This window comes from Brevibacillus sp. Leaf182 (assembly GCF_001423865.2).
Classification (GTDB): Bacteria; Bacillota; Bacilli; order Brevibacillales; family Brevibacillaceae; genus Brevibacillus; species Brevibacillus brevis_C.
Genome location: NZ_LMPN02000032.1, coordinates 1 through 57671 on the forward strand (window position 1 = coordinate 1; position 57671 = coordinate 57671).

General features: G+C 47.8%; 55 protein-coding genes and 1 other RNA gene (1 of these 56 running past the window's edge). 15 read left to right on the plus strand and 41 right to left on the minus strand.

Features of this window, described 5'->3' with window-relative positions:
• Nucleotides 1-156: 156 nt before the first annotated feature.
• A complete protein-coding gene (locus ASG16_RS23225) occupies nt 157-531 on the plus strand; it encodes a hypothetical protein (protein WP_056490109.1) in 375 nt (124 codons plus the stop codon).
• A gap of 71 nt (nt 532-602) precedes the next feature.
• Here ASG16_RS23225 and ASG16_RS23230 read toward each other — a convergent pair whose 3' ends face one another.
• From ASG16_RS23230 to ASG16_RS23255, 6 genes are read right to left on the minus strand one after another with little or no spacing between them, the layout of a single operon-like run.
• Nucleotides 603-1784, minus strand: coding sequence for a thiolase family protein (locus ASG16_RS23230; protein ID WP_056490108.1), 1182 nt, complete (start codon nt 1782-1784; stop codon nt 603-605).
• A gap of 28 nt (nt 1785-1812) precedes the next feature.
• The gene (locus ASG16_RS23235) at nt 1813-2553 is read right to left on the minus strand and encodes an amino acid ABC transporter ATP-binding protein (RefSeq protein ID WP_056490106.1); all 741 of its coding nucleotides are present in this window, start codon (nt 2551-2553) and stop codon (nt 1813-1815) included.
• Between the two features lie 17 nt (nt 2554-2570).
• Nucleotides 2571-3236, minus strand: coding sequence for an amino acid ABC transporter permease (locus ASG16_RS23240; RefSeq protein WP_048032419.1), 666 nt, complete (start codon nt 3234-3236; stop codon nt 2571-2573).
• 49 nt (nt 3237-3285) lie between these two features.
• Nucleotides 3286-4092: an ABC transporter substrate-binding protein gene (locus tag ASG16_RS23245; RefSeq protein WP_056490103.1), complete on the minus strand. Its 807-nt coding sequence runs from the start codon at nt 4090-4092 to the stop codon at nt 3286-3288.
• A 45-nt stretch (nt 4093-4137) separates the two neighbouring features.
• Nucleotides 4138-4800, minus strand: a complete 663-nt coding sequence (locus tag ASG16_RS23250; RefSeq protein WP_056490102.1) for a 3-oxoacid CoA-transferase subunit B — start codon at nt 4798-4800, stop codon at nt 4138-4140.
• Entirely contained in the window at nt 4800-5465 is a 666-nt protein-coding gene (locus ASG16_RS23255) for a CoA transferase subunit A (protein ID WP_082517225.1), read from the minus strand. The genes ASG16_RS23250 and ASG16_RS23255 overlap by 1 nt, the downstream gene beginning before the upstream one ends.
• Before the next feature lie 281 nt (nt 5466-5746).
• On the opposite strand from ASG16_RS23255, the gene ASG16_RS23260 reads away from it, so the two are divergent.
• Nucleotides 5747-7168 carry a sigma-54 interaction domain-containing protein gene (locus ASG16_RS23260; RefSeq protein WP_056490095.1) on the plus strand — a complete coding sequence of 474 codons (1422 nt, stop codon included), beginning with the start codon at nt 5747-5749 and terminating at the stop codon, nt 7166-7168.
• Between the two features lie 310 nt (nt 7169-7478).
• On the opposite strand, the gene ASG16_RS23265 is transcribed toward ASG16_RS23260, so the two are convergent.
• The gene (locus ASG16_RS23265; protein WP_048032406.1) at nt 7479-7880 is read right to left on the minus strand and encodes a hypothetical protein; all 402 of its coding nucleotides are present in this window, start codon (nt 7878-7880) and stop codon (nt 7479-7481) included.
• Nucleotides 7881-7931: 51 nt separating this feature from the next.
• Nucleotides 7932-8774 carry a deoxyribonuclease IV gene (locus tag ASG16_RS23270; RefSeq protein WP_056490093.1) on the minus strand — a complete coding sequence of 281 codons (843 nt, stop codon included), beginning with the start codon at nt 8772-8774 and terminating at the stop codon, nt 7932-7934.
• Between the two features lie 140 nt (nt 8775-8914).
• Here ASG16_RS23270 and ASG16_RS23275 point away from each other — a divergent pair, with 140 nt between their 5' ends.
• Nucleotides 8915-9508 carry a TetR/AcrR family transcriptional regulator gene (locus ASG16_RS23275; protein WP_048032404.1) on the plus strand — a complete coding sequence of 198 codons (594 nt, stop codon included), beginning with the start codon at nt 8915-8917 and terminating at the stop codon, nt 9506-9508.
• Between the two features lie 62 nt (nt 9509-9570).
• Nucleotides 9571-10818, plus strand: a complete 1248-nt coding sequence (locus ASG16_RS23280; protein WP_056490091.1) for an MFS transporter — start codon at nt 9571-9573, stop codon at nt 10816-10818.
• 58 nt (nt 10819-10876) lie between these two features.
• Here the strand turns inward: ASG16_RS23280 and ASG16_RS23285 are convergent, their stop codons facing one another.
• From ASG16_RS23285 to ASG16_RS23325, 9 genes are all read right to left on the minus strand, one after another.
• Nucleotides 10877-11743, minus strand: coding sequence for a universal stress protein (locus ASG16_RS23285; protein WP_056490088.1), 867 nt, complete (start codon nt 11741-11743; stop codon nt 10877-10879).
• Nucleotides 11744-11906: 163 nt separating this feature from the next.
• Nucleotides 11907-12968, minus strand: a complete 1062-nt coding sequence (locus ASG16_RS23290) for an HD-GYP domain-containing protein (protein WP_056490085.1) — start codon at nt 12966-12968, stop codon at nt 11907-11909.
• Nucleotides 12969-13087: 119 nt separating this feature from the next.
• Nucleotides 13088-13945, minus strand: coding sequence for a patatin-like phospholipase family protein (locus ASG16_RS23295; protein ID WP_056490082.1), 858 nt, complete (start codon nt 13943-13945; stop codon nt 13088-13090).
• Nucleotides 13946-14054: 109 nt separating this feature from the next.
• Entirely contained in the window at nt 14055-14366 is a 312-nt protein-coding gene (locus ASG16_RS23300) for a hypothetical protein (protein ID WP_056490077.1), read from the minus strand.
• 46 nt (nt 14367-14412) lie between these two features.
• Entirely contained in the window at nt 14413-15975 is a 1563-nt protein-coding gene (locus ASG16_RS23305; protein ID WP_370444414.1) for a solute symporter family protein, read from the minus strand.
• An 89-nt stretch (nt 15976-16064) separates the two neighbouring features.
• A complete protein-coding gene (locus tag ASG16_RS23310; RefSeq protein WP_056490073.1) occupies nt 16065-17591 on the minus strand; it encodes a solute symporter family protein in 1527 nt (508 codons plus the stop codon).
• Complete coding sequence (locus tag ASG16_RS23315) at nt 17591-17938, minus strand: DUF485 domain-containing protein (protein WP_056490072.1); 348 nt, start codon at nt 17936-17938, stop codon at nt 17591-17593. Before ASG16_RS23315 ends, ASG16_RS23310 begins: the two co-directional genes overlap by 1 nt.
• A 149-nt stretch (nt 17939-18087) precedes the next feature.
• Nucleotides 18088-18816 carry a LytR/AlgR family response regulator transcription factor gene (locus tag ASG16_RS23320; protein ID WP_056490071.1) on the minus strand — a complete coding sequence of 243 codons (729 nt, stop codon included), beginning with the start codon at nt 18814-18816 and terminating at the stop codon, nt 18088-18090.
• Entirely contained in the window at nt 18816-20567 is a 1752-nt protein-coding gene (locus ASG16_RS23325) for a LytS/YhcK type 5TM receptor domain-containing protein (protein ID WP_056490070.1), read from the minus strand. The genes ASG16_RS23320 and ASG16_RS23325 overlap by 1 nt, the downstream gene beginning before the upstream one ends.
• A gap of 131 nt (nt 20568-20698) precedes the next feature.
• Here ASG16_RS23325 and asnB point away from each other — a divergent pair, with 131 nt between their 5' ends.
• Nucleotides 20699-22546 carry an asparagine synthase (glutamine-hydrolyzing) gene (gene asnB / locus ASG16_RS23330; RefSeq protein WP_056490069.1) on the plus strand — a complete coding sequence of 616 codons (1848 nt, stop codon included), beginning with the start codon at nt 20699-20701 and terminating at the stop codon, nt 22544-22546.
• Between the two features lie 56 nt (nt 22547-22602).
• Here asnB and ASG16_RS23335 read toward each other — a convergent pair whose 3' ends face one another.
• Nucleotides 22603-23139 (minus strand): DL-endopeptidase inhibitor IseA family protein, encoded by a 537-nt coding sequence (locus tag ASG16_RS23335; RefSeq protein WP_082195906.1) that lies wholly within the window; start codon nt 23137-23139, stop codon nt 22603-22605.
• A 207-nt stretch (nt 23140-23346) separates the two neighbouring features.
• Here ASG16_RS23335 and ASG16_RS23340 point away from each other — a divergent pair, with 207 nt between their 5' ends.
• Nucleotides 23347-24528 (plus strand): NupC/NupG family nucleoside CNT transporter, encoded by a 1182-nt coding sequence (locus ASG16_RS23340; protein ID WP_056490068.1) that lies wholly within the window; start codon nt 23347-23349, stop codon nt 24526-24528.
• 72 nt (nt 24529-24600) lie between these two features.
• Here the strand turns inward: ASG16_RS23340 and ASG16_RS23345 are convergent, their stop codons facing one another.
• The 6 genes from ASG16_RS23345 to ASG16_RS23370 all read right to left on the minus strand — a co-directional run bounded on the left by ASG16_RS23345 (nt 24601) and on the right by ASG16_RS23370 (nt 33295).
• On the minus strand, nt 24601-26643 hold the full coding sequence (locus tag ASG16_RS23345; RefSeq protein ID WP_056490065.1) for a molybdopterin-containing oxidoreductase family protein: 2043 nt from the start codon (nt 26641-26643) through the stop codon (nt 24601-24603).
• A 93-nt stretch (nt 26644-26736) separates the two neighbouring features.
• A complete protein-coding gene (locus ASG16_RS23350; protein ID WP_056490060.1) occupies nt 26737-27912 on the minus strand; it encodes a DUF418 domain-containing protein in 1176 nt (391 codons plus the stop codon).
• A gap of 43 nt (nt 27913-27955) precedes the next feature.
• Nucleotides 27956-28549, minus strand: coding sequence for a TetR/AcrR family transcriptional regulator (locus ASG16_RS23355; RefSeq protein WP_056490057.1), 594 nt, complete (start codon nt 28547-28549; stop codon nt 27956-27958).
• 153 nt (nt 28550-28702) lie between these two features.
• Nucleotides 28703-29188 (minus strand): MarR family transcriptional regulator, encoded by a 486-nt coding sequence (locus ASG16_RS23360; RefSeq protein WP_056490053.1) that lies wholly within the window; start codon nt 29186-29188, stop codon nt 28703-28705.
• A gap of 92 nt (nt 29189-29280) precedes the next feature.
• Nucleotides 29281-30795 carry a monooxygenase gene (locus ASG16_RS23365; RefSeq protein WP_056490132.1) on the minus strand — a complete coding sequence of 505 codons (1515 nt, stop codon included), beginning with the start codon at nt 30793-30795 and terminating at the stop codon, nt 29281-29283.
• Nucleotides 30796-30958: 163 nt separating this feature from the next.
• Nucleotides 30959-33295 carry an S-layer homology domain-containing protein gene (locus ASG16_RS23370; RefSeq protein ID WP_056490050.1) on the minus strand — a complete coding sequence of 779 codons (2337 nt, stop codon included), beginning with the start codon at nt 33293-33295 and terminating at the stop codon, nt 30959-30961.
• A 428-nt stretch (nt 33296-33723) separates the two neighbouring features.
• Between ASG16_RS23370 and ASG16_RS23375 the strand changes: the two genes are divergently transcribed.
• Both ASG16_RS23375 and ASG16_RS23380 read left to right on the plus strand, forming a co-directional pair.
• Nucleotides 33724-34317, plus strand: coding sequence for a TetR/AcrR family transcriptional regulator (locus tag ASG16_RS23375; RefSeq protein ID WP_056490049.1), 594 nt, complete (start codon nt 33724-33726; stop codon nt 34315-34317).
• A gap of 474 nt (nt 34318-34791) precedes the next feature.
• The gene (locus ASG16_RS23380) at nt 34792-35832 is read left to right on the plus strand and encodes an NADH:flavin oxidoreductase (RefSeq protein WP_056490048.1); all 1041 of its coding nucleotides are present in this window, start codon (nt 34792-34794) and stop codon (nt 35830-35832) included.
• Nucleotides 35833-35976: 144 nt separating this feature from the next.
• Here the strand turns inward: ASG16_RS23380 and rnpB are convergent.
• Nucleotides 35977-36366, minus strand: an RNA gene (rnpB, locus tag ASG16_RS23385) — RNase P RNA component class B.
• Nucleotides 36367-36482: 116 nt separating this feature from the next.
• Between rnpB and ASG16_RS23390 the strand changes: the two genes are divergently transcribed.
• Nucleotides 36483-36791: an iron-sulfur cluster biosynthesis family protein gene (locus ASG16_RS23390; RefSeq protein ID WP_056490047.1), complete on the plus strand. Its 309-nt coding sequence runs from the start codon at nt 36483-36485 to the stop codon at nt 36789-36791.
• A 13-nt stretch (nt 36792-36804) separates the two neighbouring features.
• Nucleotides 36805-37338, plus strand: coding sequence for a gamma carbonic anhydrase (locus ASG16_RS23395; RefSeq protein ID WP_048032380.1), 534 nt, complete (start codon nt 36805-36807; stop codon nt 37336-37338).
• Between the two features lie 54 nt (nt 37339-37392).
• Here the strand turns inward: ASG16_RS23395 and ASG16_RS23400 are convergent, their stop codons facing one another.
• Together ASG16_RS23400 and ASG16_RS23405 are read right to left on the minus strand one after the other, a co-directional pair.
• Entirely contained in the window at nt 37393-38112 is a 720-nt protein-coding gene (locus ASG16_RS23400) for a class I SAM-dependent methyltransferase (RefSeq protein WP_056490045.1), read from the minus strand.
• Nucleotides 38113-38275: 163 nt separating this feature from the next.
• A complete protein-coding gene (locus ASG16_RS23405) occupies nt 38276-38959 on the minus strand; it encodes a DUF1385 domain-containing protein (RefSeq protein ID WP_056490042.1) in 684 nt (227 codons plus the stop codon).
• 76 nt (nt 38960-39035) lie between these two features.
• On the opposite strand from ASG16_RS23405, the gene yfkAB reads away from it, so the two are divergent.
• On the plus strand, nt 39036-40151 hold the full coding sequence (gene yfkAB / locus ASG16_RS23410) for a radical SAM/CxCxxxxC motif protein YfkAB (protein ID WP_056490039.1): 1116 nt from the start codon (nt 39036-39038) through the stop codon (nt 40149-40151).
• 32 nt (nt 40152-40183) lie between these two features.
• The gene (locus ASG16_RS23415) at nt 40184-40438 is read left to right on the plus strand and encodes an alpha/beta-type small acid-soluble spore protein (RefSeq protein WP_048032376.1); all 255 of its coding nucleotides are present in this window, start codon (nt 40184-40186) and stop codon (nt 40436-40438) included.
• Between the two features lie 2 nt (nt 40439-40440).
• On the opposite strand, the gene ASG16_RS23420 is transcribed toward ASG16_RS23415, so the two are convergent.
• From ASG16_RS23420 to ASG16_RS23440, 5 genes are all read right to left on the minus strand, one after another.
• Complete coding sequence (locus ASG16_RS23420) at nt 40441-41850, minus strand: MDR family MFS transporter (protein WP_056490038.1); 1410 nt, start codon at nt 41848-41850, stop codon at nt 40441-40443.
• A 182-nt stretch (nt 41851-42032) separates the two neighbouring features.
• Nucleotides 42033-42221, minus strand: coding sequence for a hypothetical protein (locus tag ASG16_RS23425; RefSeq protein ID WP_007724315.1), 189 nt, complete (start codon nt 42219-42221; stop codon nt 42033-42035).
• 99 nt (nt 42222-42320) lie between these two features.
• Nucleotides 42321-42662 carry a LysM peptidoglycan-binding domain-containing protein gene (locus ASG16_RS23430; RefSeq protein WP_048032375.1) on the minus strand — a complete coding sequence of 114 codons (342 nt, stop codon included), beginning with the start codon at nt 42660-42662 and terminating at the stop codon, nt 42321-42323.
• 150 nt (nt 42663-42812) lie between these two features.
• Nucleotides 42813-44033, minus strand: coding sequence for a metal-dependent hydrolase family protein (locus ASG16_RS23435; RefSeq protein ID WP_056490035.1), 1221 nt, complete (start codon nt 44031-44033; stop codon nt 42813-42815).
• A gap of 167 nt (nt 44034-44200) precedes the next feature.
• Entirely contained in the window at nt 44201-45736 is a 1536-nt protein-coding gene (locus ASG16_RS23440) for a fumarate hydratase (RefSeq protein ID WP_056490032.1), read from the minus strand.
• Between the two features lie 182 nt (nt 45737-45918).
• On the opposite strand from ASG16_RS23440, the gene ASG16_RS23445 reads away from it, so the two are divergent.
• The 3 genes from ASG16_RS23445 (at nt 45919) to ASG16_RS23455 (ending at nt 49409) form a co-directional block, all read left to right on the plus strand.
• The gene (locus ASG16_RS23445; protein ID WP_056490030.1) at nt 45919-47880 is read left to right on the plus strand and encodes a beta-propeller domain-containing protein; all 1962 of its coding nucleotides are present in this window, start codon (nt 45919-45921) and stop codon (nt 47878-47880) included.
• A gap of 80 nt (nt 47881-47960) precedes the next feature.
• Nucleotides 47961-48647, plus strand: coding sequence for a tetratricopeptide repeat protein (locus tag ASG16_RS23450; protein ID WP_048032371.1), 687 nt, complete (start codon nt 47961-47963; stop codon nt 48645-48647).
• Nucleotides 48648-48755: 108 nt separating this feature from the next.
• On the plus strand, nt 48756-49409 hold the full coding sequence (locus ASG16_RS23455; protein ID WP_056490027.1) for a SurA N-terminal domain-containing protein: 654 nt from the start codon (nt 48756-48758) through the stop codon (nt 49407-49409).
• Nucleotides 49410-49461: 52 nt separating this feature from the next.
• Here the strand turns inward: ASG16_RS23455 and ASG16_RS23460 are convergent, their stop codons facing one another.
• The 9 genes from ASG16_RS23460 to ASG16_RS23495 all read right to left on the minus strand — a co-directional run.
• Complete coding sequence (locus tag ASG16_RS23460) at nt 49462-50151, minus strand: MBL fold metallo-hydrolase (RefSeq protein ID WP_048032369.1); 690 nt, start codon at nt 50149-50151, stop codon at nt 49462-49464.
• A gap of 100 nt (nt 50152-50251) precedes the next feature.
• Nucleotides 50252-51040 (minus strand): ABC transporter ATP-binding protein, encoded by a 789-nt coding sequence (locus tag ASG16_RS23465; protein WP_056490024.1) that lies wholly within the window; start codon nt 51038-51040, stop codon nt 50252-50254.
• A 94-nt stretch (nt 51041-51134) separates the two neighbouring features.
• On the minus strand, nt 51135-51572 hold the full coding sequence (locus tag ASG16_RS23470; protein WP_048032367.1) for a hypothetical protein: 438 nt from the start codon (nt 51570-51572) through the stop codon (nt 51135-51137).
• Nucleotides 51569-52399 carry a DUF3100 domain-containing protein gene (locus ASG16_RS23475; RefSeq protein ID WP_048032366.1) on the minus strand — a complete coding sequence of 277 codons (831 nt, stop codon included), beginning with the start codon at nt 52397-52399 and terminating at the stop codon, nt 51569-51571. Before ASG16_RS23475 ends, ASG16_RS23470 begins: the two co-directional genes overlap by 4 nt.
• Before the next feature lie 27 nt (nt 52400-52426).
• A complete protein-coding gene (locus ASG16_RS23480) occupies nt 52427-53602 on the minus strand; it encodes an amidohydrolase (RefSeq protein WP_048032365.1) in 1176 nt (391 codons plus the stop codon).
• Nucleotides 53603-53877: 275 nt separating this feature from the next.
• Entirely contained in the window at nt 53878-54339 is a 462-nt protein-coding gene (locus ASG16_RS23485; protein WP_056490021.1) for a hypothetical protein, read from the minus strand.
• Nucleotides 54340-54497: 158 nt separating this feature from the next.
• A complete protein-coding gene (locus tag ASG16_RS23490; protein WP_056490018.1) occupies nt 54498-56030 on the minus strand; it encodes an amino acid permease in 1533 nt (510 codons plus the stop codon).
• Between the two features lie 4 nt (nt 56031-56034).
• Nucleotides 56035-56178: a hypothetical protein gene (locus tag ASG16_RS31040; RefSeq protein WP_007724273.1), complete on the minus strand. Its 144-nt coding sequence runs from the start codon at nt 56176-56178 to the stop codon at nt 56035-56037.
• Nucleotides 56179-56323: 145 nt separating this feature from the next.
• Nucleotides 56324-57671 carry the 3' portion of a bifunctional diguanylate cyclase/phosphodiesterase gene (locus tag ASG16_RS23495; protein ID WP_241970820.1) on the minus strand. The gene runs 914 nt beyond the window's last position, so the window shows 1348 of its 2262 coding nt (coding positions 915-2262); its start codon lies off the right edge, out of view; its stop codon occupies nt 56324-56326.

Below are 57671 nucleotides of genomic sequence, written 5' to 3' on the forward strand. Positions count from 1 at the left end.
TAAGGTGCTTACTTTTTTCTGTCCACTATGAGGGGATCATATCAAAGCCGGTTGCCTTCCTCTTTTGGGGAAGCACCGGCTTTTTTGATTGTCCCGTGTCATCATCTTTCATCTGTGCGATAATGGAACGATGGCAGATGAAAGAGGTGAGCAACGATGGGAAGAAGTGTACATTTTGGCAAAACGGATTTTACCTTGCGTCTCACTGGCTTGCATACGCTCTTAGCCTTGAAGAACACGATCACGCTACCTTATCAATCGATCAAGCATGTCGAGGTCGGTTCTTTTATTCCGCCAAAATGGATGTTGCGCTTGCCGGGGACGTCGATTGGACCTTTGAACATTTATGAAGGAAGCTTTCAGCATCAAAATGAATGGTACTTCCTTTCTTTTGCCCAGACGGATTCGTTATTGATCTTGGAAGTAGAGGGGCATAGCAAATATCAGCATGTCATTGTACAGTTGGAAAACCCAACAGAAGTAGCGGCCACATTGCGAAAACATTTACACGAACAAAAGTTCCCCTCGTGAGCGATCACGCCTTCATGCCAAAAGCCCCGACATATCCACGTTCGGGGCTTTTTCATATGCATATGAGAAGTTTACATCGTCAAATTTTCATAGATCACTGACATCCCCATGCCACCTGCCATGCACAACGTCACCATGCCATACTTCTCCCGTCTGCGGATCATTTCGTTCATCAACGTCACAGTCAATTTGGCGCCAGTAGCTCCCACGGGGTGACCCAGGGCAATCGCGCCTCCATTGACATTCACCTTGCTCGTGTCTAACTCCAAGCATTTGATGACAGACAAAGCCTGAGCGGCAAATGCCTCATTCAATTCGATGAGTCCAATGTCACCCAGCGTCAATCCCGCTTTCTCCAGTACCTTTTGCGTAGCAGGGACTGGTCCGATCCCCATCACGTCAGGTTCGACTCCTGCGCTGGCAAAAGCCTTTATTTTCACGAGCGGAGTCAAACCCGCTTCCTCCGCCTTTTCACGAGACATCATCAATACAGCGGCTGCACCGTCATTCATCGGACACGCATTTCCGGCAGTGATGGTTCCTTCTTTTTGAAAAACACTTTTCAGCTTGGCCAGCTCTTCTAGCTTGATATCATGGCGCACGGATTCATCCTGCGAAAAAACACGTGTACCTTTGCGATCCTTGATTTCAATCGGTATGATCTCATTCGCGAACGTGCCCGCTTCGATTGCTGCCGCTGCTTTTACGTGACTCTCATAGGCATAACGATCCTGCTCCTCACGGGAAATACCGTACTGTACAGCCAGCCTTTCTGCCGTCATCCCCATATGCTCACCGGTCAGCGAGCAGATCAAACCATCGGATAAGAGAGCATCCTCCATGGACAAATTGCCGAATTTGCTGCCCCAGCGGTTCTTCACGAGGTAGGGAACACCGCTCATGGACTCCACTCCCCCCGCGATCACCACGTCCTCTTGACCTGCTGCTACGGCTAGCGCACCGTTGCCAATCGCCTTCAATCCTGAACCACACGCTTTGATGACGATGTGACCATAGACATTGCGTGGAAATCCCGCCAACTGCGAGCTGATACGTGCAGCATTGAGTCCTCCCCCATGTACGTACCCATTGCCAAAAATCACTTCATTGACTTGTTCCTTCGGCAAATCAACTTTATTCATCAAACCTTCCAACACTTGCCGCCCCAGCTCTGTTGCAGGTACGTCACGCAGGCTTTTTCCGAATGCACCCACAGCACTGCGCACACCCGCGACAATGACCACGTCTCTCATGCCACAGCTCCCCTTCATTTTTACGCCATTACAGTACACGGTTCAAAAATTCTCTCGTGCGCTCTTCTTTCGGGTTGTTGAAAATTTCTTGAGGTCTAGCCATCTCGATGATTTTGCCTTGATTCATAAACGCCACCCAATCCGCCACTTCCTTGGCGAACCCCATTTCGTGCGTCACAATAATCATCGTCATTCCTTCTTGTGCGAGCTGCTTCATTGTCTCCAGCACTTCCCCTACCAGCTCAGGGTCAAGCGCTGAGGTTGGCTCGTCGAAGAGCATGATCGCAGGCTTCATCGCCAGCGAACGAGCAATGGCCACGCGTTGCTTTTGTCCACCGGAGAGGCTGGACGGGTAGGCGTCTGCTTTTTCCGAAAGACCTACCTTTTGCAGCAGCCGGAGCGCTTCCTGCTTCGTTTCTTCCTTGTCCGCTTTCTTCGCAATCAGCGGTGCCTCCATGATGTTTTCCAGAACGGTTTTATGCGGAAACAGGTTGAAATGCTGAAACACCATGCCTACCTTTTGCCGTACTTTGGTCAAGTCATCCTTCTTCGGATCGATGCTTTTTCCTTCGATATAAATCTCTCCGCCGTCCTTGATCTCCAGAAAATTAATGCATCGAATCAATGTGCTTTTCCCCGACCCACTGGCACCGATCAAGACGACGACCTCGCCCTTTCCAACTTGCAGGGTAACATCCTTGAGAACTTCCACTTTTCCGAAGCTTTTCTTCAAATTTTGCACGCGTATCATTTCTCTTTGCTTTTCCATCGTCTTTCCCCTCCGCTTTACGCCTCTCCTTTTGCCAAACGCTTCTCCATGATGTGGACCACATACGTAAACGCCATGACAATAACCAAGTAATAGAGCGCCACAATCAAAAAGTACGTCATTTCATCAAAGGTTTCCGCAGACAAGCGACGAGCCAGCGAGAACAACTCATCCATGGCAATAAAAGCGGCCAGAGATGATTCCTTCAAAGACAAAATAAACTGGTTGCCAAGCGGCGGGATCGATCGTTTCATCGCTTGCGGCAAAATGATCCGACGCATGGTCTGACGAGCGGACATGCCCAAAGACAGCCCTGCCTCCATTTGTCCTTTATCAATCGACTGAATAGAGCCCCGGAAAATCTCTGCGATATAGGCTCCGCTGTGAATAGCCAGAGCGAGCGCTGCCGACCAAAATTGACCGAGGTCAATGATTTTGTAAAAGCCGAAATACAAAACGAAAATTTGCACGACCAGCGGCGTACCACGAATGATCATGATGTACGCATTGGCTATGAAACGTGCTACTGGAAGCTTGGATACCTTTAACAAAGCCACAAACAATCCGATAATCGAGCCTACGATAACAGAAGCGATCGTCAACTGAAATGTCAGCAGCAACGGCTTCCAAAAAAACGGCAATGTGCGGAAAAACTCTTCTGTCAGATGGGCAAAACTGGGCACTTGATGCCACCCCTCATTCGTAATGGAATTTACCTGTCCTACCAACTCATTATTCAGCTTTGCTGATGTCGCGATTAAAGTACTTTTCACTCAATTTGACGTAGGTACCATCTTCCTTCATTTGCTTGAGCACTTCGTTGATCTTGTTCAGCAATTCCGTATTTCCTTTGCGCACTGCGATTCCATGCTTGACTTCCGAGAGTGGCGACCCGCTTTTCTTGAGCTTCAAGCCTTGCGTAATGGCAATCTCCCCTACGACGCTATCTGTAATCACGACATCGTGTTTTCCCTGCTCCAAGGCACGCAGAGCCGTTACATCGCTGTCATACGTTTTGATGTTATCCGTATACTCCCGTGCCATCTTTTCATGTGTAGTGCCGAGTGCGACAGCCACTTCTTTGCCTTTTAATCCTTCCAGCGTGCTAATCGTCCCATCCGGGCGAACGAACAGTTGACCACCGGACAAGTAGTACGGGTCTGCGAAGTCAACCTGCTGCTTCCGCTCTTCTGTAATCGCATGGCTGGCAATCGCTGCATCGTAGCGTCCTTCCTTTACCCCTGCGATAATGCCGGAAAAAGGAGACGTGACTGGCTTTGGCTCAAGGCCCAAGCGCTTGGCGATCTCATTGCCGATCTCGACATCAAATCCGGTCAATTGACCATCCTTGAAGTAGCTGAATGGTTGATATTCACCGGAAGCCGCGTAAACAAATACGCCTGCCTCTTTTGTCATGGACGATGCATTTCCAGCAGGAGCCCCACCCGCACTGTTAGTGGAAGCGCCTTGGCTACATCCGCTTACAAGTAGTGACAACGAGAATACAACTCCTGCGATTGTTTTCCATGTTTTTTTCATCTGTTCCATCCCCCAATTCTTTTTTGTTCTCGCTTACATTTTTCATTACTCTACCATTTGTAAATTTTCTGAAATCATTAGAGGTGCTCCGGTATTCGTGATGACATTCTCCAAAGTGTACGGGTACATTACCTCTGTCAAAAGCAAGCCTCTTTGCGTGACCTCGATAACGGCCCTCTCGGTGATAATGAGATCGACGCAGCCCTTCGCCGTCAGCGGCAATGTGCACTCCCTGCGTATTTTGGGCTCACCTGCTTGATTGACATGGCTCATGAGCACGATCACTTTCTTGGCGTAATAAGCCAGCTCCGCTCCTCCACCAATTCCATGAACGCGTGAGCCAGGAACAATCCAGTTTGCCAGATCTCCTCGGCGATTCACCTGCAAAGCTCCGATAAACGCTGCATCCAGCTTTCTTCTTCGGATCATGCCATACGCGATGGTGCTGTCGAAATACGATGCCCCCGGAACAACGGTAACAGGTGCTCCACCTGCGTTGGAGACATGCTGGTCCTCTTCTCCCTTTAATGGCGTAGGTCCGACACCCAAGATTCCATTCACTGAGTGAAACATGACTTGCCATTCATGCGGGATAAAATCAGCGACGAGCTCAGGTATCCCGATCCCCAAGTTCACTGCCATTCCTGGAGCGACCTCTTTGGCTGCACGCCACGCAACCATATTTCGCTGATCCATTTCCAACCCCATTAGCTGTTCCCTCCGCCACGAACCACGATATAATCCACAAAAATGCCGGGCGTCACGATTTTATCCGGGTCCAGCTCTCCTGCTGGAACGATCTCCTCCACCTCAGCGATCGTGATATCTGCTGCCATCGCTACTAGCGGATTCAAATTTCTTGCCGCCTTGTCATAAATGAGATTTCCGTAGGTGTCCGCCTGTTTCGCATAGACGATTCCTACCTCCGCTGTAAGGGCGGCCTCAATCTGACAAGTTCTTCCGGCAAAAGCAAACGGCTCTGCTCCTTCCATTCGCTCTCCTCTCACATGTGCATCTACAACGATTCCCGGAATGCCAACACCTCCTGCCCGAATCTTTTCTGCGAAAATTCCTTGTGGACAAAATGTCACTTCCAGCATTCCGTCCATCATTTGTTGACCTGCCTCGGGATTGGAGCCAATATGTGTAGTTATCAGCCGCCTCACCCGTCCATGACTGATCAGCTTTCCGATTCCGATTTCCGGATACCCCGCATCAATTCCGATGAGTGTCAAACTTTGCACGCCTTTGTGCAAGATCGCATCAATCAAGTGTGCTGGGGAGCCAATCGTGCCGAATCCGCCATACATCAGCCGCGTGCCATCCAGAACATGCTCCACTGCTTGTTCGTGCGTCACCAGTTTTGATAACATCGCATGCATTTCCTTATCTCTTATTCTTGGGTAGATCGCTTACGTCTCCCTATGTAATAGCAACTCTTGTGCCAAGCCTCAAAACGGCAAGAAAGCGCAATCAAGCTAAAAGCAATTCCTATTGCTGAGTCGAAATAGACTCACTTTTGAATCGAAAAGGCAGGAAAAGTCTAACTTTTCGCTCGAATCGATTTCGACTCAACTAATTTTAATTTCGACTCACTATACAACGATCAATTTCATCTTGTACAATCAGTTGAAAAACCGGGGAGCTACTCAACATGGAAAAAGCTGCGGAGATACTAGCACTGTCTTCTGTTGATCGTTTTATTGACATCCTGAACACACTGGCAGATGGCATATTCATTGCTGATGCGCAGGGAACTACTTTATGGCTAAACAATGCTAGTGAAAACCTGTGTGGTCTACCAAAAGCCGAACTCATCGGGCAAAACGTATCCGACCTTGAAGAAATGGGGATTTTCAGCCCTTCTGTCACCCGCTTGGTTTTGGAAACGGGAAAACCGACCACAACCATTCAGCTCGTTAATAATAAGGGGAAATTTCTGGTGACTGGACATATCATCCCGGATGAGGAGGGGAGACCGGAGCTGATCGTTTCCCACTCACGCGATATCACGGAGGCAGCCCGTGCCAGTTCACAGTTGGAAGAGACGGTCGCCTTACTCAAGCGGTACAGCGAAGAGATTCAGCTCATGAAGTGGGAAGCGAGCCAGAGCTCCTCCCAAACCTTGATTGGCAACAGCCGTTCCTATCTCGCCCTGCTGGAATTAATGAAAAAAGCAGCCCCTGTCGACACGACCGTGTTTATTACAGGTGAAACAGGTGTAGGAAAAAGCTATCTTGCCGAGCAAATCCACCTGTTGAGCGAACGAAGCAGCGGGCCATTCGTCCACGTCAACTGTAGCGCCATTCCTGAAACCTTGATCGAGTCAGAGCTGTTCGGCTACCACAAAGGAGCTTTTACCGGGGCAAGTCACTCAGGGAAAATCGGATTAGTGAAAATGGCGGACAAAGGGACGCTTTTCTTGGACGAAATCAGCGAGCTACCCTACCACTTGCAATCGAAATTATTGCTGCTCCTGCAAAACAAAACGTTTATGCCGATCGGCGGCACGAAAACATACACAGCTGACATCCGCATCATAACGGCAACCAATGCCAACCTTCAGGAGCTCGTGCGCCTGGGCAAATTCAGACACGACCTGTACTATCGCCTTAATATTTTGCCAATCAATGTTCCGCCATTACGGGAGAGAAAGGACGATATTTTCCCGTTACTCCACCACAATTTACAGCGTTTCAATAGCAAGCATAACCAGAAACGGCGTTTTTCCCCGGAAGCGCTGGATGTATTGCATCAGTACGAATGGCCTGGGAATGTGCGGGAGTTGGAAAATTTGGTAGAACGGATCGTCATCACGTCCAAGCTGGATGAAATCCAAGTCAGTGATTTGCCAGAAGAACTGCGGAGTATTCGGGAGTTGGAGGACGGAATTCTTTCGCTCGGTTCTCTTTCTCTTACAGAGCGGATGGAGAAAATTGAGATGGAATTTATTCTGCAAGCATTGCGTACACACAAAACGACTCGCAAAACAGCAGCGGCCCTCGGTATAACCCAGTCGCTACTTATGCGGCGGATTAGAAAGTATGGGATTCATCTGGATTCTGAGGACGAGTGATTGAAAAAAAGCTGAGTCAACATGGTGGAGGAGAAGAAAAAGCGCAGTTCTCTTCGACTCTGACACGCTCGCAAGGGGGATTGACTGTCCGTCTCCACTTCAAAAAGGGGACCGTCGAGCCAAAGCCACCCTACGGGCGGACGTTTCTCAGGGAAGAAGTGTTCGACAACCGGGTCCCCTTTTTGAAGTTCCGACTGGGTAGGCGTTGTCAAGGTCTGCGAGTCCTGCGCTTTTTCTTCTCACCAGCTTTGTTGGATCTTATTGACACAAAAAGGAGCGCTATCTCGCAGCGCTCCTTTGCTTTCTTGGATTACTCCTCAATCTTCTTTGCTTTTTTGCCAAACCACGTATTCGCAACCAGCTCGACTACTTGCTTCGGCAATGACTGTGGTGCTTGTATTTCCGTTCCGGCCTTGTCCACTGTGCGGTACAGCAAAGCTTTGTCATCTGCTGGGTCTGACATGGTTTGCAGTGTCCACTCACCGATTTGTCCGGCGCTTGTCCACTCTTCGATCATTAGCTGATACTCTCCCGGAGCCAGCTCGATGTAATCCTCGTCTGTCACATCCACAATCGCATAGCCATCATGCTCGATTTCAGCATCGTATGTATTTCCGTTCGCCGCTTCGTACAGTGCGAGCTCCTCCGGGTTATTCAAGTTTTCTGTAAGATGAGTAAAATCCGCAATCGTCACCTTAATACGCTTTTTCATAAGTACCCCTCCCGTGTTGAACACATCATTTCACACTCTACCACAACATGGTCAGCCCTGCCAATTGTCTCTAAGCAGACGAACATGCTTGATTTCTTCGCGATGTCCCCCTTCTGAGCCTCTCGCTGTTTCCAGGACGATGGGAAGTCCTTGCAATTCGGGTGTTTGCAAAAAGGTGGCGATGGCTGCATCACCGATCATCCCTTTTCCGATGGAGGCATGCCGGTCTCGAAAGGAACCACTCGGATAAACGGAATCGTTCAGATGAACGGCACGCAAGCTCGTGAAATAATCGAGCTCTCGCATGCGATCGGCTACCTCCCCCCAATCATTCCCTTTCCACAATCCGCTGGCAAATGCATGACACGTATCTAAGCAAAAGCCTACCTTCTGTGGCTCAGCAAACAATTGTCGAACCTGTGTAAGCTCTTCGAGTGTCGTGCCCATCCGGTTGCCTTGCCCGGCATTGTTTTCGATTAACAGTTGGGCTTTTCCATTCCAGCCATCCAGTATTTGATTGACCATCTGGATCATGATTTTATAACCGGCTAGTACATCAACGCCTTTATATTGGCCAAAATGAACAACCACGCCCAACGCTCCACAAGCTTCGGCAATTTCAAGGTCATTTCGTACAGAGCCCACTGTGACGGCGAATAGCTCCTGCTCCTCGACGCAAAGATTCACCGGGTATGGCGTATGAGCGATCGATAGCATACCGTTTTGCTGACAAAACGAGCGACACCGCTCTACGTCCCGGGCATCGAATTGCTTGACACCTAAGCTTCTCGGGTTTTTCGGGAAAAATTGAAATGCTAACGCTCCTTCTTTGTATGCAGTTCTTGCCGCCTCCTCGTACCCATGACGAATACTGACATGACAACCGATTTGCAAGGCAATCCTCCTCTCTCGCTAGCTTCTTATCATTTTTCCCTCTGTCCCTTTTTCTCAATCGAGCACTTGCGCATCCCTGTCAGATCGAATAAACTAAAACTAAACCGAACGTTCAGTCTAGAATAAGGAGCTTTTCTAAAATGTCAAAGCGTCGTCTCGATGGGGAGAAAACCAAACAACATATCGTAGAGAAAGCCACCGAGTTATTTTCTCAGAAAGGCTATTCAGCCACTTCCATTGAAGACATTTGCCAAGCAACTGGAGCGAGTAAGGGCAGCCTCTATTACCACTTCAAAAACAAGGAGCAGTTGTTCCTTCATCTGCTTGAAAAGCAATACAACGAATGGGTAGATCTGTGGCAGGAAAAAGAAAAAGAATTCGAGACATCCATCGATAAACTGTACGGCTTAGCTGCTTTTTTCCTGGAGGATTTTTTGTCCCACCCTCTAAAAAAAGCAGGCGAAGAGTTCTCCGGTAGCCAGCTCGCCGATCCAGTCATTTTGGAACAAGTGCTGGAAATGCTCGGCTCCACGTATACCCTCTATACTTCCCTCTTCCAAGAAGGAATCGACCGAGGCGAGTTCGCTCCATGCGATCCCGAAGAAATGGCGATGATACTGGAGGGGCTCATGAACGGAATCATTAACGTAGGTTATCAAATGGATGACGAGCGTCTTCATGCACTGTTGAAGAGGAGCATTGACGTTTTGCTGCATGGCATTATTGCCAAGTAGCATTTTTTTCACCTTTAATTAGACCGGACGTTCGGTATAACTTTTCGGGAGTGATATGACCTATGAAAGGTCTTTGGGGAAACAAAGTTTTTCTTACCGTTTTTATCACGGATACATTAGAAAATATCGGTATATGGATTCGTAACATGGCCTTGCTCTACTATGTGATGGAGACGAGTGGCAACAATCCGACCGCCGTATCGCTCTTGACCGCTATCGAACTTGCACCGATCCTGTTTTTTTCGATTATTGGCGGGGCATTGGCTGATCGCTGGAATCCGAAGCGAACGATGATAGCCGGGAACCTGTTAAGCGCCCTCTCTGTTTTGGTCATCGTGTATTTGCTCTGGCAAGGAATGTGGATTGCTGTATTCTTTGCGACATTTATCTCTGCTGTGGCGTCGCAGTTCTCCCAGCCTTCTTCTGCCAAGATGATGAAGCGTCATATTCCTGATGAGCAAGTTGCAGCAGCTGTGTCCATTTCACAAAGTACGGGTTCTATTTTTCTACTGCTTGGCCCGATTGTCGGTACGTTCTTCTTTGAACAGTGGGGCATCTACCCTTCCCTGTTAACGATGGCCGGCCTCTTCTTCGTCTCGGCACTGATTCTCTTGACGCTCCCTACCTCAACTGCCACTGCAACAGAAGAAGGCGGGACTCTCCTTTCTGAGATTAAAGCAGGTTTTGCCTATGTAAAAAAGCGACCAGCCTTGCGCGGGATCGCGATTACCTTTGCATGTCTGGGGTTATCCTCGGGGTTTATTAATTCGCTAGAGGTATTCGTCGTCACGGATCGTCTTTTACTCTCCAAAGAAGCCATTCAATGGTTTACTGCTTTAGACGGATTGGGGATGCTGTTGGGTGGCATTATTGCTTCCATTTACCTCGATCGCCTGAATGGTCGCTGGATTATTACAGGTGGATTAATCTTCTTCGCGCTCTCTGTCGCCGTAGAAGTTCTCTCTATATGGGTATACGTAACCGCAGCGATGCGCTTTTTCACCGGAATTGGAATGGCATTTTTACAGATCGTGATCAGTACGTTCATGATCAAGCTCGTTGATGAAGCGTTTATTGGACGGGTGAATGGAACGATTTCACCGCTCATGATCGGACTCATGATGGTCGGTTCTTTTTTGGCAGGCCCACTCATGCAGATAACTTCGTTGATCACGGTTTTTCTGATAGCATCTGTAATCATTTTACTCGCTGCATGGGGATGTGCACGAATCAAGTGGGATTCGCCAGAGGTTACACCAGATGGGGCTAACCATATGCTCGAACACAAACAAGCGCAAACTCTATCGTAAGAGAATGCGCCCAAGCAAAAAAGCTGTCCACCATACGGACAGCTCTTTCTAATAAATACTATGTTTTCACAATGAGGAGTGGTGTTTTCGTACGATGAATCGTTTTAAATGTAACACTACCAAGCAGCGTACCTGCAACTGCACCTTGGCCATGATGACCGAGCACAACCAGTCCAGCGTTGATTTCTTCTGCCGTCTGGCGGATCACAGTAGCTGGATCTCCAACCACAACCTTGCTTTCAAAAGGAAGCGATGCAGCTTCAAGCATTTCCTCGCAAGGTTTTAGCGTTTCACGTCCCCAACCTTCGAGTGTATTCATGTTATCCCAGCCTACGCCATACACACCTGCGTATGTGACTGGTGGGATGACAACGGACAGGAGCGTATACGATACATCCGGGAGATGCTGCCCCATCTCGATGGCTTTTTTCGCAGCTTCCATCGAATGATCGGAGCCATCTACTGCAATGAGTACTTGATTCCAAGGGAAACGACTCTCATCTGTCTCCTCCGCAATGAGGAAGACCGGAACTTTGACATCATGGAGTGTCGGATAGCTGACGCTTTGCAACAGGAAGCCTGTAATGCGACCGTAGCCATGTGTACCCATTACGATGGCAGCATAGTCATTCGCTGCGTGCTTCGCAATGACTTCATGCGGCTCTCCGAACTCAATCTCCAGTTCATAGGTGATACCGGCTTCTTCTACGATCGACAGGAATTTTTTCAGATCATCTCTTGCTTCATCCAATTGATAATCTTCAACGACCTCTCGTCCCAACCTTCTGACAACATTGCGTGAAGGGAACGGCGGGATGGCATGAAGCAATGTGATATCATGCTTATTTTTGGCGTAGGCCAGCGCGAAGCGGACCGCCTGAATGGACTGCGCTGAGAAATCGACAGGGACTAGAATACGGGACATACTGACACGTCCTTCCTCTTTTTCATCTGGCAAATGTGGTGTAGCTCTATGTATCCATCTGCCTTGAGTTCATTGTAGCCCTGTGAGCCCTACGTGTATGTAGGGGTATTCCCTGATCTTGGTAGGGATATTCCCTGATAGGGAGTCCTATTCTTTCCTTGTTCTAGTCCATGATAGCGGTGATAAAAATAGTAGGCTTTTCACTCAAATCAATATCCGTAATCTCATGATCATCCACCATCCGCCGATTCGCCTGCTGGTCTCTTCGAATGACCCGAACGACTGGGCGCGAAGGCAAGCCTCTATTTTGGTCAATGATCACACCGATCTCTCCTGTCGACAGCTTCAGCGAGGTTCCTGTCGGGTACATGGCAATCGAGCGCAAAAAGTGAATGACCATTTTATGATCAAAGCGTTTCTCCGCGAGCCCCATGACTTTTTCGCAAGCCTCATACGCAGGCAACGTCTCCTTTTCCTCTGAGAAAGGCGAGATGAGATTATCATAGTAGTTACAGATCGCAACAATCTTGGCGAAATCATGAATCTCATCGCCAGTCAATCCTCGTGGCTGCCCACTGCCATCCACCCATTCATGATGCTGCAAAGGAACGTGTGCGGAGACAATGCTCATCTCATGTTTTTTTCGCAACAGATCAAAGCCCAGCCACGTATGATGATTGGTTTTGCTGTTCTTTTTGTAGGCTGGGGCTTCCTTGTCGACTGACAGCTTTCCAATGTCATGCAAGAGGGCTCCGATGGCGAGCTCTTTTAATTGAGCCGAATTATAGCCTAAACCTACGCCCATTACGGTCGCCATCATGCACACATTCAAGGAATGAATGTACATAGCGTTATCAGTCGTGCGAATTTCTCCCAGATTCAAGAGAACGCGGCGATTTCTCAAGGTTTCGTCGATGATACTTCCCACTGATTTTTGAATACCACGGACATCAAAATTTTTTCCGGTCTGTACACACGAAATCGCTTGCGACAGATTGCGGATGGCGTCCTTCCGCGTGGTCTCCGTGACGACCTCCTGCTCTTTCACTTCATCGAGCAGCGGGTCTTTGATGCTTAGCATCGTGACGCCAAACCGACGCAATTTATTAATCATTCCGACAGTCAGTTGGACACCTGCATGCAAAAGCGTCAAGCCCTCGCTTGTATAAATGCTTCGAGCCAAAACGTCTCCTGGCTCTACTAGGTCTACATTCACATATTTCATGGGGTCTTTCCTCCTGATTCCATCCTCCCCTGATGCTTCTTCCCTATCTTCGCTTTGGAAAAACCTTTTTCGCATGATTTTGCCGAAAAAACATCCACGGGACAATGCCTCCTCATTTTTCAGTTGTTCCTGCCAAGATCAAGCCATGTACAAAGCCCAGAAAATTGGGTACGTGCATCCTGGTAGCCTTGCCTGTAATAATGTTCGAGCTTCTCCTCTTGACGTTCAAAACCTCGTAAAAAGGTACCCGCTGGTGGTGCGATGACAAACGCTCTGCCTTCCTTCTCCATCTCTTTGACCTGCTCTATAGCCTCGCAATAGATGCGAAAATGGCGAATGAACGCCTGGCACAAGCTCGTACTTCTGGAAAAAAGACGCTCAACACGCGAAAGCTTGCGCATCCATTCACCTGGCGGACAAGAAGAAGTCAGCACAATAATATGCTTTTGATTGCCATCAAGCATGGACTTCATGAAAGGTACCGGATGCACGATGCCCCCATCCCATAGCTTACGTCCATTGACCGTAACCTTTGGTGATAGAAACGGAAGACTGCACGAAGCCCGAATCACATGGAAAATATCCTCACAGTCGTCTTTCGTAAAGTAAACGGCTTCCCCTGTCGCGCAATCCGTTGTGACGACGACAAACTGTTCCTTTGCTTCGCGAAACCGATCAAAGGCGAACGGCTCCAGCTTGTATGGCATCTCATTGAAAATAAAATCCATACCAAACAGCGAGCGCTTCGTGATCAAGTTTTTATAGTGAAAGTAACGGGGATCGTGAATGTATTTCGTATGATAAATCTTGCCCAATCCGCGCTGCCTCGCCAAGTATGCCGCTCCATTGCACGCACCTGCTGACACGGCAATCACATACGGGATGTAAAGCTCCTGCTCCATGAAGTAATCCAGAACGCCAGCGGTATAAATCCCACGGCTTCCCCCTCCCTGCAAAACGAGTCCGACCTTTTCCATACCAATCACCCATTTGATGTCATTTACCCGTAGTATGAATGGTTGCCCACCGAAACATGCAGGGCGGAATCGTGCCAATCAAAAAACGACCCTCAAACGGGGTCGTTACTCAATCGTCTTTTTTCATCATGCTGTACTGATCACGGACCATTGCTACGTTTTCCCCTTGCTGTGTCAACTCCAGCTTATAGAGGATATCGGCAAGCACCGCCGCATAGATCAAGGTTAATTCCCCGGTATTGACAGGCTCTCGAAAGTAACTCCCGATCATCTCATAGCCTTTTCGCTTATAGGAATTGGTATCCTCCGCTTCCAGTGCTTCACATAGCTCTTCAATCAGATCATCCAGTGCCAGCCTTGCGCGTTCATAGACATCTGGCTGGTCATGTGATAAAGTGTCTGACTCTTTGGTCGTACCCACTTACCCCTCCTCCTTCTACTCCTAGAGTGGGGCTCGTGAAGAGGCTTTATGCAGATTCTTGTTCCGTTTTCTTCGCAGGGGGAACTCGGATTCCCGTCAACGCCTGAAACAGTACGCGTTGGTACTTCATCTCGGCATCCGGATCAGGCCGATCCAGTAGTGTTCCGACCACCGCCCCTAAAAAGCCGAGTGGTATGGAGACCAATCCAGGATTCGTCAGTGGAAATAGAGGCTCCACACGAATAAGTCCAGTTAAGGGATGCATAACAGTCGGTCCTAAAATGACAAGGATTACCGATGCCGTTAACCCTGTCAGGACACCACAAATCGCTCCCCGCACGGTAAATCGCTTCCAATACAGCGTAAACAACAGCAGTGGCAAATTGGATGATGCTGCTACCGCAAACGTAAGCGCAACGAGAATCGCCACGTTCATTTTTTCTGCACCGATAGCCAGCCAAATGGAGATCACACCCACTGCAACTGACGATAGCTTTGCCATGGTGACCTGTTCTTTTTCCGAAGCTACCCCTCTTCTGATCAGGTGACTGTAGACGTCATGCGCGAACGCAGAAGAGGCGGAGAGCACGAGTCCTGTCACGACTGCCAATATCGTCGCGAAGGCAACGGCAGCAATATACGCCATTAAAAACTCTCCACCGAGAGCATCCGCCAAGAGCGTGACCGTCAGATTCCCCCCGAAGCCCACATTTTTCAATGCCTCGTAGCCTACAAACGTGCTCGCCCCGAATCCGAGAAAGATCGTCATCAAATAAAAAGCGCCGATGACCCAAGTTGCGGTGTAAATCGAATTACGCGTCGTCTTTGCATCCTTGACAGTGAACAACCGGGAAATAATATGAGGGAGCCCAGCGGTACCGAGAATCAAAGCCAAATGCAAAGAGATCGTTTCCAGCGGATCATGAAGTTGATTACCCGGCTGTAAGAACTGTTCCTGAAGAGGGGTAATCGTACTCACATGTGAAAACATTTCGGAGAAGCTCCAATCAAAACGGGCAAACACAATCAGACTTAAGATCAATGTCCCTGTCAGGAGCAAAATTGCTTTAATAATCTGAACCCAGGAGGTCGCTACCATCCCGCCGAACACAACGTAAAATGTCATTAGGCTCCCGACAATCAGGACAGCCGTATCGTAACGCACTCCCAATAAATAATGAATGAGGGCACCTGCCCCAACTAATTGCGCCAGCATGTAAAAAATCGTAATTAATAGAGTCGTACAGGCAACAACGCCACGCAGCCAAAGACTGTCAAACCTGACGGCAATCGCGTCTGCCAACGTATAGCGTCCCAAATTATGCAACGGCTCCGCAACTAAAAACAAAATAATCAGATAAGAGACAAAAAAGCCAATCGCATACACGAACCCATCAAAGCCGTACATCGCAATCGTTCCCGCAATCCCCAAAAACGAGGCGGCGCTCATGTAATCGCCTGCAATGGCAATGCCATTTTGTAATCCATTCAAACGGTTTCCTGCTGCATAGAAGTCTTTCGTCGTCCCCGTCTGTTTGGCAGCCGAATAAGTGATGGCCATCGTTCCGATAATGACGGCAAGGAAAAAGATGATCGTCGTCACGGACAATACCTCTCCCTTCTTGCAAAAATGAAAAAAAGACCAGGGGTTAACCCCAGCCTTCTCTTCGTGGCATGAGCTTCCTACGTTTACTGTTTCTACGCTGAATCTTTCATTCCTGTATTCGCTTTCACCAAAATTTCATCGTACTTCTTATCATCACGGGAGCTGGACAACAAGGTCCCGATCCATGCTGCCAAAAACCCTAACGGGATCGAGACAATGCCCGGATTCGGCAACGGGAACAGTGCTTCACCGACCAAAATGGCTTTTCCAGCTACAGGATTCCAAACGTTCGGACTCAGCGCAACCAGAATGAGAGAGCTGAACAGACCGACAAGCATCCCGCTGATTGCTCCTGCCGTATTGAACCTTTTCCAGAAGATCGTAAACAAAATCACTGGTAGATTTGCACTCGCCGCTACTGCGAAAGCCAGGGCAACAAGGAAAGCCACGTTCAGATTTTGCGCAAACAAGGCGAGCAAGATAGAGACAATTGAGACTCCGACAGATGCCCATTTGGCCATCTTCATTTGCTCCTTTTCTGTTGCTTTTCCTTGGCGTAATACATGTCCGTAAAAGTCGTGTGCGAAGGCAGAAGCCGCAGTGAGCACCAGCCCAGCCACTACCGCGAGAATGGTAGCGAAGGCAACCGCAGATACGAAGGCAAATAAGAAGTTACCGCCTAATGCTTGCGCTAAAAGTGGTGCTCCCATGTTGCCCGCAGGGTCCATATTCCCCGCACCGACAAACGCTGCTGCACCGAAGCCGAGGAAGATCGTCATGACATAGAAGGCGCCAATGATCCATGTCGCGTACACGACCGACTTGCGAGCAGTTGTGGCATCTTTTACGGTGAAGAAACGAATCAAAATATGCGGCAATCCCGCTGTTCCTAGCACAAGCGCGAGATTCAGTGAAATAGTATCGAGCCCCACTTTAAACTTGTTGCCAGGATTGAGGAATTGGTCTCCCAATGGTGTCGCCGTCTTCATTTGCTCGAACATTTTCAAGAGATTAAAATCGAATTTGGCGAAAACCATCATGGAGATGATGAATGTCCCGACCATCAACAAAACCGCTTTGACGATTTGCACCCACGAGGTTGCCGTCATCCCACCGAACACGACGTAGATCGTCATCAATGCCCCTACGATTAATACGGAGGTCGTGTAATCCAGCCCCAAGAGCAGCTTGATCAAGGCCCCTGCTCCGACCAATTGCGCGATCATGTAAAAAATCGAGATAGCAATCGAATTGAGAGCGGCGACACCACGAACCTTTTTATTGTCAAAACGGGCGGCTATCATATCAGCCATCGTGTATTTTCCTAAATTACGCAAAGGCTCTGCTACCAAGTAGAGCACAACGAGATACGCGACAAGAAAACCGATACTGTAGAAGAAGCCATCAAACCCGCTCAACGCAATCATCCCTGCGATCCCAAGGAAGGAAGCAGCGGACATGTAATCTCCCGCAATCGCAAGACCGTTTTGCCAACCCGTCAAACCTCCTCCAGCAGTATAAAACTCACTAGTCGTGTTCGTCTTTTTCGAAGCGTAAAAGGTGATGACAAGTGTCAAAAGAACAATGACGAGAAAGAGTAAAAATGCAGTAACGTTCATTAGCCCCTTCCACCTGCCTCTTGTTTGATTTTCTCAACGAGTTGATCAAACTGCTCTGCCCGCCTGGTGTACAGGATGCAGAGACCCCATGTCATGACGAACTGAGCAAAGGCAAATACCCACGCCCACGAAATAGCTCCAAACGCTGGTTGATTCAATACGGTAAAGTAGGAGGTTAAAATCGGAAGGGTAAAGTAAAACACGAAGAAAAAAATAGAAGATGGCAAAATAAACGCTTTTTTTCTTCTCAAGAGCTCTTTGAAAGTGGCTGACTGAATCACTGCGGCATAATCAACCGCATCCTTCTTCTTATCCTCGGCTTTTTTTGCCGAAGCGGATTTGCCCATGGGAACCTCCCCCTCATCTACAAAAATGTAAGCGCTTCCTACATTGTAGAGAATCCTTTTCTACCCGTGTATTTTTCTGCGTAAGATGTCGGGGAGAGTGTGTCAGTGGCAGATTTTTAACCACGATCTGCAAATCTTGAGTAACAGGCTTACTCCTCGAGACGTTTGAGCAAATCCTTGGCGGAGGTCCGGGATACGGGAATACGCGGTCTTCCTTCTCCCTTCAAAATCAGATTGTAGGCTCCGTTGAACCACGGTTCGAGCTCGCTCACGAATTGAAGATTGACCAGATAGCTTTTGTGGGTACGAAAAAAGTCGTATGCGAAAAGCTTATCCGCCAGTTGTGTCAGAGTCATCCGCGTCGCGTAGGTTGCTGTTTGGGTGACGATTTGCACATATCGCTCCTCCCGTACTGCATAGACAATCGTCGCTGGATCAATGACGACTAATCTGCTGTTGTCTTCTACCAACAGCTTGGTTCGTTTTGTCTGGACAGGCTCTACTTTCGGCTTGACCAGACGCTCTCGTATCCGTTGCATTGTTTCTACCAACCGCTTTGGCTCCATAGGCTTCAACAAATAATCGACGGCATACAGCTTAAACGCATCGATAGCAAATTCCTCGTACGCGGTACAAAAAACGATCAGGGGATGCTGCTTGCGTGATGCGAGCATTCTTGCTGCCTGTGCCCCTTCCAGCTCAGGCATTTTCATATCAAGGAAGACGACATCCGGTTCGTGCACATCAACCATTTCCAACAGCTCTCGTCCGTTGGTGGCGTAGGGCAACAGTTCTACGTCTCCTTCTTGTAGCAATAAATAGCTCAATTCTTCACGTGCTAGTCGCTCGTCTTCTGCAATCATGACGCGTATTGGCATCAGGCACTCACCTCTTTTGTAATCGGAATGGTAAAGGTAATCGTACTGCCACCTTCTTGTTTATTGGCAAAATGAAGTTGGGCATCTTGTCCGCACAAGCTGATCAGACGCTGGTTGACATTATGGATGCCAATTCCGTTGCCCTCCTTACTCTCCATTGGCACCTTTCCCAGAACTGGCAGCAAGTTGTCGGGAAAGCCTTCGCCATTATCTTCGATTTGAAAAACAACGTGCACATCCTGCCGTTTCACATGAAGGATGATCTCACCGCCGTTCGTGATGTCGCGAACCCCATGCTGAATGCAATTTTCAAATAATGGCTGCAACGTGCCAGGAGGAATAAGGGCTTCCTCTACCCCCGCATCAATGATGGTGCGAACGGCGAATTGCTCGGAAAATCTGATTTTGATAATTTCCAAATAAGCATGCAGGTGATCCAACTCCTGTCTCACGGTGACAAGCGGACTCGCTGTAAGCTTCAGGTTGAATCGCATGAACACGCCAAGCTGAATGGTCATATGCCGAGCTAGCTGCGGATCAATTCGTATCAAGGTCACAATGGAATTCAATGTGTTGAACAAAAAGTGAGGATGAATCTGTGCCTGAAGCATTCGCAACTCTGCATCCTTCATTAATCCTTTCATTTGCTCCGTGAGTGATAGGGTCAATTGATTGGAGATTAGGTTGCCCAGCCCTTTTGCTAGTGCTTCCTGGACTTTTCCGATTTGTTGCGGCCTCCGATAATAGAGTTTGATCAGACCAACGACGCTGTCCCCCTCTTTAATCGGCACGAGAATCGCTGCATGCAGGTTGCAATTTTTGCGATTGCACCCAACGCTCTCCCGCGTCAATCCCTTGTCGATTCCACCGCTATACAGAGCCCGCTTATCGAGCTCACTATGGAGCGCTTCTCCCGGGTGATGATGATCTGCCCCCACTCCAACGTGTGCTAGAAGCCGTTCTCGATCCGTCACCGCAACGGCTGCTGCTTTCGTTTCTTTTTGTAAGACGAGGGCTGCTGACTGAGCCGTTTGCGGTGTGAGCCCCCTTTTCAGATGTGGCAAAATTCTTTCCGCTATCGTAAAGGAACGCTCCGCCTCAATGGCAGCCGAACGTTCTGCCTCTTGCAAGGCCACCCGGATCATTGTTGTAAAAATCGCAATCGAAACACTGTTCGTCAGCACCATCGGAATCCCAATCACGTTGACCATCGTTCGCGCCAACTCGGGCACATCCGCCATGATCAATAAAAGCGACATCTGAATAATAGGTGCGAACATGCCGATGAACATGGCTTTGGACGGAGAAATAACCCGCTCCTGCGAGAAAAAACGTGCTACATATCCTGCCAGCAACCCCGTGATCGGGATCGACAAGCCCATCGATGCTGCGGCGAATCCTCCCAATTGAAAGACATGAAGCCCAGCAATGACACCTGCCCCCAGGCCAACAAGAGGCCCGCCAAGCAAACCGCCAATAACGACCCCTACCAAAGTAGAGTTGGCGATAATTTCGTCATGCGACAAACGAAATATCCAAAATGCAGGAAGATAGCTCTCCCCTTGCACGACCACTCCTGCATATGTACCCGCAATCCCAAACAACCCGAACATGACCGAAAATGCGATTGACGTCCCTACGTGCAATTCACGGTCTAATAGCTGGCGAAACAACGGTGTCCTTGTCAAAATAAATGCTAGCGTCAAAAGAATGCCCATTCTTTCAATGAGCAATAACGTGAGATTGTCCACCGCAGCCTCCCTTAGTTTAAATCTTCTATAAATTCCGCATATTACCCGCAATTCCCTGCTGGACAGACAACCTCGCTAGGCTGATTGCATACGCTGTGTGTGCAATGCTTCAGGAGAAGGGTGATCATACCATGTGTGGAATTGTAGGATGGATTGATTGGGAAAAGGACTTATCTGGTGAACGTGATGTGCTGCAAAAAATGACCCAATGCCTCAAGGATCGAGGCCCTGATGCAGAAGGCTTTTGGCTGACTCCTCGTGCGGCCCTCGGTCATCGTCGCCTTGTGGTCGTAGACCCTGCTGGCGGACAGCAGCCTATGTCAGCTCTCAAAAACGAACACGCCTGCACCATGATTTACAATGGTGAATTGTATAATACCGAGGATTTGCGAGCAGAACTGCTTGCGTGTGGACATACCTTTCAATCTCACTCGGATACGGAGGTACTTTTGCACACGTATTTGGAGTGGGGGCCAGATTGTCTGTCAAAGCTAAACGGCATCTTTGCTTTTGCGATCTGGGACGAACGCGAACAAAGATTGTTTGTCGGCCGTGACCGTATGGGGGTGAAGCCGCTGTTTTATGCGCAAAGAGGCAGTTCCTTTCTGCTTGCCTCCGAGCTCAAAGCCTTGCTCGCTCACCCCGATGTCAAACCAGAGCTCTCTCGTGAAGGCTTGGCGGAGGTTTTCGGAATCAGTCCCGCCCGCACGCCTGGCCATGGTGTTTTTCACAACGTACATGAGGTTCGGCCCGGCGCTTATCTGTTGGTGACACGGGATGGCGTCAAGCAAAAACGCTACTGGCAGCTCGAAAGCCACCCACATACAGATGACCTAAAGACAACTGCTGAGCGTGTCAGGGAGTTAGTCACGGATTCGATTGAACGTCAATTGGTTGCGGATGTTCCTGTTTCAACCCTCTTATCAGGCGGGTTAGACTCGAGCATTATAACAGCGATTGCGGCAGATCATTTTCAAAAAACAGGCCGTGGAACCCTGCACAGCTACTCCATCGATTACGTAGACAACCGAAAACATTTCAAGGCAAGTACTTTTCAACCCAATGAGGATGAACCATATGTGCAGCTCGTTACAAAGTTTCTCGGAACCCAGCACCATACCATTGAGTTCGACACAGACGATTTAATTGAGTCCCTGAAAACAGCGACACTCGCCCGCGACTTGCCGGGGATGGCTGATGTGGATGCGTCCCTTTACCTGTTTTGCCGAGAAATTAAAAAAGAGACGACCGTCGTCCTCTCTGGAGAATGCGCCGATGAAGTATTTGGTGGGTATCCGTGGTTTCATCGCGAGGAACTTCTAAATGCCGGGACGTTCCCATGGTCGAGAGCGACAAAACAACGTGCCTCCTGGCTATCCCCTGATCTTCGCGATTGGGTCAAACCTGAGGAATACGTTGCCATGCGGTATGAGGAATCTCTCGATGAAGTCCCACATCTTCCAGGCGAAGATCCAATGGAAGCTCGCCGACGGGAAATGTTTTATTTGAATATAACGTGGTTCATGAACACGCTGTTGGATCGCAAAGACCGAATGAGTATGGCGGCCAGTCTGGAAGCGCGCGTCCCGTTCTGTGACCACCGCATCGTGGAATACGTCTGGAACATCCCATGGGATATGAAGACGCATGGGAATCGGGAAAAAGGAATTTTGCGAAAAGCCATGGAAGGAATCTTGCCTGATGAGGTTTTGTATCGCAAGAAAAGCCCGTACCCGAAAACACATAATCCCGCCTATACAGAAGCCGTTCGCTCTTGGCTGCTGGACATTTTAAACGACTCTTCCTCTCCACTGCTTCAACTGGTAGATGTTCCAACGATTCGAAAAATTGCCGAATCAGATGCACAGGCTTCGAGCATCCCGTTTTTCGGTCAGCTCATGAGTACACCCCAATTGTTCGCCTATCTCGGCCAACTGGATTATTGGCTACGGGAATACCGTGTTTCCATTCGTGCCTAACGACATGACAAAAGCTCCTCGCCCCTTATGATTCGGGGGAATTGAGGAGCTTTTCGTTACTTTTTGGTTCTTCCCCGTTGCTTGGTTCTGCGTACGGGTTGTGCCTTCGGGTTGAGGGGTATGGTAGCAATAGATTGATATCTCAGATCAAACTGCTCGCCTGAGCGTTTCATGATCGTGAACGTTTTGGTTGCGCCGACTCGGATCAAACGGTAGTCGACTCTTGTTTTTTTCCCTCCCCCGCTCAGTATCGCAGCCACGGTCCGATGATCCGGCTGATTCACTTTTATCTGCAACGACAACACGGTTGCAGGAAAAGGTGGAATGTCACGATAAGGAACACAGAGCTTTCCTTTCAGCATCCGCAAATGGAGATTCCGAATCATCACTTCCGTCAATTGCTTCCCCCAATACCGGCGGAAAATACGGGAGATTTTTCGTTTGGTGTTGTATTTTTCTGGCAATGGCGTGTAATCCACACCGTTTACGGTATACACAGGCTTTCCTCTCGGCGAATTCGCGATCTGAGTCCAGACATGCTCTGCTGAAGTGATAAACTGCTTGAGCCTCTGCAACTCATCCAAGGATTTCACCTCCTCCATAAACCGTATGGTGGTGGGCTTATGCTAGTACGCCCGATTTCAGCGTTCCAAACGTAATGGACAATAATTCTGAACATACATATAAATTGCAATCATATTATCGAGATGATAGAATATAAACCGCTTTCACTTCTCCTGTCGGGAAGTGCGTTTTTTTGCCCTTTAAGTTTAGTACTATTTAATTTCTCGGAGGTTGTAATGAATTTCATCATTCCCATCGCTGGCTTACTCATCGTGATCGGGTTAGCATTGTTAGGGAGCAATGGACGTAAACAGGTCAAATACAAACCAATCATCGTCATGATTGCTCTGCAATTTTTGCTTGCCTTTCTTCTTCTGCATACCAAGTTTGGGTTTATATTCGTTTCAGCCATTTCCAAATCGTTTGAAAAGCTTCTTGCTTTTGCTGCGGAAGGGATCAATTTCGTATTTGGCAATCTGGCAAACGACGGACAAATGTCCTTTTTCCTTGGTGTATTGCTCCCAATCGTCTTCATTTCAGTCCTCATCGGTATTTTGCGGCACTTCAAGATTTTACCGATTATCATGAAGGCAATTGGCTTTGTTCTGAGCAGAATTAACGGCATGGGTAAGCTGGAGTCTTACAACGCTGTCGCTTCTGCTATTGTCGGTCAAAATGAAGTGTTCATCGCTGTAAAAAAACAGCTCGGTTCCTTGCCGGAGCACCGTCTGTATACGCTGTGCGCGTCAGCTATGTCCACTGTTTCGATGTCGATTGTCGGTGCGTACATGACGATGATTGAGCCGAAATACGTTGTCACGGCCCTGTTCCTGAATCTGTTTGGCGGCTTTATTATCGCTTCGATCATCAACCCTTATACAGTGAACGAAGAAGAAGATTTACTGGAGATTCAAAGCAATGAAAAGCAGTCCTTTTTTGAAATGCTCGTCGAGTACATCATGGACGGCTTCAAGGTAGCAGTAGTCGTGGGCGCTATGCTGCTCGGTTTTGTTGCCTTGATCGCGGCTGTGAATAGCTTGTTCGGCATGATTTTCGGCTGGACGTTCCAAGAAATGCTTGGCTTCGTCTTCGCTCCTTTTGCCATCCTGATGGGCATTCCTTTTGCGGAAGCGATGACGGCTGGTAGTATCATGGCGACGAAGCTCGTAACGAACGAGTTTGTGGCCATGATCGAGCTGGGCAAAGTCGTATCTGAACTGAGCCCACGTACAGTAGGAATTCTCTCTGTCTTCCTCGTTTCGTTCGCGAACTTCTCCTCCATCGGCATTATCGCTGGTGCGGTGAAAGGGCTGAATGAGAAACAATCCAATGTAGTCGCTCGCTTTGGGTTGAAGCTATTGTTCGGTGCCACACTGGTTAGTCTTTTGTCTGGTGTCGTCGTCAGCTTCGTCCTGTAAGTGACAAGAGAAAGTGTCCCTCTGCCATGCAGTAGGGACACTTTTTTATGGTAGGATAGGAAAGTTTTATTATCAGCGAATGATCTTTTCCACATCAACACGTCCAGAGAAAAACGTCGCGCCTCCACCCATATCCGCGATTCGATCTGGTGTGAGGGCATTTACATAATGCTTCGGACCTTCGTTGTCTGCCCATAAGCCTTGGCTCACAACGACACCCGAAAGAACATTTTCACCGACAGCGGCCACCAACTCGCACTCTCCCCGCTCATTCCAAATGCGGACCGTATCTCCATCACTAATGTCTAGACTAACAGCATCCACCACATTCATGTGTAAACGAGGTATTTTTTCCATCTTCTGATGTTTTTCATTATTCGAGAACGTGGAGTTCAAATAATTGTGATTGGGCCCCGGGACAAATAAATACGGGAAATCCCCATCATTCACCAATGGCGTGTACGTTGGTAATGGGGGCAGCCCTCGTTTTGCCATTGCTTGCGAGTAAAGCTCAATTTTACCACTTGGGGTGGGAAGGTGTTCCAAAAAGAAAGGTTCCAGATTGGCTTTGGCATATTGTTTTTCGACCAAAGTTTCATACGTGATTCCTTCCAGATGAGGATTGCCGTGCCCCTCCAACGCCTGTCTGACCATCTCTGCATCACTGTCTTGAAAAACAGATTCGTTATATCCCATGGCAGCAGCCAGCAAACGGAAAACATCCGTATTGGACTTGCTCTCTCCAAATGGGGCGATCACTGGTTGCTGAAGTTGAATGTAATGATGCCAATAGGACGTGTAAAAATCCGTATTTTCATAAGAAGACGTCGCTGGCAATACGATATCAGCATAGAGAGCCGTCTCCGTCAAAAATAAGTCGTGTACGACCGTGAACAAGTCCTCTCTCGCCAAGCCTTCCCGAACTTTGTTTCCTTCCGGTGCGACAATGGCTGGATTGCTCGTATAGACAAAGAGCGATTTGATCGGCGGCTCTGTATCGAGCAACGCTTTCCCAAGTTCATTCATGTTGATGACTCTCGTCTGCTTATTGGCCAGCAAATCTGGTCGCTGCACAGCAAGCTTGTTGTGCTCCAAGAAGCCTTTATTCCCTTTATTGGCCCCACCGCCTTTGACAAGCCACTGCCCTGTCAGGGCTGGAAGACAAGCAATCGTCCTTACACACATTCCGCCATTGTCGTGATGCTGAATGCCATTTCCAATGCGAATAAAGGAAGGAGATGTGTTGCCATACATTCTCGCCAATTTGTAAATATCATCGACAGGGACACCCGTTATGGCAGATACAGTTGCAGGATCGTACGTCCGTACATGCTCTCTGAGCTCTTCATGTCCTACCGTATATTTTTCCATAAAGGCTGAATCTACCAAGTTTTCAGCAAAAAGCACATGCATGATGCCCAATGCCAAAGCCGTGTCTGTTCCAGGTAAAATCGGAATAAACCAATCAGCCCATCGACCCGTCTGATTTTTATGGACATCAATCACGACGATCTTCGCCCCATTTTTTCGAGCCTGTTCCGCAAACACCACTTGATGCATGTTCGTGCTAACTGTATTGATCCCCCACATGATGAACAGCTTGGAATGAACGGTGTCTTCCGGATCTGTTCCAAAGGCTCCGCCCATCGTGTAGCTGTACCCTACAGCCCCTGCGCTGTTGCATATCGTTCGGTCAAGCTGACTGGCCCCCATACGATAGAAAAAACGGCGATCCATTCCTTCCACACTAATCCGCCCCATGTTTCCGTAAAAGCTGTAAGGCAAAATGCTCTCGGGACCGTCTGAGTCGATCAAGGCACGCCAGCGTTCGGTTATGGTAGTGATGGCTTCCTCCCAATTGATTTGAACGAACTCCCCGCTCCCTTTTTTGCCAATACGCTTCAACGGATGCGTGAGTCGCTTGGGATCGTAAATGCGCTCTGTCATGTTACGGACTTTGTTGCAAATATTTCCCTTCGTCACCGGATGGTTCGGGTCCCCTTCAATTTTGACGATTTTCCACGCTTGTTTATGAAGGAGCAATCCACATTGGTCCGGGCAATCAAGTGAACAGACTGCTGGAAAAACACCGTTTTCCTCGGTTGTATAAGTCATGGAGGTTCCCTCTTTCTCATAACAGTAACTAGCTTTTATACGCTATTATAATCGATTGAAAAAAGAAGGCACTACCCCTGCTGCAACGAGAAGTTACTGATTTTTATTTTTATGTACCATTCGTCTCATTACGAATTCTAATGGTCCGTTCAGCTTATATTTTTCTAAAATCGTAGCCAATAGCAGAGAAAGACTCCATATACCCACCGCAATCAAAGCAGCCATTCCGTTACTAACGCGTCCCCCTAAATCAAGTGCTACTGGTGACAAGAATAACACCAGCATCGCCTCATTCCATACAAAGAAGGTTAAAGAACGTTTTCCTAAAGCCATAATCGACTGGAGTACAGGCCCCGCTTTTTTTACCTTTGCCCCAATGATTCCAAAGAAAGCCGCATAAGCTAATCCTCCAGCAATTCCGGTTAAAATGTGGAATCCATAAACGAAACCAGCGAGAAAAAAGCTCGGGCTCCATATGTTCCCAATAAAGCTTAAAGGCAATGCTCCTAGTATAGAAACAGCTAAGCCCATCGTTGTTAGGAAAGTAAGTGTTCGTAACTGTTGCTCTGGCTTGGTTAATAATTGATAGTTGGCAATCCACATACCCAGCAAAACAGAAGGAAGAATCGGGAACATACCATGAATAAAAATAGGGATAAACGGAAAATAAGTCAAACTAAGTATCAGCGTGCTAAGATAGGTGTCCGTAGCTAACACCTCTGGAGGAAACCCATAATCTCCGATGGATTCCATCGTGAAGCCCCACATTATCGGATTTGTGATGATATACAATAACGTGATACCAATAAAGGTTCGGATCAGCGTCTTGATTTCATGTGTTAACAGCCAACTGACGAGAAGTCCAGCTACCCCGTAGGCCATTAAAATATCTTGACCGCCTATGATCACCACTAAAACGGCTCCAAATACTATCAAATACCAGGAACGCCTCCGGACCACCTGTAAGGCTTCTTTTTCTCTTTTTCCTTTCGCCATTTGACTATCAAAAGCCAGTACCAAACCATAACCGAATAAAACAGCAAACATCGCTCTCGCTCTGTTATCAATGATGAACATGCCAAAAAGATTCACAACCTGATCAAAGAAATTCTGACTTTCCATTCTGTGAACGATCCCGGGTTCCAAAGCGTACAGATACAGCGGGGCATGCGCGAGAGCAATAAGTAGTAACATAGCGCCCCTGGCAAGATCTAATGAAACGGCACGTTTTTTTGTCTCCGCCGTTTTCATATGAGGTAAAACAGACATACGATCCTCTCCTGTGTTTGTTGACAAAAGTTCAACGGTATCGTTAAACAATGAGCTTCTTCACCATTTTTACGAGCTCAACGGCGTATTGCTCCATGGGTATAGATGAATTCGCTTTAAGCATTCTTTCTTCGATCGCCCCGATAATAATGGATGCGACTATATCCGTTTGAAAAGATGAAGTAAATTCCCCATTCTGTTGGCCTTCCTCGAGAATATCCACTAACATCGTTCTAAGTCCGTCCTCTTCCTGTTCGTCTTCCATTCTGTAATAAGGCACCCCATTTTCATTCCGAGCCGTAAAGACAATCTCAATCAAGGCAATCGTATGTTTATAATGGGTTTCTTGATAAGCCAGATGTGCCTCTATAAAAGCTTCCAGTTTTTTCGTTGCGGACTGCGATAACCCAACGTTCCCACGAATAAAGTCAAGTTGCTTCGCTACCAGAAACAGTAAGGTATGATTCATGAGATCAAGCTTGTCATGAAAGTGATAAGAGATAAGCCCTGTGCTAATCCTGGCTCTCTTTGCTACCTTCGTTAAGCTCAAGTTGTGATAGCCAACCTCTTCCAATGTATCAATACAAGCAAGTACAATCTGCTCTCGTCTAGCCTCGGCAATAAAAGAATCAGTCATTGCTACTACACTCCTGCGGGTCATTTTTGATCAATTAATCAAAAATTTGATCAGTCAGTCAAATTGTATATAGTATGATTTCATTTGTCAAGAACATTCCGAGACAATGAAAAGGGCCCCATCACTGTGATGGCGCCCCCTTTGTCTACGATTTTAGAAATCCCAATCCAGTAAGTCCTCCAGTAGTTCGCGTGAAAATGCTAATTGCTCCGGTGTGTATTTATCCAGAAAGCTCTTAAATCGCTGTTCAATGTCCTGATGCATCTGGTGATGAATCTTATGCAGCTTTTGTCCCTTTGCAGTTAGCCGATAGTACACTTCTTTCTTATTATCAATCAGCTGTTGCCTTTTAATTAAATCAAGCTTCCATAACTTTTTGCTGATCCGCGTAATGGACCCTTTCGTTAAGTTGACTTTTTCCGAAATCGTGGTGACATTGATCGGACCATGATCCCCGATACAGGCAATGAAATGAATTTCGGATAGGGTAAGGTTTAGCTTCATCCCCATCTCGGATTCCAGCTTCTGCATCTCTTCTGCCATTCGCGCAGTCAATTTGCTTTCTCGCAGCTCTTGCTGCGTGACTAGCTGTATGTAAAGCTGTATGATTCTCTGCTTGGAAAGTTCTGTGCTTTGCATATCATGTCTCCTAGATAACCATCTCCTCTCCATTATATACTGATTGTTTCGAGGAAAACAATCCATTTTGTTTTGCACAAAACAATCTTGTTTCAATTAATGTGTCCGCACCAGTGGTAGATTCCTTTCCGAATCGCTTCCATCGGATTAGACTCCGCCTGGGAAACCGCCCATGCGACATATCCATCCGGTCGAATCAACGCTGTATGCACGTCATGCCAATCAACAGCTCCCTTAGCAAGCGAAGCGCGAACTACATGGACATGCTTGTATTTCGACCATTCGAGAGCATCGTCCAATCGTTCATCCGAGTCGAAATGTAGCAAGAGGAATGAACCAGAATGAAAAAGCTCGTATGCATTCTGACACTCACCGTTCTCCAGACGAAGATTCAACTCTGTAAAACGTCGACCGTTCAATACATGCGGCTGCGTCTCCCCATCCGGTTCATACTCGACATTGAACGCAGAGATTTGGGTAGCCAGCAGATAATTTGCCTCGGGTATTTGCAGCAGGTCGGACACCATATTCCTCAAAGCTATGACGGATGGGGAGAATTCCGAACTACCGAACAGAAGCGATTGCACCTGTGTATTCGTTAGCAATGCGGTAGTGATGGGGAAACGCTCCGTATGATAGCTGTCCAACAGCCAATCCGGTGCCCAGCCTTTTAAATGGGCCGCCAGCTTCCAACCCAGGTTGATTGCCTCTTGTAAGCCAACATTCATCCCCTGTCCTCCGGCTGGAAAATGAATATGCGCCGCATCTCCCGCCAGGAAAATCCGTCCTTCCCGATAACGCTGAGCTTGCAAGGTCGCATTGCCAAAACGAGTCATCCAAAACGGATTGGAAATTCCAAAATCGTCTCCAAGAATGCGCAGCAAACTAGCCCGCAGTTCCTCCAGTGAAACTGGTTCTTCTTTTGGTATGGCCATTCGCTCCGGATCGATCAGCACCACCCGATGCATCCCTTTTGGCAAGGGTACAATCATGACCAAACCTCGTTCATTAAAGTAGGAAGGAGCTCCCGATTCAGGTGGATTTTTTAAAACAACATCCCCTTGCATAGCCGTAAAAGTCGCATTCTTACCGACAAACGGAATGCCTGCCTGCTTGCGGACAATACTGGCAGCGCCATCTGCACCGACCACATAGCATGCCGTCAGCACAGCCTTTCCATTCGGCCCGACAGCCTCAACCTCAACCCCGTGCTGATCTTGGTGTACGGCCATTACTTCCACTTCCCTGCGTATTTCCACCCCCAGACTTTTTGCCCACTCCTCTAGTATCTTCTCTGTTTCATGTTGGGGAATAATCAGTGTGTAGTTGGACGAAGAATCTAAGACAGAAAAATCCAAGCGTGTATCAAGCGCAGCAAAATGTCCTGTCGTAATCGGCTTACCTCTATCAAGTAATTTGGCTTTTAACCCGCGCAAATCCAGGATTTCCAGTGTCCGCGGATGTACAGTGAGCGCCCGTGAAAACGGGGTTGTTTCCTTTAAGCGCTCAAGCAGGCACACCTTCACTTTAGCCAACGCCAGCTCTCCAGCCACCATCATGCCAACTGGTCCACCACCAACAATAATCACTTCATAATCAGCCTGCATCGAAACCACTCCCTCTTTTTGTTTTGTGCGAAACAATATCAATATATCATTTCTTCCTTTCATTGAAAACGATTTTCAATGAAATACTTTTTAAAGGCTATGCCAACAAATGAAAAAGCGACCCCTTCTCGAATCGAGCAAGAGATCGCCTTTTTCTATTTTCTTATCGTTTGGCTACGACAATGACATAAACATGACCTTGATCATTTGTCCACAAATCCACTTTGTCTTTAGAAGAAAGATCGCTTTCTTTCAAGTCATTACCGTTGTAGTATTTGATCTTCGCGTCTTCTGTCATCTTCAAGCTCGTCGATACGTCATTGAAGAATACGTATTTATCTTTGTTCACGCGGGATTCAATTCCGACGAAACTCACGTTTTCCTTCGTCAGCTTTCCACTGATGGAAGCAGCAATGACATCACCATCACGATCAAGGGTCAATGTCACGTACTCAAATTGATCGACGTCTTCAATCGCATCCTCATCCGTTACATCGTACGTCTTGCCGTTAACCTCTACTTTCGCGGAAGTCACCTTGCCGTCATCGTTACGAACCTCAACAGCGTCAACCACACCGCTTACTTTCTTAGGCGCACCTGTAACGGCCTTTACTTTACCAGCGTTGTTGAGTGTCAGCGTGTACTCTTTGTCGTTGGATGCTGCATCGCTGTCAATCGTGACGCCGGACAAGAGCTCATACACTTTCCCGTTCACGGTAATTTTGGAACCGGATTTTTTCGTCACGTAGCCTTTTACGGTTTGCTTTTCCAAAGTCAGCTCCACAATGTCATTCGTGCCGACGTTGTATTTCCACGTAAGGATACGGTGGTCATTAAACTGATCGGTTTTAACCGTCGTTGGTGATACGGAGCTGCCATCGACACTCAGCTTCGCGTTGGTCAAGATATCGTAGGTTTTCCCGTCGATTTTCACCGTTGCCAGTTTTCCTGCTGCATACGCGGTTGTGTCTGAGACCAGCTTGTTCGTAGCTGCACCTACACCCTGCTCAACTTTGATCAGATTTCCATTTTTGTCAAACGTAAGAACAGCAATTTGGCCGCTCGCCAACTCATCCAGCTCATCTACTTCGTCTTCGTCTACGAACAACTCTGTATCTTCATGCACCTCGTAATTGACGCCGCCAACGCGAATCAAGTTTTTGTCTGTATCCACGGTGATCGTATCTGTGAAGCTCAGCTTCGTGTAAACAAGCTCAGATACTTTGCCGTCCACGTTGAGTGTCAGCTCGACCAAGTCATCTTTTTCGATGTCAGAGAACGAAGCACTTGTTGCTTTGGCCTCTGGATGCGCCTTGCCTTTGACCGTTGCTTTGGAATCCAGAGTATAGGTCGTGCCGTCTACTCTCAGCTCTTTCTTCGAGTTGGAACCGCTCACGGAAGATACTTTTTCCACAATTCCTTTTGTCGTGTTGTCGCTAATCGTGATGGACTTGATCTTGCCATTATCCCCAACGACTGCCACAAACTTTTGGCCGATGTGAGAACGGCTTACATTTACGCCGTCTTCTACTTCCAAAACGACTTCTCTTCCATTGACGATTGCCTTGAATTTCTTTTCGTCGCCTACAGCCGTTGTAAAATTAAGACCAGTCTTCACGATTCCTTCGACAATTTCGGAGTCAGAAGTAACAACGGTGAGGAAAGACACACGGTCGTTTTTCGTCATGTATTCTACTTGCGCACCTACGACCAGATTACCGTATACTTGCGCGGAATCAGCCAGTTCGATTTCTTTGTTTTGTCCGACTAGTTTCAGCTTTTTGCCAGACTTGTCATACGAAGCAACTGTGCCCTTCACTACTGGCAGCTTCTGATTGGTTCCTTTTGCATTGCCATTTTTGTCGTAGTATGCGCCGTTTGCGTATACAGGTGTTTCCATAAAGCGATCCGTATACTTCGCGACGATATCACGCGGAGCTGCTGCTGTCGGTGTTTCTTTTGCATCGTAAATACCTGCTCTGTCGGCTTCCAGCAAGTACGGTATGTACCACTCGCTTGAGGCTGATGGACGTACGTCAATCTTCAAGCCCTGAACGTAAACAGTCAACGCTTCCGCAATTTTTACATTGTTGTTCGGCTTGAAGGTTCCATCTGGATATCCCTTGATGATGCCCTGGGATACCGCAAGATTAATGTATCCTGTTGCCCAGTGATCTGTTGGCAGATCTTTAAATACGGTCTTTCCTTGCAGGAGCTTTGCTTGTGCATCTGTGTACCCGAGTGCCAGCACAGCTACTTTGGCGAACTCCGCTCTCGTCACTTCTTTATACGGTTTGAAAGTGCCATCGGTATATCCTTTTAACACACCGGCATAATTCAATTTCAGAATCGCGTCTTTATTTACGTTTCCTCCAATGTCGGAGAATGGCAGTGCCGTAGCGGCCCATCCGGTACCCGGCAATGCAAGCGATCCTGCCAGAACCGCTGTCGCTACTAATTTTTTGAAATCCTTGCTTGCTCGATTCTTTGCTTTTTGCAAAATAAACCCCTCCATCAATGTAACAGTGTTATCAGTTCATTCTCTCCAGCAAACTCTCCCATTTGAAGAAATGATGGAATGGTCCACAGTAGAACTGTTTTCTTCCGCCGAATGCTCTTTTTAGACGACAAGACTTCCGAAAAAGTTTCAAAGCTTGTTCGCGGTAAATCATTCCACTGTTACTCAAACCACGCGAATCTTGGTTGAACAACATTAAGTCAATACCCGCGCAACTGGGAGGATCGACCGTCAACTGCAATAAAATCTTGCTCACAACAACCCAAACAATCCGTTCCGTGTCCGAAACGCCCAATCTCATTCCCGTTTGCAGCAGCAGACATGAGGGCACGTTGGCGTTACGGCAAACGGCAAACATCGTAACCGAGTCAATTGTTGACTTCACGGTCAACAATTGATAAGATGCGCTTATGAGTAGACCAAGAGAATTTGATGTTGATCGTGCGCTTCAACAGTCTATGGAAGTGTTCTGGGCGAAAGGCTTCAAGTCGACTTCCTATGACGATTTGACTCGCACGACGCAAGTGAAAAAGCAAAGCTTGTATTGTGTGTTCAAGGACAAGCGGGATTTGTTCCTAAAGGCGTTGGCACTGTATCGCGAACGGAGCATAGCGATGCTGGAAGAGCTAGCCTCTCAGGAGGTGTCGCCATTGAAGAAGCTGGAGGCTATCTGCGACTCTGCGCTGTATCAGAACGATGAAACGTTGCGCCGGGGATGTCTCATGGTCAATTCCGCATTAGAATTCGGAGATGACGACCCGGAAGTCAACCGCGAAGTAATGCTGATGTTCGATCAGGTCGAACGTATTCTCGAAAAGATCATTCGCGACGGCCAGAAGCAAGGGCTCATTTCTGCACGACAGTCCAGCAAGGAGCTGGCGGTTTACCTGAACAACGTGCTTAGCGGGGCGAAGGTCATGGAGAAGTCGGGCGCTTCCCGGGAGCAGATCGCAACGGTGTTGCGTACGTCATTTGCGCTGATGGTTTCGGAAAACGCTCGCTAGAGTCAGGCTATCCGAGCCGAAAGCTGCAGGGTGCGGGCAAAAAAGCGATTGCATTACTGGAGCGCCGAAAACGGATACCGTATCCGTTTTCGGCGGCAATTTCGCCTCTTCTCACTTCTAATGGACACAGTTGCCCTTTTTTCGTTAGAAATGCATTTTGTGTCCCTTAGAATGCTCGTTAAAAGTGGAGTGGGAGGCGGGAGCATGTCTCGGTCGATTTCGGTTATGATCCACTGAGCCGAGATTGCTCGAACATTTCCCGTCCAGCCGGGCGAGACGTTTGATTCAGAGTGGGATGCTTTTTTTTGCGATGTTATTGACTACATAGTCAACAATGCGATAAAGGAGGTGGGGCTTAGGAATTATAAAGGAGCAACTGGGGAAAATCAAAGATGTAGCTTTTTTACGCCATGAAGGCTCATTTTTTTGTTATATTCTTGACTCGGTAGTCAAGAAAAACTAAAGGAGGTTCTTATGACATATTCGCAATCCGTTCAATCCTTATTCCAATCGTTCTCAATCGGAAATCTTCAGCTATCCAATCGCATCTTAATGGCGCCGATGACTCGCCAATTCTCTCCGGAAGGCGTGCCCGGCCCTGATGTGGCGGCCTATTACCGCCGCAGGGCGGAGAACGGCATCGGCCTCATCGTAACAGAAGGCACGATCATCGATCATCCGGATTCGTCCAATCAACCAAATATACCGCATTTCTACGGCGAAGCCGCATTAAACGGTTGGGCGAACGTGTTGTCTGAGGTTCACGTGGCGGGCGGACGGATCATCCCGCAGATTTGGCATATGGGGGCCCGTGGCCAAGTCGACAATTATACGGAAACGGAAATCGCCGCCATCGTTCAGGCATTCGCTCAGGCGGCAGCTAATGCCAAGCGACTCGGCTTCGACGGCATCGAGCTTCACGGAGCACACGGATATTTAATCGACCAATTTTTCTGGGAGAAAACGAACCAGCGCACCGATCGTTATGGTGGCGACATCGTGAAGCGCACCCGCTTTGCAGTAGAAGTCATCGAAGCTTGCCGCCGCGCTGTCGGTCCAGACTTCCCGATCGTCCTTCGTATCTCACAATGGAAGTCGGGCGACTATACGGCGAAATTGGCGGCAACACCAGCTGAACTGGAGCAGTTCTTGAAGCCGTTAACCGAGGCGGGCGTCGATGTGTTCCACTGCTCCACCCGCCGTTTCTGGGAGCACGAGTTCGAAGGCTCCGATTTGAATCTGGCCGGATGGGTCAAAAAATTGACGGGCAAACCGACGATTACGGTCGGATCGGTCGGCCTGGAAACTGAATTTATGAGTTTCTTTACAGATGGTAAGGGCTCAAATATCACCAATATTGACGGGCTGATCGAAAGACTGGAGCGTGGAGAATTCGATCTAGTGGCCATAGGCAGGGCATTATTGGCCGATCCCGAGTGGGCAAGCAAGATTCGCGACGGCCGGCTCGACGAGTTGCTCCCCTTTACGGCCGAAGCAGTGAAAACTTTGTATTAAGTTCCGCAAAAACACCGGAGTCGACCCGGTGCTTTTGCGTTATAGCACCGACATTCCACTCATGAAAACGTTCGGGAATCAAGCATGAACGTAAAAAAACCACCTGAAACCTCAGGTGGTTTTACGTTTCATTCCAGCAGGAAATGCTATAAGCCAGGTTCTGTCTCTCCCGTGCTTCAAGCGGGGCAATCCCTCGCACCAAGAGCGGTAGCCATCTATCTATGGCATCCGAAGATACCATCCGTCCTTTCCGTTTGATTCCTTCAGGACGGTTCCCCTACCTAATTTGGGTTTCTCGCTCGCAGGGTTTACCGCGTTCCATCTTTTCTGTCGCCAGAAAAGCTACGTTTCTGTGGCACTTTCAGCGTACTCGGGCCTCAGAGAGAGCCCTTTCCACGCCGTCAGCAAGGCTTAGCACCTCACTGCCCTGGCTTGCACCAGGTACGAACACTCCAGGCATCTCAGCCTGGGCGAGCCTGGACTTTCCTCTACCACCAATCGTTAAAACGATTGCGGCAGCGACTACCCACATTTCCTGCACATCAGAATCAGTAACATTTACTCTATCACATGCCTCCTGCATGGTCAACAAGCAGGATTTGGAAGGTCCATTTGTAGTACAATAGAAATGGCTACGAGGAGGTATAACGATGATAACCATTACTCCAACTGCGGCAGTACGTCTTGCACAAATGATCGCGGAAGAATCGGATGCGCAACAGCTCGGAATCAGACTCGTCCCGACTACGACGGGTTGTGGCAGCTATTCATATAGCATCGCCATTACAGAAGCGGACAAACACGATATTGCCCAAAATATAAGTGGGATTCATTTCTTTTATCAAACGCATGAGATAGACAAGCTTTCCGGAACCGTCATCGACTGCGATCCTGCAACTGGCCGCTTCTCTATTTTCCATCCGCGCCCGATGCAAACAGATTGCTCGCTTACACATTGATTAGGAGGTTACTATGCTGCTCTTATCATTTGAAAACATCAAACCAAAGATTCACCCTACTGTTTTCCTGGCAAAAGGCTCCGTCGTTTCTGGCGATGTCGAAATCGGCGAGGATTCTTCTATTTGGTACAACACCGTGATCCGCGGGGACATCGCTCCGACCATCATTGGCAAACGTGTCAGCGTGCAAGACAACAGCACCCTGCATCAAAGCCCCAACAACCCGTTGATCCTCGAAGACGAGGTGACCGTTGGACATAATGCCGTTTTACATAGCTGCGTGGTACGACGCGGTGCATTGATCGGAATGGGCGCGATTGTGTTGGATCGTGCGGAAATCGGGGAAGAAGCGATGGTTGCGGCGGGTGCACTTGTTCCTCCAGGCATGAAGGTACCACCTCGCTCACTTGTTGTCGGCAATCCAGCCAAAGTAAAACGCGAACTCAATGAGGCAGACTTGAAAGAATTTGTACGCATTCGGCAATCATATGTGGATAAAGGAAAGATGTATCGCCAACTGGAAGAAACCCCGCTAGAACGGGAGTAGGAAAAAGAACAGGGAGGTCGAGGGCGCCTATGCACCTTCTATCCTCCCTGTTTTTTATGATTTGCAAATTTCCAAGTAATGCGTTGCGCCCACTAAAAACCGGAAGCTCGTCGGTTGCAGACTGGAGGTGTGGCCGAACCGTTGTATTTCTTCCATGAGCTGTGGCAGCTTGCTATATGGTTTACGATCCAATCCGATTAACGGATAGAGTCTGATTCGACCACCAGGCTGACAAACACGAAGTAATTCCTTGATCGCGTCCAGGTGAAATTGCTCATCGAACTGTTGGTGGTACAAAAACAAAAAATGACTGCCAAGCACCAGTGAAAATTGATCGTTTCCAAAAGGCAATTCCGGCAGCACGCCTGCGATGTATCTTTTACCGATGCCTTCATCGGCACGATACGCTGCAATGAATTGCTTCAGTGACCTTTCTCTGTTTTGCTGATGCTCGTCAAGCGAGCCGTAATATTCCCAATGAAGTGTATGTGCAATTCCAGCCAGCTTTTGTGTCGATTCCTCGATCTCTCGCTTCCCCTTCGTATCAATCTCTTCAGGCTTCATTTCGTAAAGCGGATCGACTGCGATTGCCTCTCGTCCTTGTTGACATGCCTCCGCTGTAAAGGAGGACGCTCCTGCCCCGACATCCAAGATCGGTCCCTTCGTCAAGATTTCGTCCGTGAGCGAAAACATATCCACATACTCTCGATAGGAACGGCATGTCATGGCCACTCCCACTTGCTCGTACACCCCTGCATCCTGTTCTTTTCTCATCTCGTCTCAGCTCTCCTCACCTCATATTCCTCGATCCCTTTTCAAAGAAAAAGGAAAGAGTTGAGCAAATATTACCAAAATACTTTTCAGGATTCAATGACGCAACTAACCTGTGCATGGAACAAAAAAAGCGGCGTATCCATAATGGAAACACCGCTTTACCTTACGAAGCATTCTGCAATCGATCTACCTCGCGAATGTGTTCAAACAGCATATACGAGCGGATCGCTGTCTCTAAATGAAGCCGATCCGGTTCTTTGGTCGTGCTGTATTTTTGAAAGAAAGCCGAGAGCTTGTATAGAAAGCCGAAATATTTACGCACGTAACGATCCCCGAGCATGCCAACAAGCAGTCCAGCTACCCCGCATGCGACGCTCCATTCCAAAGGTAAAAAGAATACAGACAAAATGAACCCCGTAAAAAACCAGACGACCAGATTCGTCGAGCAACCGTCATTCACGATATTTGCCCGTTGAATCTCTTTCAATGCTGCTAGCGACTTTTTACCCCCATAGCTAAACACTTTATGTTCCGCGCCGTGAAATTTCTTCATCATTTTCGGAAAAACGAAGTGAAAGCCCGCGATGTATACAGCTACCCACAGTGGATCGATGATGGCCCAGTCAGGCTTCACGATCGCTGCCAGTACATAACCAGCGAGTAGGAGATGAAACAATTGATAGTACCACGGAAAGGAGAAAAATATTCGATACCAGAGCTTCCCTATCGTTTTCAATGTGATTTTTTCCGCCCACATATGAATCACGCCGTCTTTTACTTCCGCGCATGCCAGCACATTTCGATCATGAAAAAGCACACCGCGTCCAAATGACATCCCCATAATCATCTCGTTAGCTATTCTCCTTCCGCCCTAATGTCGTTATAATAGGTTGTTGTACGCAGAATGAAGGAGGTTTCCACAATTGATCCGCATGGTTCCAACTACACCATTAACACCTTTACACGATCCATGGGAGCCGTTGTTCAATGCGACACCCCCCGCCTATAAACTTACCAGCGTCGAGTTTACTGTAACGAATCTGTGCAATCTCCGCTGCGAGCATTGCGCGGTTGGTGATACATTGCGATACAAAGACGATCCCGCTCTCCCTGTCGATCTCATACTCCGTCGTCTCGATGAAGCAAAAGATCTACTTACTATCAGTATAACAGGCGGAGAACCGATGTACAGCGAGCGCACCGTGAAAACTGTGATCGCGCCTATTCTACAATATGCAGCAGATCGTGGGCTGCGGACGCAAATCAACTCCAACATGTCCATGCCGTTTTCTCGGTATGAGTTGATCCTGCCTTACATCGACGTCATGCATATTTCGTGGAACTGGTCTACTCCTGAAGAATTCCATGATATTGTTTACGCAAAAGCACGGCAGCCGGTTTCAATCAAAAGAGCGGAAGCACAATTTCAAGAGATGATGGAAAATGCTCGAAAGCTCTCGGAAGCAGGTGTATTTGTCTCAGCCGAAACAATGCTGAATCATCGCACATGGACAAAGCTCGATACGCTCCACCGTCAGATTCAGGAGATGGGCAGCAAGCGCCATGAGGTACACCCGATGTATGCGAGTGATTTTGCCCGTGATCTGGATGTCCTTTCACTCGATGAGCTCCGTCAAGCCATTCATCGGATGCTCGATGTACGCAATGAAGATTTGTGGATGCTTTTCGGGACGCTTCCGTTTTTCGCTTGCAGTCCTGAAGCAGCAGACAGGGAATTGATCAGCAGACTGCGATCTGCGAAATATGTGACGACTCGCAATGATCCAGATGGTCGCAATCGTCTTAACATCAATATTTTCACCGGCGATGTCATCGTGACCGATTTCGGAGATGTAGAGCCATTGGGCAATATTCAAACTGATCAGCTCCAGGCGATGTTTGAAAAATGGCAAGAACACACGCTGAATCAGAAGATCAATTGCTTCTGCCCTGCCGCTGGATGTGCAGGACCTAATCTGCTCGTTGCTAATACTTACTATCAGGAAACAGATTTTACTCGGCGCAAAGCACTCGTCTAATTGGGGCACACTAGGGCGTGAGGTGATCTACCATGAGCAGACGCAAACGCCCTCTCGTCCCCGAGGCGAGAAAAGGACTGGACGCGCTAAAAGCACAGGTTGCACACGTTGCTGATCCCGCGCAGGCCAAATTCGAGGTCGCAGAAGAAATTCATGTTCCGTTGCAGCACGGCTACAATGGACAGTTAACCTCTCACGATGCTGGTCGAATCGGAGGACGCTTGGGCGGCAGTATGGTCAGAGAGATGGTACGGATGGCCATGGAAGGCATGAATAAAAAACCGTAAACCTATTGTTTTGGACTCCCGCTATTCGATGGATGCGAATGGCGGGGGTCTTTGTCGAGCAATCGAATATTGCCGAGTAGGACACTGGCTATCAGGCTGATTCCAATTAGAATCAATCCAGTGATAAAGACGTCGTGCAAAGCTTCACTAAACACCATTCCTGCCCGCATCTGCCATTCTACGATGGTCCCAAACACACTAATTCCAATCGTCCCCCCAATGGAACGAAATAATTGCGATGTCGACATGGCAACGCCCCGATCTTGCGGTTTTACGGCGCAGTGTGCTGCTGTACCGAGTGCTGGATAGATTGCCCCCATGCCTAGACCTGTGACAATCATGTAGCTTGCGAGCTGTGTGTTGGTTGTCTCTACATCAATCGTGCTTAGAAGGAAAAAGCCTGTCGCCATGATGAGTAAGCTGGGGATCAGAATCGCTCGAAATGAAGCTTTTGCCATCCATCTTCCCCCAACCGTCGAAGAAATCGCTGCGGACAGCATGAGTGGCACTAAAAGGAATCCAGCTTCTGAGGGGCTCGCACCATATACCCCTTGGACGAAAAGAGGGATATATGCGATTGCACCGAACAAAGCAGCACTCACAAAGAATCCCACGAGATTGCCATATCCAATGGCCGGAATGCGAAATAGGGACAGCGGAAGCAGGGGCTCCTTTGCTTTGGTTTCAATCCAGATGAACAAGCCGATAAGTAGAATACCCGCTCCCCCTAACCCAATCTTATATTCCGTCTCCTCCATGACAAGGGACAGCAGGATGAGAATGATGGCTGCACTCAAACTAATCGCCCCATACCAATCAATCACTGGCTTCTTTTCGTAGTGCCGCAGATCTCGAAAGGCTAGAGCAATGATCAAAAAGGCAGCGATACCAATGGGAAGGTTGATAAAGAAGATCCAACCCCATGGCAAAAGCTCCACAAGAATTCCTCCCAACGAGGGACCGAGTATACTCGTCATGGCAAAGACAGCTCCGAAAAGGCCTTGAAATTTGCCTCTCTTTTCGGGTGGATACAGTTCACCTACAATGATGAATGCAACCGGCATTAATGCCCCAGCGCCCAAACCTTGAACTCCTCTCGCTGCAATCAGACTCATCATGGAATTCGCCATGCCGCACAGGAGAGATCCTAAGAGAAACAGAAACAACCCGATCAAATACATTTTTCTCGGTCCAAACAAGTCCGCCATTTTCCCATAAATGGGCATGCTCGTGGTCGATGTGAGCATATAAATAGCGAACACCCAGCTATAAAGTGATAGACCTCCCAGTTCTTTCGTGATTGTCGGCATGGCTGTTGAGACAATCGTCTGATCCAACGCTGACAAGACTAACCCCATCAGCACTCCACCCGTAAGTAACCCCACGCGGCGCTTTTCCTTTTCCATCTCCATCGCACTCCCCTTTTTGAAGTCAGTTGATAACAGCTCCAAAAATATAAGGGAATTTCCGGAAAAAGAGTAGACTTTTTCTTTCTGATGAGTTATTCTGATGATAGAGTCTGCCCCTAAGAATCACGAATAAACTATAAATAAAAACCGCCTCCATTACGGACGCGGTTTTTTTGTTTTGCCATTCATCTCAACTTATCGAGCTTTTTGGCACTTGCCTTACGAGGTCCAAGCATCGCCTTTCCTATGTCGCCCACTTTGTTTACAGAGTCAAAAACTTGGTCGATGACATCCACCAGTTCCCGAATCTGTACCACTTTTCCATAGACGCCCATGAAATGGTGTCGGACGTTTTTTCCATTTAACCCTAGCATGGCGCACCTCCTCTTAATCCTCTCGTATCACTTTATGCAGGATCAGGCGAAGAGGAAATGGCGAAGCGTGGAAAATTATTCGGCCCTCTATCCAGCAGCTTAGCGTGGACGGGGCGTGCCAGTCGGCCGTGGGCGTGGAGGTTGTGTCGGCGTAATGGCCCGCTCCAGACGAGTGACACGGTTCTCCAACCGATCTACCCGATTATCCAGCCTGCGATAGTCTTCGCGAAGCGCATCTACTCGATTCTCCAGTCGATTCAAGCGACGCTCGACATCTCCACCAGGAGCTGGTGTCGGAGTAATCGGGATGTACAAATTTTGACCAACGTAAATGTAATAGGGATAGGCAATATTATTCACGCGGATCAATTCCTGAACGGATACACCAAAACGAGCCGCGATGCTGTTTAGCGTATCTCCCGAACGGACTACATAGTTCACGAATCTCACTCCTTTTTTCTGTGATCATTCGTTATTAACCTATGCCCGCCCTGGTACACGCGCAATAAACCAATACCCATTTTGGCAAAGAATAGTCAAACACCCAGTACAAACGCCGTTACAAACCTGAAAGAACAAGGCTCAGCCCCATCAGCACTTTGAATAGACAGTCACACCCTCAAGAAACACTTCCTCTACTTGCTTCAATGCCTCTATCTCTTGTAAAGGGTCCCCTTTTACCACAAGCAGATCTGCAAAATAACCCGGCGCTAGCGTACCGATCTTACTCCCTTGGTCCAGCACCTCAGCGGCGTTTTGGGTAGCAGCCTGAATTGCCCGAATTGGCTCCATCCCCAGCTCCACCATCAGCTTGATCTCCTCTGCCACAGGCGTAATCGGATAGCCTTCCAATACGATATCCGTACCCGTAGCGATCTTTACACCTGTATTTATCAATCGTGCGAAGTTCTCCCGGTACGCCTTTTCCGATTCGATGAAAAAGGCTCCCTGCTCGATAAGCCCTTCGCTCAATATGCCTTGATTCGCCTGTTGCTGCTCATTCCAAATATGCTTGTAATAATCAGCAATCTGGAAGAAGGTGACCATGGTCGGTACCCATACCAATCCTTTTTCTTTCATCTGCTCTGCCTGTTCAACGGTCATAAACGTCGCGTGCTCGATTGTATCAAATCCCGCATCAATCGCCATCTGGATCGCCGGTTGGAGCGAGGCATGCACACAGCATTTCCGTCCCAAGCGATGCGATTCATCAACCGCCGCATCCAGCTCCTCTTGTGTAAACTCCGGCGTTGGTGTCCGATGGCTCGTCATGAGCTTGATCCAATCTGCCCCTGCTCTCACTTGTTCACGCACGGCTGTGCGTACTTCCCACGGACCGTTTGCTTCTCGCAGGGCACCCTCTAATTGCCAGCCGTGCCCCCCGGTCATAATAATCCCTTGGTTTACCTGAAAAAGACGAGGGGAAACAATGAACTTGTTCTTGGCTGCCAGCTTCAGTGTACTGCACAATCCATCCGGTGCTGCAACATCGCGGATCGTCGTGACCCCCAAAGAAAGTGCCTCTTTCAAGTTCGCTGTCGCAAGTAGTGCCACGAGTCCATCGTTGTTGCGATACTCAGCCGAGTCTGGTTTGCTCCACCAATACCCGATGTGAACATGTAAATCGATCAAACCTGGCAAAATGGAGCATCCGCTGTACCGCTTTACCTCCCCTTCCGAAATGGAATCTGTGAGCTCCGATTCTTTCCCTACTGCTACAATCTTTCCTCGCTCATCAATCCCGACAGCGCCTTGTTCGATTACATGCTCTCCATCTCCGATAATGACGCGATCAGCAATCAACCATTTCATTCCTGTCCCCCCCTGTCAAAAATGAAAATCCATCTGTCCGCAATCGTGGTTAGTTCCTCGAAAGTTCATCATCTATCCAACTATTTCCTTCTCCTCACCCGCCTAGTTTGAAAAAAAAAGCCTCCGGCAGCACGTGAAGTGCGCCAGAGGCTTTCGTATTACATTCCTTATTTAAATACAGGTGCTGCAAACTGAGCCAATTTCTCTGCAGATGACTTTTCCACATCCGCATGCAAGCTGTTGCCATGAGCATCCATGGTGACGATTGCTGCGAAGCCTTTTACGCGCAGATGCCACATTGCTTCTGGAATACCGAATTCCATGAAGTCGACACCTTCTACTTTTTCCAAGCATTCTGCATAATACTGGGCCGCTCCACCAATTGCATTTAAGTACACAGCGCCATGCTCGTTCAATGCTTTCAGGGTTTTCGCACCCATTCCGCCTTTTCCGATAACGGCACGGATTCCAAATTTCTTGATGATTTCGCCTTGGTACGGCTCCTCGCGAATGGAGGTAGTCGGACCAGCCGCTTTTACATGCCAGTCGCCGGCTTCGTCCTTCAGCATGACTGGACCGCAATGGTAGATGATGCCACCGTTCAGGTCCACTGGACAGTCATGATCCATCAGGTAGCTATGCAGGGCGTCGCGTCCTGTGTGCATTTCACCGTTGATAATGACCACATCGCCCACTCGCAGGCTGCGGATTTGTTCTTCAGAGATTGGTGCTTCGAGAACAACCTCTCTGCGCTTTTCGCCCGCATCGTCCGTAGCTGCTACCGGGGACAAGTCCATCGCTACTTCTTCGTCTTTATAGAGGTAACAGAGGATTTCGCCAGTCTCCGGATTCAGGCGAACACCTTGACGGCGGAATGCCCAGCAGTTGTACGCAACGGATACGAAAAAGCTTGCTGGCAGGCGGTTTTCCACGCCGATTTTACAGCCCAAGAGAGTCGAGTTACCACCAAAGCCCATGGTTCCGATTCCGAGTTGGTTTGCTGTTTCCATGATGTAGTCTTCCAATGCAGCCAAATCAGCAATTGGATTCACATCGTCTACTTTGCGGAACAATTGATGCTTCGCCAGTGCATAACCGGAGGTACGATCGCCACCGATTCCTACACCGATGAAGCCGGCACTACAGCCTTGTCCTTGTGCTTGGTAGACGGCGTGCAAAATGCATTTGCGAATACCATCCAGGTTGCGGCCCACCTTGCCCAGGCCTTCTAGCTCACAGGGCAGGGAGTATTGGATGTTCTTGTTCTCACAGCCTCCGCCTTTGAGAATTAGCTTGATCTCGATTTCATCCTCTTCCCATTGCTCGAAGTGAATGACAGGAGTACCTGGTCCGAGGTTGTCCCCTGTGTTTGCACCCGTCAAGGAGTCTACGGAGTTGGAACGCAGCTTACCTGTTTTGGTTGCTTCTGCAATCATTTCTTTGATTGCTTGTTTAATGATTAGCTGGTTGACTCCAACCGGAGTTTTCACTTCGAATGTAGGCATCCCCGTATCTTGACAGATCGGAGAAACATTTTCTTCTGCCATGACAACGTTTTGCGCAATCGTAGACAACGACAGCGCTGCACGTGTGCCAAGATCCTCTTTCACTTTAGCTGCATTGACGGCACGACGCACGTCTGGTGGTAGATTCGTAGAAGTATCCGTGATGAGTTCCAGAATGCTTTGCTTCAAGTTTTCCATCTATGACGCCCCTTTTGACGTAGTGGTGTAAATGGTAGCATAAACCGCCTATAATTATAGCACACGCTCCCCCACCTGTCCGTAGATTGATGCCTAAAGAGTGTGTGAAACATTCCGTAAACACGCATCGTCTTATTACCGACAGAAAATTTTGGTAAGAAGCAGATACGAGGGGGATTAAAATGAAACGAACTTTTGCCGGGCTTCTCGCCTCCGTGCTGGTGGTGACCGCTATACCCTTCCTGTTCACGACGGGTACAGTAGTCGCGCCAACCGTTCAAGCCGCAGCATCTACAGAAGAGTTGCCAGTAGTCGGTTCCTATGCGGAGCTGAAAAAGCTCATCCAATCATCAAACGTGGACAGCTACCATTACGGCACTATGGAAACCAGTAACGCTTTACCAGCAGCCGCACCTAGCACGGCCAACAAAGCAGCGGACACTTCCGGCGGCGCTGTGCGCGGTGATTTTTCCACAACGAATACCCAAGTGCAGGGCGTTGATGAAGCAGATATCGTCAAATCAGACGGAACTTATCTTTATCAATCCACGCAAAATGAAGTGCGCATCATCAAAGCGTATCCTGCCACCGAGATGAAGGTCGCAAGCCGTATCAGCTATGACAATGGAAAATTCGTACCGCAAGAAATGTACGTAGACGATCATAGACTCATCGTAATCGGCCAAGCGGATGAGACCATCTCCTATCCTCCTGGTCCTGCTTCCAAAAGAGGCATTCCCCGTTACCAAGGCATGCAGTCCGTGAAAACCATGATCTACGACATTACGGACAAAAAACAGCCTCGGCTCATTCGTCAACTGGAGCTGGAAGGCCAGTACATGTCGTCCCGCAAAATCGGTCGGAGCTTGTACGTGACAGCCAACCATTACATGGACACGTATCGAATTATGCAAGAGAAAGCAGAAGTGCCAGGCCCAACGTATAAAGACAGCGCCCATCATAACCAATACCAAACCATTCCCTACAACGAGATTCGTTACTTCCCGGATCACTTTCGTCCGGAGTATTTGATCGTCGCTGGTGTGAATCTGGAAGATTCGAAACAAAAGATGTCACTGCATACGTATCTTGGTGCTGGCGAGAACATCTATGCATCCACCAAAAATCTGTATGTAGCCGTTACCCAGAACAATGCCCAACCAGTAGCCGTTAAGCAAAAAGGAGTGACAACTCCTCTGATTGCCCCTCCCGTTGAGTTAGATACAACCATTTATCGTTTTGCTATGAACAAGGGAGACATTCGCTACACGGGAAAAGGGTCGGTGCCTGGACTCATTCTGAACCAGTTTTCCATGGATGAAAACGACGGTTATTTCCGCATTGCCACCACGAGCGGAAACATGTGGCGAGACGATGAGCATACATCGAAAAACAACTTGTATGTCCTAGACAACAAACTAGAGGTATTTGGCAAGCTGGAAGGCATCGCTCCAGGAGAACGCATTTACTCTGTCCGTTTCATGGGTGATCGCGCCTACATGGTCACCTTCAAAAAAGTCGACCCGCTGTTCGTTCTCGATCTGAAGAAGCCTTCTGCGCCAAGCGTACTGGGTGCCCTCAAAATTCCAGGTTACAGCGACTATTTACACCCGTATGATGAAAACCATATTATCGGTTTTGGTAAAGAAGCAGAATCAGATAAAGACTGGGCGTACTACCAAGGGATGAAAATTGCTCTATTTGACGTCAGTGATGTAACGAAACCGAAGGAAAAGTTCAAGACTGTTATCGGGGACAGAGGAACAGACTCCGAGCTGTTGCGCAATCACAAGGCTCTGCTGTTCTCCAAAGAAAAAAATCTGCTAGCCTTCCCTGTATCCGTCCATGAACGAACGGCTGAACAAAAAGCCAAAAACGATATGCGCGAGTACGGCCACTTTACTTTCCAGGGGGCCTATGTTTATCAGCTCGATTTGCAAAAAGGGTTTCAACTGACAGATCAGATCACCCATCTGTCGAAGGAAGATGTCGCCAAAGCAGGCGAAGGCTGGTACGACAGCACCAGCAACATTAAACGGATACTCACGATTGGCGACACGCTCTATACCGTATCCGACGATTACGTCAAAACGCAGCAGCTCTCTGCCCCCAAAAAAGAGAATATCTTGCCATTGACGAAATAGCGGTAATGCTCTGTCATGGGGACAGGTTCTGTGCTAAGATGGGGTAATAGATGCAGCGTAAATAGAGAGGGTGTCACTACGTGGAGTATTTGAGTTTTAATTTGACATCAACGCTGGCAGGGATTGCGGCTGTGCTGTTGGTTATGTTTATTCGCCTGCACTGGCCCTTCCGCTTTCAGTACATGGCCAATCTTTTCAAACGCCGTTTGAATATTCGATTGCGCTGGCTGGAGGCTTCCTATCGGAAGAACCGTTCCCGTGCTGTCGCTATGCTGGATAAATCAACCCATGAGATCATGCTTGGCAATTATGAAATGGCCGAAAAATATATCGTTCAAGGAATCAACGTCTGCAAAGAACGACCCACGTTATTCAATCAAGCGATGATTCACTACTTGTTTTACAACTTGGCGATCGTTTACTATTCATCCGAACGATACAACGAATCATTGGAAGTGGCGTTTCGTATTTACCAGCGCGATCAGGGAATGACTGATTCCTTAGCTCTTATTGCCTGCTCACACGCCCGCCTGGGTGAAGTCGAGAGTGCAATAGAAGCTTACCAGTTGATTGCAAGCAAACGATCGGCAAAAGACTGGAAGCTCTTCTGCTTGGCAGAGATTGAAGCTGCCAAAGGAAATTACGAGCGGGCCCTTTCCCATCTCAAGCAATTAATGGACAAATCAGCCAGTCTTTTGCATCTGAATCACACCGTACTGGAAAAACGCTTGGAAGAGTGGAAAAAAGCCTCTACACAAGCCAGCTAATCGATTGACGACCGCACATTGCTTTATGTGTGCGGTTTTTATTTTCCGGTCCCCGTAACGCTGCTCTATGCACAGTCGTATTACTATCAAGAAAGTGAGGTATTTTTCATGAAAAAATTCAATGTATCTATACTTGCTGCCTCAGCACTTGTACTCAGTCTCGCTATAGCGGGCTGTACACCTGGAAAAGAAACTGCTTCTTCCTCTACAGAAGAACTGGCTAAAGTGGGAACTGTCTCTATTTCCAAAGATCAAGTATACGAGGCTATGAAAAAAGAAGCTGGGAAACGCGTGATGTCTGATCTCATCACGAAGGAAGTGTATAAACAAGAAGCGATTGCACAGGGGATCACAGTAAGTGAACAGGAACTGGACGCAAAAATTAACCCAATCAAAGAAAAAATGGGGCCAGAGAAATTCCAGGAGTATTTGACTGAAGAAGAAATTACCGAGGATGAATTGCGTGAGAGATCACGTTTAATCATGTTAAGAGACAAGATGTTCGAGAAGGCTTACCCGATCACGGAAGAGCAAATCAAGGAATACTATGAGAAAAACAAAGAAAAGCTTGACGGCACACTGGAACAAGTACGTCCAAAAGTAACGGAGAAAGTAAAAGATAAAAACAAACGTTCCAACATGAGTAAGTGGATCAAGGAGATTAAGCAAAAGCATAATGTTCAAATTTTGGACAAAGCATTTGAAAAAGTAGATGATCAAGAGAAAGAAGCGAACAAAGCAGAACTTCCTGCTTCAAAATAAATCGTACAAAAAAGACTTGTGTCAGCCTGTTGTGGCGCACAAGTCTTTTTTGTTACGGACGAGCAATTGCAATCAACTCTTGCAAGAACACCTTGATATCGCCTTGAAGAATGGGACCATGACCAGTGGCTAAATACTCAATGGGCCAATCCTGCAAAATCTCCAAGCCTTCCGTAAACTCCACCGCTCGCTCTGGTTCACGGGCTACCCATTGCTGCAAGTGTTCTTGATAAGCTTTCCGACAATCCACTTCTCCGCCAACGATTTGGCCAAGTTCTGTGTTTTCAAAGCACAAATGATCGCCAACAAAGCATATTTTCGACTGGGGATCAAAGAAGGCAACGGAGCCTTCTGTATGAAAAGAAAGCTGTCGGAAACGCAGGGAAGGCAGATCTCCCCCACTACCTGTAAACGTATGGCCGAATAGCGTCTGTGAAAAATCGTCCAGTTCGTAATAATCGTCGAGGTGAATCCAATTGTTTCGAGAAGGGAACATATCGGCATTTCCAATATGATCAGCATGTCGATGAGTGAAGTAGACATATTCCGTTCGCTCCGGCTTGACCCCGATCTCTTCCAACGCCTGTTGAAAAAATGAACGTTGCTTGCGCTGGTGAGAATCAATCAATACAAAGGCATTCCCTTGTTTGATCACATAGCTGTTCACGTAGCTATTCCACGCTTCCTCATAGGTGATGATCGCCCAGGTGGAGTCTGTGATTGGTGCAATCACATTGTTCATGCCTCCATCTCTCCTCTCCTCCCAGATACCATTTCTTATAGTTATTATACACAATCATTCACAACCGTGCTGACTCGTGCCTAAAACTTATCCTACACGATCAAACAGTTGCCTCTTCCCCTAAGCTTACCCAAGATCTTCCTTGCGAGCGTTGAATGTGAACAGGTACACCGAAAAAGCTTGTCAGACGTTCTGCCGTTAGGACTTCATCTGTTTTTCCAGCCTGGTCTACTTCCCCCGCTTTTAGCAGTAAAGTATGCGTGAAACAAGGCAAAATTTCTTCAATGTGATGGGTGACATAAATAAGAGTAGGCCCGTTTGGCTGCTTGGCGATTTGTTCAATCATAGCCAACAGTTGTTCTCTTGAAAGCAAGTCCAATCCTGTACAAGGCTCGTCTAGGATGAGTAATCGAGGGGAAGCCATCAATGCACGAGCAATCAGTATTTTTTGTCTCTCCCCTTGCGATAAAGCGGCAAAACGTCTATTTTTCAATGCACGGCATCCAAATGTATCGAGTAGATCCGACGCCCTCTCTATGTCCGCCTCCTCTGGAACGGAATACAAGCCGATGGTTGCCTCTCTTCCACTCAAGACGACACGGAGTGCGGTTTCATGCTCGTGAAGCTGTGCCATTAGCGCCGTGCTTACCCAACCGATTGATTTACGCACCTCACGTAAGTCGACAGTTCCGTAAAGATTGCCTAATACACTGACCTCCCCCTTTGTCGGCCACACATAGCCACAAATGATATTCAACAGACTGGTTTTACCGGAGCCATTTAAACCGACTAAACACCAATGCTCCTTGTCTTGCACTTGCCAGGCAATGTCTCGCAGAATCGTTGTTTCATCTCTTTGCCAGGTAACCTTTCTTACATCAATGATCATGCTTCTCTCCACTCCTGACTCTCACAGTTGTATGTGAAAAGAACCTCCATGGCATATGGAAGCACACGGAGGCCCTAACACAAAAACAGTTTCGTTAAAATTTGCCTTGAATCTTGAATACAATCTCTGCAAACAACGTAGCGAATAGAAACGTGCCGGTAAAGACGACGAGAGACACGACTACGATACGCCAGCTAAGTTGTTTGAATAGATGAACGTCTTTTCCGAGTGACAGACCTGCATACGCGAGAATCGGCGTGGCCAATGCGAGCAGATTGATCTTGGCAATCGCAGCAGCCGTATATTCGTTCCCTGGAAAAAACGGGGATGTCGCAAGCATCGCAAACAAAGAGATCCATACAATGACGGGAGATTTGAACGGAAGAATGCGAGTGAAGCCCATTCCGATCAATGTAATGACCGCCAGAAGCAAAATACCTGGCAATGATTCCATGAATGGTACTTTATAACCGATCCAGTTACCGATAAGAGCAATGAAGCCAATGATAAAAATCGTCAAGATTTGATTCATGCGCTTTTTCTCCCCCCTTCTGCTGCAGAAGAAGCGCCTTTGCGTCCAATGATAGGCTCAAGCCATGCGTACAGCTTTTGTGTGACCGGCAAGGAGAAGAAGATACATACGTACGTTCCGACGATACTCATCATCAAGTTTGCCGCTCCGGAATAAAAGGCAATGTCTTTTTGCGCTTCCGGAAAAATGACAGCCAATGAGCCAGTTGCTGCTGCCATCATACTACCGGAACCAACTGCGGCTCCCATCGCCAGAGAAATCGGGTGGAACAACCCGCTGCTTCCTAAAATACTTGCAAGAATCGACATATAAATGGCACCAAACAAGGTTCCGCAAATATATACACCCAGCGCGCCACGCGCTTCGGCAGAGTTTGCACCAAACTTATCTACGATGATCGCCAAGTTTGGCTCACGGTCGAGAGAATAAGTCGCCCCAATTGCTTCACGCTTCAGACCTAGCCACAATGCGATTGGCAGACCAAATGCGATTGTCCCTACAATGTGTCCCATCTCTTGGACGATCAACGATACACCAGAACCGAGAAGCTTAGGCAGCTCAGGACCGATATTGGCTCCCAGCTTCGCAATAAAGATCAAAAACGAGACACCCAAAATATTGGCTGCGACGTTCATTTCTTTTTCGCTCAAAAATTTAAACTTAGGCCAACTGATTGCCCCGCCTAAAACGAGCGCGTAGAGCATCGGAAACAGAGCGATAACCCCGATGCCAATACTGATTTTCTTTGTCCCGATAAATTCTGTCAATGCAACGAGAACAAGTACGAGAAAATGCAGCTTGTACTCATTGACGCGTGCCTCTGCCATACAACATCCCCCTCATTCTATCTCGCTCTACTCCATGACGACTTTTTGAGCTGCCCGCACAAACAATTCCACGCCGCGTACCATTGCATCCTCATCAAAATCAAAGCGTGGATGATGATGTGGATACGTAAAGCCTTTGTCCGGATTGCCAGCACCCAATTGAATAAAACAGCCTGGAGCTTTTTTCAAATACTCAGAGAAATCTTCACCTGGCATCAAAGGATCAATGTAAATAATCTCTTCTTCTCCCCAACGCTCGATGATCGTATCCTCCATCAGCTTGGTCACCTGCTTGTCGTTGACAACCGATGTGTAGCCATGTGAGAACGTGAATTCATAACTTGCGCCATGCGCTTCCGTAATTCCTTTGACAATTCGTTCAATCCACATCGGAATATTTTTGCGAATCTCCGCATCGAAGCAGCGTGTGGAGCCCGTCAGTGTCATCGAATCCGGAATGATGTTATAAGCTGTCCCAGCATTCAGCATGGTCACCGAAATAACGACTTTGTCTAACGCACTCACATTACGGGATACAATTTGTTGTAGGCCAGTAATAACCTGTGCCCCAATGACGATCGGGTCAACGGATGCTTCCGGTTGCGAGGAGTGCCCGCCTTTTCCTTGAATCTTGATATCGAATCGATCTGTCGATGAAGTAAGTGCCCCGTACAGTACACCGAATTTCCCGACAGGCATGTACGATGCCAAATGAATGCCGATAATCGAATCCAGTCCGTCCGCTGCACCAGCTCTTACGATTTCAGCAGCGCCACCCGGCGGCAGCTCCTCGGCGTGCTGGAAAAAGAATCGAACCTCACCTTTGATTTGATCCTTGTACTGGGACAAAATTTTTGCGGCTCCCAACAGCATCGCTGTATGACCATCATGTCCGCACGCGTGCATCACGCCAGCTTTTCCTGATGCATATGGCACATCATTTTCTTCATGGATAGGGAGAGCATCAATGTCAGCGCGAATGCCAAGAACTTTTCCTGGCTGTGATCCGATCAGTCGAGCGACTACACTCGTTTTGGTTGGACGCGAAAGCTCTAAATTCCCGAAAGATTCCAACGTTTCGTAAATAAATTGAGACGTCTTCTCTTCTTCAAACGACAATTCTGGATGCTGATGGAGGTATCGTCGCCATGAGACTACCTGTTCAGCTACTTCATCCGCCCATTTCTTCGTTTCCAAACTCACACAATCACTCCTTTTTTTGCTTTTCCCCTCAACGTTTTCCGAATCAGTTAAGTTTAGCTAAAAAAAATATCGTTTTGTGAATTCTATCACGGAACGATGAAAATAACAAATGTCCATTCCACAAGGACAAAGCTGTCGAATCTACATCTGTAGCTGTCTATTTATTTGTTATTTTAGAATTTTCTATCGATAATGTCCATGTAAAATATACTATTTGGAACAATAAAAACATCTACACTGCTAGATTGGGGCTTTTCTACTGAAAAGCCCTTGTCCTATTCTACATTTACTGCAAAAACGAAAAATCGATTCAAAAATTGCCCCAGCCACATTTCTCCATTCCCTACCATCACGCCTTGATCATTGACGAACGTATCAGTTACTTTTTGCTGTAAAAACGCTTCCTTTACCTTCTCCGTGATGATTCGATCATACTCTTCCAAAAACCGCTGTTCATCTGGGATAAAATGACTTTTCCCGTCTTTGTTCACACGTAGTGGATACCTTATATGCTTGGCTACTTCTGTCTTGTCATTTCCTTTGACCGCTTCTTGAAGTTTTCCAAAAAACGCTTCGAATGCGCCTGCATTTGTAATACCCGCGATTTCATACCGATTCGAGGAATTTCCTTCACGCGCATAGCCGTCATACCCACTCACCTGTGGAACCAAACTCATCGTTGCTTGCGCCATCAGCGCGATTCCCATCGCAAGCAACACCCATCTCATTCTTTTCATCGTGTTCCTCCCAAATGTCTTTCTATTTCCTTCCTACTGATAGCTTTTCGTCCTCTGCCATTCGTTATACAAAACCACCTTCTACGTAAAAAAGCCCCTATGCCAATACTGACATAAGGGAGGCTCTGCATATTTCATCAAATGGGACTTCTTTCCCATTAAGAGTCGCGAAATTTCGCTTCCTGACGTTTAATGTCTTCCTGCGAATTGCCTAGCGCAGCTTGCGGGCCCTTGAAATGCTTCCGGTAATAAGCCAAATCCATGATCAGCAGCACCAAAAACATGCCTATCAAGGCATACCCCGCTGTCTGATTGGGTGGAATCACCATCATAATCGAGATGAAAATGATCCAAATCAAGCTCAACACATTAATGGGTTTACTCCAATTCCCCAGATGCCAGGGACCGTAATGCTTCCGCTGAAAAAGTCCTCGCGATTCCGCCCGGAGCTTGAGGTACAACGGAATCCCGTAGGCGACATAAAGCCCAACGACACTTACCGCCGTTAGAAATGCCAAGGTCGTATATGACGTGTTCGGATTGATGCTTTTCACGATGTAATCGAACAGGGCAAGCGCAAAGGAAAGAATGATAACCAGCCAAATTGCTTTTGCTGGCGTTCTGTACTTGGTCGATATTTCTGCCCACTGGTGGCTCCACGGCATTCCTTTGTCACGTGAAAACGCATACAACATTCGCGAAAAGGAAGTAATCGACGCCAAGCCACAGAACCACATTGCAAAGGTGACGAGCCACAGCACAACTGAACCAAATGTACCGCCTAGTGCTTCGCTAATCACATAAATAAATGCATTTTCCGCTTCACTCGCAGCGGCTGCATTTTTGATGGATAAGGTGACAAAAGCAAGCATGATAAATCCAAAAATAAAGGAAAAGGCCACAGACGTATAAATCCCCCAAGCAGCACGAACCCGCGGGTTAATCGTTTCTTCAATTGTATGTGCCGATGCATCATAACCTGTAAACGTCCACTGCGCTTGTAACAATCCAATTAAAAAAGCAATCGCGTACGGTTTGTCTGAAAAGGTTTGACCGACTTGAAAGAGGTAATCAAGCGGTTGCAAATCATGGCGGGAGAAAAAGACGAGGCTTCCGACGAGTATGACGACGACGCCAATATGGTACCATGCGGAAAAGTCATTTAACCGGGCAACGAGTCGAATTCCAATGTGGTTAAACGTACCGTGCAAAAGGAGTGTGATCCCGAACAGGATTAACGTGGTCGTTTCTGTTGAGGTATAACCAAACGCACTCGCGAGCAGCGGGTCTGCAAACAAAGAGAACGAATAGTCGATGCCTGCGACAATCCCGATTTGGCCGATGAGATTGATCCAGGCTGTGTACCAGCCCCATCGTTTGCTACCTAAAATTGCTGCCCAGTGATACAACGCTCCGGCTGTAGGGATCGCCGATGCGAGTTCAGACATCGATGCTGCAATCAGGATGACGAATAACGCTACCAGCGTCCATCCGAAGCCCATCATCCCAGAACCGCCATACAGTAAACCGTGCCCGTACAAAGATACTGCCCCTGTCAAAATAGAGATAATCGAAAATGAGATCGCAAAGTTCGAAAAGCCACCCATATCCCTCAGTAATTCTTGCGCATAACCAAACTTGTTCAGGTCTTTCTTGTCCTCGAGTAATTGCTGTTCTTTTTCCTGCTGCATTTCGTTATCCCTCCCTCTCTGCTTGGGAACCGATAAAACTCTCATGTGCGCTTTCGTCAAATTGCCGGACGCTTTCGTTCGCCCGATACCCAATGGCAATTGCAACTCCAATGGTAAACAACAATAAGATGACACCCAGAGCCAGCATTCTCTCCCTCCTTTCGTCCTAGATGCAATTCCTTGACAAGTTCGCAGGAATAGTAAATTTTACGTGCCAATTTGACAGCTATACCACCTCATTTGGCTGGCCGATGCAAAACAAAAGAGCAACTCATGAGAGCTGCTCCGCTTGTTTAACTAGCACCTTTTTGAGCTTGCAAATAAAACGCTACGTCTTCACTCGGTAATGGTCTGCTGAATAGATAGCCTTGCACTTCTTCACACAGATGCTCCTGCAAAAACGCAAGCTCCTCCTTTGTCTCTACCCCTTCCGCAATCACATGCAGTTGCAAATGATGGGCCATGGAAATAATCGTGGACACGATAGCTTGATTGGAAGGCTGTTTGATCATGTCGCGCACAAACGAGCGATCTATTTTCAAACGATTCAATGGAAATTCTTTTAGATAATAGAGAGAACTGTAGCCCGTTCCAAAGTCGTCAATCGCAACGTGCACACCTAATTGCTTCAGTTCCTTCAGTGCCTGTGTGGCGCGTTGGACATCGATCATGCTGCTTTCAGTGAGTTCCAGCTCCAGGTATTCCGGTGCCAACCCTGTTTGGTCCAGAATCTCAGCTATCATCTGGGTAAAGTCCTGTTTGAGGAATTGACGTGCAGATAGATTAACGGCTACCCGAAGCGGCATGAGCCCCTGTTCTTGCCATTGCTTGTTCTGTTTGCAGGCCGTCCGCAGCACCCATTCTCCAATCGGTACGATCAACCCGGTTTCTTCTGCAACAGAGATGAACTGGTCTGGCAAAAGCAAGCCTCGTTCAGGATGATCCCAACGAATCAACGCTTCTACGCCAACGATTGCACCAGATTTGGCACTTACCTGTGGCTGGTAGTGCAATAAAAATTCTTGTCTGGCTAAAGCGCGATTCAATTCATTTTGAATATTCATTTTGTCATTCACGGGTTGCTCCAGATTCGGTACGTACAGGTGGAAGCTGTTCTTCCCTTTGTCTTTGGCTGCATACATTGCCGCATCTGCGTTACGCATCAAGACACTTCTGTCTTGCCCATCCTCTGGATATCGAGAAATCCCGATACTCGTCGTTATGTACAACTCGTGCCCATGGATAAAAAATGCCTGTTCAATCATTTGGTTGATTTCATTCGCCATGGAAGACACTTCTTTTTCCGTGACATCCGTAAGAATCACCATGAATTCGTCTCCGCCAAGCCTGCTCACCGCTCCTTTTTTACCCACACAATCCTGCAAGCGCAAGGAGGCTTCCTGAAGTAACAGGTCACCAAAATCATGCCCCAAGGAATCGTTTACCAGCTTAAAATGGTCGAGATCCAGAAACAACACGTATACTTGCTGATCCGTTTTTTGCGCCTCCATAATCACCTGATCCAGTTGCTGTTCGACAAAACGTCGATTCGGCAAACCAGTCAGCGAATCGTGAAAAGCGAGATAATTGATTTTTGCCTCGTACTCTTTCTTATTGGTAATGTCTCTCACAATCATAAAG

Bases quoted from the DNA above. Each gene is read 5' to 3' on its own strand.
- ASG16_RS23225 (WP_056490109.1), top strand. From the start codon at position 157: ATGGGAAGAAGTGTACATTTTGGCAAAACGGATTTTACCTTGCGTCTC.
- ASG16_RS23230 (WP_056490108.1), bottom strand. From the start codon at position 1,784: ATGAGAGACGTGGTCATTGTCGCGGGTGTGCGCAGTGCTGTGGGTGCA.
- ASG16_RS23235 (WP_056490106.1), bottom strand. From the start codon at position 2,553: ATGGAAAAGCAAAGAGAAATGATACGCGTGCAAAATTTGAAGAAAAGC.
- ASG16_RS23245 (WP_056490103.1), bottom strand. From the start codon at position 4,092: ATGAAAAAAACATGGAAAACAATCGCAGGAGTTGTATTCTCGTTGTCA.
- ASG16_RS23250 (WP_056490102.1), bottom strand. From the start codon at position 4,800: ATGGGGTTGGAAATGGATCAGCGAAATATGGTTGCGTGGCGTGCAGCC.
- ASG16_RS23255 (WP_082517225.1), bottom strand. From the start codon at position 5,465: ATGTTATCAAAACTGGTGACGCACGAACAAGCAGTGGAGCATGTTCTG.
- ASG16_RS23260 (WP_056490095.1), top strand. From the start codon at position 5,747: ATGGAAAAAGCTGCGGAGATACTAGCACTGTCTTCTGTTGATCGTTTT.
- ASG16_RS23265 (WP_048032406.1), bottom strand. From the start codon at position 7,880: ATGAAAAAGCGTATTAAGGTGACGATTGCGGATTTTACTCATCTTACA.
- ASG16_RS23275 (WP_048032404.1), top strand. From the start codon at position 8,915: ATGTCAAAGCGTCGTCTCGATGGGGAGAAAACCAAACAACATATCGTA.
- ASG16_RS23280 (WP_056490091.1), top strand. From the start codon at position 9,571: ATGAAAGGTCTTTGGGGAAACAAAGTTTTTCTTACCGTTTTTATCACG.
- ASG16_RS23285 (WP_056490088.1), bottom strand. From the start codon at position 11,743: ATGTCCCGTATTCTAGTCCCTGTCGATTTCTCAGCGCAGTCCATTCAG.
- ASG16_RS23290 (WP_056490085.1), bottom strand. From the start codon at position 12,968: ATGAAATATGTGAATGTAGACCTAGTAGAGCCAGGAGACGTTTTGGCT.
- ASG16_RS23295 (WP_056490082.1), bottom strand. From the start codon at position 13,945: ATGGAAAAGGTCGGACTCGTTTTGCAGGGAGGGGGAAGCCGTGGGATT.
- ASG16_RS23310 (WP_056490073.1), bottom strand. From the start codon at position 17,591: ATGAACGTTACTGCATTTTTACTCTTTCTCGTCATTGTTCTTTTGACA.
- ASG16_RS23315 (WP_056490072.1), bottom strand. From the start codon at position 17,938: ATGGGCAAATCCGCTTCGGCAAAAAAAGCCGAGGATAAGAAGAAGGAT.
- ASG16_RS23320 (WP_056490071.1), bottom strand. From the start codon at position 18,816: ATGCCAATACGCGTCATGATTGCAGAAGACGAGCGACTAGCACGTGAA.
- asnB (WP_056490069.1), top strand. From the start codon at position 20,699: ATGTGTGGAATTGTAGGATGGATTGATTGGGAAAAGGACTTATCTGGT.
- ASG16_RS23340 (WP_056490068.1), top strand. From the start codon at position 23,347: ATGAATTTCATCATTCCCATCGCTGGCTTACTCATCGTGATCGGGTTA.
- ASG16_RS23345 (WP_056490065.1), bottom strand. From the start codon at position 26,643: ATGACTTATACAACCGAGGAAAACGGTGTTTTTCCAGCAGTCTGTTCA.
- ASG16_RS23350 (WP_056490060.1), bottom strand. From the start codon at position 27,912: ATGTCTGTTTTACCTCATATGAAAACGGCGGAGACAAAAAAACGTGCC.
- ASG16_RS23355 (WP_056490057.1), bottom strand. From the start codon at position 28,549: ATGACTGATTCTTTTATTGCCGAGGCTAGACGAGAGCAGATTGTACTT.
- ASG16_RS23360 (WP_056490053.1), bottom strand. From the start codon at position 29,188: ATGCAAAGCACAGAACTTTCCAAGCAGAGAATCATACAGCTTTACATA.
- ASG16_RS23365 (WP_056490132.1), bottom strand. From the start codon at position 30,795: ATGCAGGCTGATTATGAAGTGATTATTGTTGGTGGTGGACCAGTTGGC.
- ASG16_RS23375 (WP_056490049.1), top strand. From the start codon at position 33,724: ATGAGTAGACCAAGAGAATTTGATGTTGATCGTGCGCTTCAACAGTCT.
- ASG16_RS23380 (WP_056490048.1), top strand. From the start codon at position 34,792: ATGACATATTCGCAATCCGTTCAATCCTTATTCCAATCGTTCTCAATC.
- ASG16_RS23390 (WP_056490047.1), top strand. From the start codon at position 36,483: ATGATAACCATTACTCCAACTGCGGCAGTACGTCTTGCACAAATGATC.
- ASG16_RS23395 (WP_048032380.1), top strand. From the start codon at position 36,805: ATGCTGCTCTTATCATTTGAAAACATCAAACCAAAGATTCACCCTACT.
- ASG16_RS23400 (WP_056490045.1), bottom strand. From the start codon at position 38,112: ATGAGAAAAGAACAGGATGCAGGGGTGTACGAGCAAGTGGGAGTGGCC.
- ASG16_RS23405 (WP_056490042.1), bottom strand. From the start codon at position 38,959: ATGATTATGGGGATGTCATTTGGACGCGGTGTGCTTTTTCATGATCGA.
- ASG16_RS23415 (WP_048032376.1), top strand. From the start codon at position 40,184: ATGAGCAGACGCAAACGCCCTCTCGTCCCCGAGGCGAGAAAAGGACTG.
- ASG16_RS23420 (WP_056490038.1), bottom strand. From the start codon at position 41,850: ATGGAGATGGAAAAGGAAAAGCGCCGCGTGGGGTTACTTACGGGTGGA.
- ASG16_RS23425 (WP_007724315.1), bottom strand. From the start codon at position 42,221: ATGCTAGGGTTAAATGGAAAAAACGTCCGACACCATTTCATGGGCGTC.
- ASG16_RS23435 (WP_056490035.1), bottom strand. From the start codon at position 44,033: ATGAAATGGTTGATTGCTGATCGCGTCATTATCGGAGATGGAGAGCAT.
- ASG16_RS23440 (WP_056490032.1), bottom strand. From the start codon at position 45,736: ATGGAAAACTTGAAGCAAAGCATTCTGGAACTCATCACGGATACTTCT.
- ASG16_RS23445 (WP_056490030.1), top strand. From the start codon at position 45,919: ATGAAACGAACTTTTGCCGGGCTTCTCGCCTCCGTGCTGGTGGTGACC.
- ASG16_RS23455 (WP_056490027.1), top strand. From the start codon at position 48,756: ATGAAAAAATTCAATGTATCTATACTTGCTGCCTCAGCACTTGTACTC.
- ASG16_RS23460 (WP_048032369.1), bottom strand. From the start codon at position 50,151: ATGAACAATGTGATTGCACCAATCACAGACTCCACCTGGGCGATCATC.
- ASG16_RS23465 (WP_056490024.1), bottom strand. From the start codon at position 51,040: ATGATCATTGATGTAAGAAAGGTTACCTGGCAAAGAGATGAAACAACG.
- ASG16_RS23470 (WP_048032367.1), bottom strand. From the start codon at position 51,572: ATGAATCAAATCTTGACGATTTTTATCATTGGCTTCATTGCTCTTATC.
- ASG16_RS23475 (WP_048032366.1), bottom strand. From the start codon at position 52,399: ATGGCAGAGGCACGCGTCAATGAGTACAAGCTGCATTTTCTCGTACTT.
- ASG16_RS23485 (WP_056490021.1), bottom strand. From the start codon at position 54,339: ATGAAAAGAATGAGATGGGTGTTGCTTGCGATGGGAATCGCGCTGATG.
- ASG16_RS23490 (WP_056490018.1), bottom strand. From the start codon at position 56,030: ATGCAGCAGGAAAAAGAACAGCAATTACTCGAGGACAAGAAAGACCTG.
- ASG16_RS31040 (WP_007724273.1), bottom strand. From the start codon at position 56,178: ATGCTGGCTCTGGGTGTCATCTTATTGTTGTTTACCATTGGAGTTGCA.